A 41645-nucleotide genomic window follows, 5' to 3' on the forward strand; every position below is an offset into this window, starting at 1 on the left:
GGGCTTTATCGGGACTGGTAAATTCAAGGGTATAATGCCACGGCTGGTTAAGCCGCTCATCGCCTTTAACCTGTAACACCGACACCGGCGAACTTAGCCCCTCAACGGCTAAGGTATAGCGATTATGGCTCAGTTTTTTTAAATGACCCAATATCCCGTCATCAAGCTGCTCTAAAAGACGCTCTAACGCACTTGCCATGTTTTTTCCTTTCCTTATTTATTAATTTAATTAGAACAAAAGGGAATACCTTTGGTTTGTTGTTATGATTTAAATGGTTAATATTATTGCTTTTAGTTATTAAATATAGCTATCAAATATAGCTATCGAATGTAGTTATCTAATATAGTTATCTAATATCGCTTAGCTACCAAATATCGTTATTTGATTGATAATCTAAATAAGTTAAACAGCACCAATCATAGCGCATTTTAGGGCAAAATTTAACTCATTTTTAACTATGTGTTGTTTAATATTAATAATTTTAGTCGCGTTGTTTTGGCGGTGAAATGGTGGTTAGAAAAGCAATAATAATAACGTTACCCTTGTTTATTTATGCATGATTTTTTAGGATTTTTTACATAAACGTAGTACACTCCTGAAAGTTTTTGACAAAAATGGCACTGTCTTTATTTTTTTAGTTAAAATATTTGTTTAGATAAGCTGTGTAATAACCGGCATATCAAGAAATATTTACCAAACCACCTGCCACAAACGAATAGGAAAGCCGAAATAGTGATGCGTACATTAATAGAAAGTTACATAATCAGCAAATAGTTAGTGACGCAAAAAAATGACAACTAAAGCCTAAGCGGTTTATTAGCTTTTATAATACCGTTAAACCGCATAAAGCGATTTTAGGGAAAACGCCTTATGTTTTTTTAGATATGATGATTCGTTTTTTGTTTGCTGTTGTCGTGGTTTTTTCTTTCAATATATAACACCACGTTATTATTTGCTCTTATCTAAAAATAATTCTTATCTTACTTGTTTTATGGTGATATTTTGTTTTAATAGATAAAAATATTGCTTTATATAACCTCTACTAATTGGAAATAAATTATGAAAAATGTTGGTTTTGTCGGTTGGCGTGGAATGGTGGGCTCTGTGCTTATGCAACGTATGGTTGAAGAGCATGATTTTGATTATATCAATCCTGTTTTCTTTTCTACTTCTCAAGCAGGTCAAGCAGCCCCAACTTTTGGTGGAAAAACAGGTATATTACAAAGCGCAGATAATATTGATGCTTTAAAGGCATTAGATATTATTGTCACTTGCCAAGGTGGTGATTATACCTCAGAGATTTACGCAAAATTACGTGCAACAGGTTGGCAGGGTTATTGGATTGATGCAGCTTCAACGTTACGCATGGAAGATGATGCAATTATTGTTCTTGATCCTGTAAACAAAGCTAATATTCATGCTGCTTTAAATAGAGGTATTAAAACTTTTGTAGGCGGTAACTGTACGGTTAGTTTGATGTTAATGTCATTAGGTGGGTTATTTGCTGAAAATCTTATAGATTGGGTTTCTGTTTCGACTTATCAAGCGGCATCTGGTGGTGGTGCTCGCCATATGCGTGAGCTATTAACTCAAATGGGTATGCTAAATGCCGAAGTAGCAAAAGAGTTACAAGATCCGCATTCCTCTATTTTGGATATTGAGCGTAAAGTGACACAAAAAATGCGTGATGGTAGTTTACCTACTGATAATTTTGGTGTGCCATTAGCAGGAAGTTTAATTCCTTGGATCGATAAAGCGCTAGATAATGGGCAAAGTAAAGAAGAGTGGAAAGGGCAAGCCGAAACCAATAAAATTTTGGGAACAAGTCAGATTATTCCTGTTGATGGACTTTGTGTTCGTATTGGAGCTTTGCGTTGTCATAGTCAATCGTTTACGATTAAATTGAAAAAAGATATTAGTGTGCCAGAAATTGAAAAGCTTCTTGCTGTGCACAATGATTGGGTAAAAGTCGTTCCTAATGATCGTGAAATTTCAATGCGAGAATTAACTCCTGCAGCGGTTACAGGTACGTTAACCACACCTGTTGGGCGTTTACGTAAATTGAATATGGGTAAAGATTATTTGTCTGCTTTTACTGTAGGTGACCAACTATTATGGGGTGCTGCAGAACCACTGCGTAGAATGTTACGCATTTTAGCTTAATTTGTCGTAGCTCAAACTTAATTAAAAAAGCCCGAATTATCGGACTATCGGGCTTTTTATATATGATAAGGTATACTATAGATTCTCTTCGAGTAATGTCATCAGTAGTGAACCATTAAATAAAGCTTGTTGTACTAATGCAAATGCACCAATTGCCGACCTATCATCTAGCGGTGAGCAAGTAATGGTAAGATTTTTGCGTAGTTCTTCTAGACTTTGTGCATTTAGCGCACTATTTACTGCATTTAGTAAGATTTCGGGTGATTTAGTTATTTCACCTGCTAATACGATGCGTTGAGGATTGAAAATATTAACCATAATAGCAACCGCTCTGCCAAGATTTTCACCCGCATCTTTGACAAGTTTGATGGCAAGTTCATCGCCTTGATTAGCATATTGACAGATATGATTGATATCGCATTGCTCGGCAGTAAGTTTTGAAATATAACCTTGTTCAATCATCTGTTTAGCACGGTGTTCAATAGCTTTATTAACGACACGATTTTCTAAGCAACCGAAGTTACCACAATGACAACGTTCACCTAATGCATCTACTTGAATATGCCCTACTTCACAAGCGCTTTGATTGTGATTTGTTAATAATTGCTGATTAACAATAACACCAGAACCTACTCCCCGATGAACACGAATTAATATAGAATCATCGACATTTTGGGTTGATCCAAAATAACTTTCAGCTAATGCTAAGCTTTGAATATCATTCCCAACAAAAATGGAAACATTAAAGTGTTTTTGTAGTATGTCGGCTAAAGCCCATTCTTTTACTTGAATATGTGGCGTATAACGGATAATACCATTGACTGAATCAATTAAGCCTGGTAATACAATCGATATTGCTACTAAACATTTTATTTTCTTGCTATTCTCTTGAATAAAATCTTCAATTAATGCAATTAAATAGTCTTGTACCTGTTGCTCGGTAAAGTTAGTAAGCGGATATCTTTTTGATACTAAACATTTTGCACCTAAATCAAATAGCTCTATTGTGACATGTGAACGACTTAATTGCACCGCAATAGCTTGATATTGTCCATATTTTGCTTCAATTGAAACCGCAGGGCGCCCGCCCGTTGATTGCTGAGCATCGACCTCTTTAATTAGTTTATTTTTAATCAGTTGGCGAGTTATTTTGGTAATACTTGCTGGAGCCAATTGGCTAATTTCAGCCAATTGAATACGAGAAAGTGGTGCTTGCTGAACAATTAAGCGATAAATCATTGCATAATTTAGTTGTTTAATTAATTCAGCATTACCCACTAAGTTCAGATAATTAAATGTCATATATTGCTCAATATTCTTAATCAATTATCTGATATTTTAGCGACTCATCTCTCCGTTAACAACCGTTTTAACGATTGAAAAATCACGATTAAAAATAACAAGATTTGCAATTTTTCCTTCACTAATACTGCCAAGCTCTTTATCCACACCGATTGCTTTAGCAGGGTAAAGTGTTGCCATTCTTAATGCTTCATCTAAGGCAATACCAACATATTCAACTGCATTTTTTACCGCTTCAATCATGGTTAATGATGAACCACCCAATGTGCCATTTTCATCAACACAACGACCATCTTTATAATAAATGATTTTACCTGCAAATACGCCTGATTCTAAATTAGAAGCAGCAAGCAGCATCGCATCAGTAATTAAAATTAAGTGATCTTGTTTGATTTTATGACTATTGCGAATATTTGCCCAACTAACATGTTGACCATCGGCAATGATACCAACATAAACTTCTGGTTCATCATAAATTGCACCAACTACACCAGGCTCTCGCCCTGAAATATAAGGCATAGCATTAAATAGATGCGTTCCTAAACGAATACCATCATTAAAGCCACGACGGCAGTCATCATAATGACCATTTGAATGACCAACCGAAACATGAATGCCTGCATTAACCAATTGCTTGATGAAATGGCTTTCAACTCTTTCTGGCGCTAAAGTAATGATTTTAATTACATCAGCATTTTCACAAAGGAAATCAATCATTTCTTGTGACGGCTGTCGAATAATATTTTCGTCATGAATTCCCTTTTTTTCAGGGCTGATATAAGGTCCTTCAAGATGCAACCCAAGTGCTTGATTAGGATGCGTAGCTAAGTATTCACGCATCACGTTAACTGCCTTTATCATAAATTCATCAGTTGATGTAATTAACGTAGGCAAATAGCTAGTACAACCAGAAATAAGATTTGTGGCCTGCATGGCTTGTAATGTTTCAACGCTTAGTGCATCAAGCGTTTCATTAAATTGTACACCACCACATCCATTAACTTGGATATCAATAAATCCAGGGGCCACAATTGCGCCTTGTAGATTTTCAATTTTGATATCTGTAGGTAATTCGTTTTGTTTACAGACTTTTGTAATTTTATCACCATCAATAATAACAGCGTGGTTATCAAGGATTTCATAACCTGTATAAAAACGGCAATTTGTTAATGCATACATTGAATTATCCTTTATAAAACGGTCACTTTAAGATTATCAGCTTCCATTTGTTTAAAATATTTTAGTGTTTTCACTTTAAGATCATCAGTACTTGGTTCATCACAAACAATAATTGATGCAGGATGCATTTGTAGCGCAGTGACAGTCCAAAGATGATTAACAGACCCTTCAACACCAGCTTGTAATGCTAAACTTTTATTATGACCACAAACTAATAAAATAACTTCCTGAGCATCCATTAAAGTTGCAACACCAATGGTTAACGCATGTTTTGGTACTTGATTCACATCATTATCAAAAAAGCGAGAATTAGCAATGCGTGTATCTTCAGTTAATGTTTTGATGCGTGTACGTGAACAAAGTGAAGATCCTGGTTCATTAAAAGCGATATGTCCATCTTGACCTACCCCCCCAACAAAGATATTAATTTTACCGTAAGCTTTGATCTTCGCTTCATATTGACGGCACTCTTGATCAATATCTGGTGCATTACCATTTAATATATGGATATTGTTCTTATCAATATCAATATGATTGAAAAAATTTTCGTACATAAATGTGTGGTAACTTTGAGGATGCTCTTCTGGAATACCAACATATTCATCCATATTAAAGGTTACAACATGCTTAAAGCTAACGTTACCTGCTTTATATTGTTTAATCAATTGTTGATACATAACTAATGGTGAACTACCTGTTGGCAGCCCCAATAAAAATGGACGATCTGCGGTAGGTTTAAACTCATTAATTTTATTAACAATGCGCTGTGCAACCCAGGCACCGACTTCTTGTGCATTTTCTAAAGGAATAAGTCTCATGTGCTGTTACCTCTTGTGATATAATTAAAAAACTTTTTTCTTGAAATAAAATATGTTGTCTTTATTTTACTATATTAAACTAATTAATCAAAAAAAATGGTGATTTAAATCACAAAAAAAGAATAATTAATTTGCGAAGTAAAATAAATAATATAGAGTGAAATAATAATACTTAATTATCATCGCTTAAAGATGTAAAATTTTATTACTTTTTATTATATACCCCTAATAACTATATGAGGTTAAACTTATGGGAATTTTAGCTTATATGCAACGTATCGGGCGTTCATTGATGGTGCCTGTAGCAGTTCTACCTGCTGCTGCAATACTACTAGGGATTGGGTATTGGATCGATCCTAATGGCTGGGGGCAAAATAGTATTGTTGCCGCCTTTTTAATTAAATCGGGTGGTGCTATTATCGATAATATGCCAATTTTATTTGCTATTGGTGTTGCTTATGGAATGTCTAAAGATAAAGATGGCGCAGCTGCACTTTCTGGTTTAGTTGGTTTTTTAGTGGTAACCACCTTACTTTCTCCAAATTCTATTGCATTATTTAATGGTATTGACACAAAAGCAGATGACTGGTTAAAGCAAGTTCCTGCTGCATATGGTAAAATAAACAATCAATTTATTGGTATTCTTGTTGGTATTATTGCAGCCGAACTTTACAATCGCTTTAGTCGGGTTGAATTACATAAAGCACTATCTTTTTTTAGTGGAAAAAGACTAGTACCAATTGTTGTTTCAGTTGTGATGCTATTAGTTTCAGCTGTTTTATATTTTATCTGGCCAACTATTTATGACGCACTAGTTGCTTTTGGTAAATATATTAAAGAATTAGGATCTGTGGGTGCTGGTATTTATGGATTCTTTAACCGCTTACTTATTCCTGTTGGTTTACACCATGCCTTAAACTCAGTATTCTGGTTCGACGTAGCTGGTATCAACGATATTCCTAACTTCCTAGGTGGGCAAAAATCAATTGAAGACGGTTTAGCTACAGTTGGAATTACAGGTCGTTACCAAGCTGGATTCTTCCCTGTTATGATGTTTGGTCTGCCTGGTGCAGCACTAGCTATGTATCATACGGCTAAAAAAGGCAATAAAGATAAAACTGCATCAATCATGTTAGCTGCTTCTTTTGCTGCATTTTTTACTGGTGTAACCGAACCGCTTGAATTTGCTTTTATGTTTGTTGCACCTGTACTTTATGTTTTACATGCGATTTTAGCGGGTATTTCACTTTATATTGCAGCAGCAATGCAATGGATAGCAGGATTTGGCTTTAGCGCTGGCTTAGTCGATATGTTACTTTCAAGCCGTAATCCGCTTGCTGTCCATTGGTATATGTTGATCCTTCAAGGTCTAGTATTCTTTGTGGTCTACTATGTAGCATTCCGTTTTGTAATTGTAAAATTCAACCTTAAAACCCCAGGCCGTGAAGATGAAGATACGACTGTTTCGTCAACTGAAAGTACCCAGAAAAAACAAGTCATTGGAGATACATCTAAACTTGCTGAACAATATCTAGCGGTTGTTGGTGGGAAAGGAAACCTTACTAACATTGACTCTTGTATTACACGTTTGCGTTTAGGTGTAAACGATTCAGAATTGGTTGATGAACAAGCAGCTAAAGCACTTGGCGCGATGGCTGTGATCAAACTCGGTAAAACAGGTGTACAAATTATTGTAGGCACTCAGGCCGAAAAAATTGCCGATGAGATTAAAAAACTTGTTTAGTCAATTAGTATAAAATAAGAACCAAATTAAATAAAACTAATATAACAATCCACTCTATTTAAATAAGCAAAAAATAGAGTGGATTATTTATTTGATTTAACTTTACAGACTCTTTGCTTTATTTATAAACGCTACAGTATATTTTTCATTAAAAACAATCAAATAAAAACCCCAATAAAATCAATCTCTTTCCTAACCGATTTTTTTAGATATAAGCTTGTTGTTGTGGTATAAGGTTTTGCTTTCAATATAAAATTAGAATCGCAAAATCACATCTTTAGTTGTTAATAGTTGATTTAATAACTGGGTATTAATGACTTTACTCGGGATGTTTCTACTTATTTGAATTAAGCTTCTTGATTTCAGTGAGGATTCACAGACATATACATCATCAATATCATAAAGTTCAAGCATGTTTAATGTCGCAATATAATCTCGCATTAAAATGCGATCAGGTTGTTGATTTGGTAATAAATGAAAGACACCATCATCGACAAAAAAAACAGAAACATGATTAATAGCTGATGTGGCTAATGCGATATCAAGTGCTTCTCGACCTTTGGCATTTCCATGAGGTGGTGAGTTGATAATAATTGCTAGTTTTTTCATTTCAGTCTTAATTTAAAATTGAATGGTTCGATCGGTTGTCGCTATTGATTCGCTAAGTTCACCAAGACCAGTTAATTGAAAATGATCTGCAAGATTGTTTTCGATAATACCGCGTCGCTGTGCAGCTGCAACACAAATAGTTAACGTTAAGGTGTGTGTTTTTGCTAGTTCTTGCCAAGCTGAAACTAAATCAAACTCATCGCTAGCAGGATCTGTATAGCTATTGCCATTATAAACACCATCGGCATAAAAAAAGATGTTTTTAATCTGATGAGGAGTATTAGACAGTAAAGCTTGAGCAAACTGGTATGCGCAATAAGCAGATTGGGTCCCATAAGCAGGACCCATAATAATAAGCGTGTAACTTAATGAATCAATCAAGTGAGTCAGCTGCTTGTTATTCTGCTTGTTCTGGTTCTGATGCAGGTTCTTCCCTTGGTGCTTCATTTGTGTCATTTTTATCACCATCAATGCCAAGTAATTCAACTTCAAACACTAATGTTGATGCAGGTTCGATTCCTGCTTTATTTTCTTGACCTGGAATGCTTTGATCGCCATAAGCTAAATCTGGTGGCACGACAAGTTTAATTTTTCCACCAACACCAATCAATTGAATTCCTTCAGTCCAACCTTTTATCACACCATAAAGAGGAAATTTAGCCGGTTCATCACGATCATAAGAACTATCAAATTTACGGCCATCAGTTAAAGTACCTGTATAATGAACGATAACGGTATCATTTTCTGTTGGATGTTTCTCAGAACCTTTTTCTAAAATTTGATAAAGCAGGCCTGATTTAGTTTTTTTAACGCCATCTTGTTTAGCAAATTTTTCACGGAACTTGTCACCAGTAGCTGTGTTTTCGGTTTTTTGTTTTTCAAAACGCGCTTTGCTTTCTTCTTGAATTCGTTTGCCAAACGCATTTAAAATGCTTTTAACTTCATCTTTGCTTAGTTGTGATGCACCATTAAATGTTTCATTAAAACCGCTGATTAAATATTCTTGATCTGGTTTAACTTCATTTTGTTCTAAACTTTCTTTCATATATGTTGCAAACGAAGAACCTAATGCATAGGCTTCTTTTTGTGAATCAGTTGAAAGAGTTACCTTATCTGATTTTTTATCACAACCCACTAATGCCAATACAATTGCACCACTTATTAAGGTCATTTTAATTAATGATTTCATTATAATTCTCCAAGTTAGAAATTCTTTTATATAGTTAATTGAGTTATTATATATTATTTAATGCAAGATAATATAGCGTTTACAAATCATTTATTTAATAAAACTATGTCATTGTGCTTCTTATAAAATAGGATAAGTCATATTTTGTAATTTTAAATCATCCTTGAGTGAAAGCAGTATCCTCAGTTATAATGTGAAAAATTTATAGTAAATAATGTATAAGGATAGCTATTTTGACTACCGAACTTAATACCCTTGATGTTGAAGAAATCATCAGCCTGTTACCTCATCGTTATCCATTTTTAATGGTAGACCGAGTTCTTAGTTACGAAAAAGGTAAAACATTAAAAGCAATAAAAAATGTTACTGTGAATGAGCCATTCTTTCAGGGGCACTTTCCAAATAAACCTATTTTCCCAGGAGTTTTGATTTTAGAGGCAATGGCTCAAGCTACAGGAATATTGGCTTTCAAAAGTATTGAAGAGCTATCACCAGGTCAACTTTATTATTTTGCTTCCATTGATAAAGCACGTTTTAAACGCCCTGTAGTGCCGGGAGACCAACTTATGCTCGATGTTGAATATATTAAAGAGCGCCGTGGTATTGCATTATTCCATGGTGTTGCAACTGTCGATGGTAAGTTAGTTTGCGAAGCTGAAATGATGTGTGCTCGTAAATAATTGCTTGTTTTTTAGCATTTCCCTAAAAATAGTATTAAGGAATAACTATGGCAATGGAGATACATCCAAGCTCAGTGATTGAAAAGGGAGCAAAAATTGGCGATAACGTCAAAATCGGCCCTTTTTGTTTTATTGGTGAGAATGTAGAAATTGGTGACGGGACTTTTTTAAAATCACATGTTGTCATCAATGGGCATACAAAAATCGGTAAAGATAATCAAATTTATCAATTTGTCTCGATTGGTGAGGTAAACCAAGATTTAAAATACCGTGGAGAGCCAACACGCACTGAAATTGGCGATCGCAATATGATTCGTGAAAGCGTAACTATTCACCGTGGCACTGTTCAAGGTGGTGAATTAACGCGTATTGGTAGTGATAATTTATTGATGATTAATGCACATGTTGCTCACGATTGTCATATTGGTGATCATTGTATTTTAGCAAATAATGCCACTTTAGGTGGGCATGTTCAATTAGATGATTATGTAATTATTGGCGGAATGACAGCCGTTCATCAATTTTGTGTGATCGGATCACATGTTATGGTTGGTGGTTGTTCAGGTGTTGCTCAGGATGTTCCACCTTATGTTATTGCCCAAGGTAATCATGCAACACCTCATGGCGTAAATTATGAAGGCTTAAAACGTAGAGGGTTTAGCAAAGATGCTTTGCAGGCGATTCGCAATAGTTATAAAATCCTTTATCGAAATGGCTTATCGTTTGAAGAGGCAAAAGTTGAAATTGAAACCATTGCCAAGCAACACTCTGAAATCCAATTATTTATTGACTTTTTTGCCCGTTCAACGCGTGGCATCATCCGTTAATGACCAATAAACCATTAACTGTAGCTTTAGTCGCTGGAGAAACCTCTGGCGACATTCTTGGAGCAGGTCTAATTCGTTCACTCAAACATCATTATCCTAATATTCATTTTGTTGGTATTGCAGGTCCTAAAATGCAAGCCGAAGGCTGTGAAGCTTGGTATGAAATGGATGAGTTATCAGTGATGGGCATTGTTGAAGTTTTGGGGCGATTACGCCGAATTTTAGCAATTCGCAAAGATATTACTAGACGTTTAATTGCACTTAAGCCTGATATATTTATTGGCATTGACGCACCTGACTTTAATCTTTCTTTAGAAGGTAAGCTAAAACAAGCAGGCATTAAAACAATCCATTATGTGAGTCCATCGGTTTGGGCTTGGAAACAAAAACGCGTTTTCAAAATTAAGCGTAATACTAATCTTATTTTAGCTTTTTTACCTTTTGAAAAAGCCTTTTATGATAAGTTTGATGTTCCTTGTCGTTTTATTGGCCATAAAATGGCAGATGATATCCAACTTAATCCAGATCAAACAGCAATGCGCAAACAATTAGGTATTCCACTAGATTGTCGTTGCTTAACTTTATTGCCAGGTAGCCGTCATGCTGAAGTAACATTATTATCAGCTCCCTTTTTAAAAGCAGCACTGTTATTACGCCAACGCTACTCAGATTTGCATATTTTAGTACCTTTAGTTAACGCAAAAAGACGACAAGAATTTGAGCAGATTAAAACAGACATTGCTCCCCAACTTGAAATGAAGTTATTAGATGGTCATGCCCGCGAAGCAATGATTGCAAGTAATGCGTCAATCTTGGCTTCGGGTACTGTGGCATTAGAATGCATGCTAGCTAAATGTCCAATGGTTGTTGGCTACAAAATGAAGCCATTTACCTTTTGGCTTGCTAAAAAATTGATTAAAACACCTTATGTTTCATTACCGAATATTTTAGCGGGTAAAGAGATTGTACCAGAATTATTACAACAAGATTGCACTCCTGAAAATATTGTTAAGCGCATTATCCCTTTTTTAGAAGGTGATAATGTAGAGCTAAAACAGACATTTTTATCTTTGCATAATCAAATTCGTTGTAATGCTGATGAACAAGCTGCTAAAGCTGTGCTCGATGTATTAAAGGAGCCACATTGCTAGAGTTTACCTATCCAGATGCCACCTTAATCGCAGGGGTTGATGAAGTTGGGCGAGGTCCGCTTTGTGGCGATGTTGTTACCGCTGCAGTTATTTTAGATCCTAACAAGCCCATTAAAGGCTTAACTGATTCTAAAAAACTAACCGAAAAAAAACGAGAACATCTATTTGATATTATTAAACAAGAGGCATTAGCTTGGTGTATTGCAAGAGCATCGGTTGATGAAATTGATAAATTAAATATATTACATGCCACCATGCTTGCTATGCAACGGGCGGTATCAGGATTACCCATAAAACCCAATTTTGTATTAGTTGATGGCAACCGTTGTCCTGATTTTGGCATTCAAGCTCAAGCAGTTATTAAAGGAGATTTGTTGGTTGCAGAAATTAGTGCTGCTTCAATTCTAGCTAAAGTTATTCGTGATCGTGAAATGGTTGAGCTTGATAAATTATATCCACAATACGGTCTTGCTAAACATAAAGGCTATCCAACCAAAGCACATTTAGCTGCAATTGAGCAGCATGGTGTTAACCATTTGTATCGTAAAAGTTTTGCACCAGTCAAAAATTTAACGTTATTTTGATATATTACCATTGCTTATCAACCGTTGTTAGCAGTGGTGAATTAAACATAGAAACGGGTGAAATAACTGTTTCTTGATAGGGGATCTTATTTCCATAACGTTCTTTTATTTTTTGTTTAACTGCTGGTGATGAAAGATTAAATTCTTTGATAGTTTGCAATTGGCCTATTTTTAATTTAAGAGCTCTATTATAGATCTTCCAGACTAATTCTGAGCAATAAATATAACGATCGTCCCATCCAAACCAAATATCATATGGTTTATTTTCAAATGTTTGTGCAATTTTTTTTAAATTATTAACCTCATTCTTAGACAGATTATGATCTTTTAAGCGCTTAATTATATACTTTTTATTTTTGCCACGAGAAATCCAACTATTCAGTGGTGTATAAACGACTTTGTTGGCAGCTTCGAAAACATATGTTTTGCCATTTTTAATCAAAATAATGCCCATATGGCTATATGGCGAGTTTGTTGCTTGTTCAACAGCTAGACTTTGTCTTGATTGTGAAGATTGAAAAATAATATCCCCATCTTTAGGCGTATAGTTAGCAATACTCATAAAACTAGCACCCAACAAAATAAACATAACAATAGAACGCATTAGGTTCACCAAGGAAACATTATTAATATATTAAATTATAAAATAAATTAGCTATTTATAAAATATTTTTTATAAGTAGCTAATTAAACCAAACAACAAAGGGGTAAATTAATTAACCTTGATGAGTAAAAATAGAGGCAAATTTATTTTTATACACCTCTTTGCTAGCTTTAACAAATCGAATTGTTTTGACAATACCTAACAGACTTGCTTGATGCATGCGATACAACAAGCGATGGATCATTAAAGCAAAGAACCCTTTAACTTTCATTTCGCCTTTACCAGCAATTTTAACCACACCTTGAGCTGTATCATGCAAAGAAATAATTGTACCATTATCTGTATATTTAAATAACTTCATTGGTTTATTATTTAACATGTTAATGATATTTTCATAACATATTTTTGCCATTTGATGTGCGGCTTGTGCTGTAGCAGGTGAGGCTCGGCCGCTGTCTTGCATAGCATAAGCACAATCACCAATAACAAAAATATTATCATCGCGCGTTGTTTGTAATGTTGGTTTAACCACCAGTTGATTCGAACGGCTTGATTCTAAACCAGCAATATCTTTTAAATAGTCTGGCGCTTTTACACCTGCAGTCCAAATCATAATATCTGCGCTAATAATATCGCCTTCCTTTGGATAAAAGCCGTTACTTTCCGCTTTGGTGATCATAGTTTTTGTTAATACATGAATACCACGTTTTTGAAGGGTATTGGTAATATTTAATGCCGTTTTTTCAGGTAAAGCAGGTAAAATACGGTCAGTTGCTTCAATAATAGATACATCAAGCAAATCAGAACACATTTTATTACGACCACAGTTGCCAAATGTTTCAACCATATGAGGTAACTCAGAAGCTAATTCAACACCTGTTGCGCCACCACCAACAATAGCAATACGAATTTTATCTTCAGTCGTTGTTTCATGTTCATCAATAATTGAACAAAAACTAGCAAATTTTGTAATCAGTGTTTCACGTAGACGAATTGCAGCGTTTTGGTCATCTAAAAAGATACAATGTTCTTTAACTCCAGGTGTGCCAAAATCGTTTGAAGTACTTCCTATTGCCACAACTAATGTATCATATGGTACAGAAATAGATTCAATATTTGAATTCTCAATAATAACATGCTTTTCTTCACGATTAAGATTAGTAAACGTGCCTTGAATAAATTGAAAATGGTGTTGTTGTCCTTGTTCAGCATAATCAATTTTATCAGCTTGCTCATTTAGAATACCAGTAGCAACTTCATGTAATAAAGGTTTCCAAATATGATAAGTATTTTTATCTATTAGTGTAACCTCGGCTTGATTACTTTTCCCTAATTTATCGCCGAGATCAGTTGCTAATTCTAATCCTCCTGCGCCACCACCAATAATAATTATTTTAACCATATTAAATACCTTAAATTTTTATTTTTTAATAGTTTACTAAATAAGTAGGTTTTTATCTATTTTATTTGACTAATATCACTTATAAATAAAACCTATTAAAGTATTACTTTATAATTAATAAAAATTATTTAAAGTAGATATAAAAAATCGCTCGCTGCTATAATAATCTATAATAACTTAGTATTGATATTAATTCATTTTTAAATTAAATCGACATGCTTTGTGTTAATAAAGCAATTTTCGTATAATGGGGGAGGGTTAATTTTACATATGCTTATTTTACAAAGGATATGATAATTTTAATTCTCTATTTCTTATCTCTTTAATACCACTCTATACAAAATTTTATGAACAAAAAAGTTTTTACTATTATTGCGTTAATCGTTATTTTAATATCAATGACGATTTTAATTCGCTCACACAATAGTCAGTTTATCTTACAAGGAGAAGTTGATGCACCGAATGTTAGCGTTGCTTCTAAAGCCAAAGGTAGAGTGCAATTTATTCATGTTCATCGAGGTGATGACGTTAAACCTGGTGATATTCTTATTACTCTCGATAGCCCTGAGCTTTTAGCTCAAGTCAAAGCGGCTGAAGCAGCGAGAGACCAAGCAAAAGCTCAATTAGCGCTTTCGGAGCATGGAACTCGAGAAGAAAGCATTCGTTATTATGAAGCAATTCTTGAGCAAGCAAAGGTAACATATGATAATGCTTCCAAAGAATATGAGCGTAACAAAGCTATTTCGGCCAAAGGTTATGTTTCTCAATCTTTCTTAGATAATGCTCTAAAAACACGCGATTCAGCGTTTCAACAGGTTCAATCAGCACAAGCTAATTTAGACCAAGCTAAAAATGGAGATCGTATTGAGCAACGTGAAATTTATGCCGCCAAATTAGAAGAAGCCGAAGAGCAACTTAAACAGCTACAAATACAATATGATGATTTACAAGTTAAAGCGCAAGTAGCAGGTGAAATTGGTTCTATTCCTGCTGAAGTCGGCGAATTGTTTAACGCTAACAGTCCATTGTTAACAGTGATTCAACTACCTCAAGCTTATTTTGTATTTAACTTGCGTGAAGATATTATGTCTAATATTCGCAAAGGCGATCATATTATACTTGAAGTACCTGCACTCAATCACAAAGAGATTGAAGCCGAAATTCGTTATATAGCACCGATGGGCGATTATGCAACTAAACGTGCAACAAGAGCAACAGGAGATTTTGATTTGAAAACCTTTGAAGTCAGACTCTATCCTATTGCACCTGTTGAAGGTTTACGTGCAGGTATGAGCACATTATGGAAGCTAGACAAATAATGTTAGATTTCTGGCATCGTTTTAAAGAGGCATTTAACGCCGAAATACCACAAATTTTTAGGCGATTTACCTTTCACTGGTTAATGTGGATTATGCCACTAATTATTTTTGTATTAATTAGTAGTATTTTTTATCGAGGTGTATTATATGATTTACCAGTAGGTTATATTGATCAAGATAAGAGTACTTTATCACGCGAACTCGTGCGTAATCTTAATGCTGCAGCACATGCCGATCTTATCAATTATGATAGCCAACTTTTTGATGCTGAGCGTGATCTGCAAAAAGCAAAAATTTATGCGCTACTTTATATTCCACCTAATTTTGAAGCGGATGTATTATCAGGTCACCAACCTACACCAATGCTTTATTATAATGCGTTATATTATAGTGCTGGCTTATATTCGATCATGGATTATTCTGGGTTGATAGCAACAATCAATACCCAATATCGAACCACCATGGCTACTAGTATTGGTATGCCAGTTCCCCCATTGGCAAAAGTTAATTTTAATTATGATGGTTTATTTAATGCTAGTGGTAACTCAATGTACTTCCAACAATTTTCCGCAGTAGTGCATTTATTGCAGCTATTTGTTGTAACCACAACAATTCACATTCTAGCACAGTTGCCAAAGCGAACTCGTCCTAGCTACCCTTTTGTTTTAGGGAAATTAGCACCTTATACAATTTGGTTTACTATGCTGCTTATTTTTGAAATTGCTATGCTCGTTTTGTTTTCTAATGCGCGTGTATCGGGTTCTCCTTTTGCCATGATGATAGTGGTATTTTTCTATGTTATTGCTGCACAAAGCATTGGTATTTTGCTATACACTTTTACTAAAACTCCTATTGATGCCTATACTTATATAGGTATTTTAGTTGGACTTGCATTAACTTATTCTGGTGTTGTTGTACCTGAACTATCCATGCCATGGATTGCTAGATTTATCTCTTCGCTTGAACCATTAACTTATGCACTAAATAAACTGTTCGATCTGTTTTTGCGTCACTCTAGTTATTTGTCGGTGTTAAAAACATGCGGAATTTTAATGATCTATCCAATTATTATTACCGTGTTAGTCAGAAAGCGTCTAGTAAGACGTTTACATTCACAGTAAGAGGATAAATTTAGATGATTAAAATATTTTGGTCTTCATTTATAAAAATATTCTTTTATCTGTTAGGACGACCAATGTGGTTATTGTTACTATTGTCAGTATCATTAATGAGCCTTGTTTATATTAATGGAACTATCACTAATTTACCGATAGCAATTGTTGATCAAGATCATACTCCAACAAGCCGTGGTTTAATCCGCTCATTAGAAACAAGTTCAAAAATTGATACAATTATTTATGAAAGCTCTCTTCAGGCTTATGATGATATCAATAATCGTAAACTTTTTGCTGTGATCACAATTCCAAGAGATTTTGAAAAGCGTCTAATAAATGGTGAAGAAGTTACAATTCCTGCATATGGTGATGCTTCAAGTCGTTTAGCTAATGGTTTAATACAAGTTGATATAAAAGGGATATATCAGCAGATATTGACTGAATATAATACTAAAATAATGCGTAATAACGGATTTTCAGATAAACAGATCAATATTATTTTATCACCTATAAAAGGTCAAACCGAACCACTTTATAATGCAGGCATCAGTTTTGCCGCCATTACCTTTCCAGGTTTGTTAGTCATGTTGCTACAACACTCTTTTTTAATTGCTTCAACTCGTACTAATATCACCTTAAATTCGCTACCTCAAGGCAAACCGCCTAAAATTGTTGTCTTTGGTAGTTTATGTGGGTTATTACCTATCTGGTTATTTTTATCTATTGTATTATTTGGTTTATGGCCTTGGATACTTGGTTATCGGCAATTGGCTAGCATTCCCGAAATATTAATCATGACATTTCCATTATTGCTTGGGGCGCTAGGTTTGAGTAAATTACTAACAGAATGTTTACGCCGTACTGAGATGATATATCTTACATTAGCATTTTTAACCACACCTGTTTTCTATCTTTCAGGAACCATTTGGCCTATTGATGCAATGCCATTATGGGTGCAATGTGTTTCTTATTCTCTACCTTCAACTTGGGCAACCAATATGATTGCAGGAGTGAATCAAATGGGGTTAAGCTTATCAGATAACTGGCTAAATATATTTATGATACTTTTACTAGGAGTAATATATAGCTCGTTAGGTATTTTCATATCAGCCTTACGAGAAGGAAAAGTTAGAAGTATATTTAGAAAAATGAAAACGTTTCGATATTTAAAAATGCGTAGCTAAATGATAAATATGGGTAAAGTGCATATACGGAAAATAATCTGAGTTTTACTGAAGGAGCTTTTTATTACTAACACAGTGAATTGATTCAGTATTCCTGTTATTATGATTTATAGTTTTCACTAAAAATAATACCGTTATTGAATGTACAATAAATTTTACCCATGGATTATTAGTTTACGGTTAAAAACCATACCTCTTTCTCTTTCTGCGATATTAGTAGGTAATGCACTAGCTTATTGGCAACATCAATTTAGTTTTTGGATACTACTGTTTTCATTAATTACAGCATCATTGTTACAAATTCTTTCTAATCTAGCCAATGATTACGGAGATGAAATTAAAGGTAGCGATCAAAACAATCTTACTGCCCATAATCGAGGTATACAATTAGGCTTAATTACACTTAAGCAGCTAAAAATAGCGCTATGGATTAATATTTTTTTATGTATTTTATTTGGGCTGATTTTGCTTATATTTGCTTGTAATAATATTTATGAATTATTTATTTTTATATTATTAGGATTATTATCTATTGTTGCCGCAATAACTTATACCATGGGTAAAAAACCTTACGGCTATATTGGATTTGGCGATCTATCAGTACTTACTTTTTTTGGTTTGATTGGCGTCATGGGTAGTTTCTACTTGCAAACTAAGGTATTCTCTTTATCCATTATTTTACCTTCTTTAGGCTGTGGTTTGTTATCCGTTGCTGTGCTTAATATCAATAACCTTCGTGATATAGAACTAGATCGAAAAAGTAATAAGCGTACTTTAGTGGTAATGATTGGTAAATGTATGGGGCGATATTATCATTTATTGCTATTACTCATAGCATTTTGTTTGCTAAGTTTATTTGCATACAATAAATTACAAACAATCTGGAGCGGTTTGTTTATATTAACATTACCGTTATTTATTAAGCATATTTATATGGTTTTTCAATTTAATACGCACAAAGAAGGGGTACCTTTATTATTACAGATGGTCAAACTTGCTTTATTGACTAATTTACTTTATTGTTTGGGGATTATTTTGAGCTAGTTCACGTTTATTTAATTTTAATATCATTTTACTTGGTATTAGCGTTATACTAAATAAACTTATATATCACAGCAAAAGGAGACTTGATAATGGAGTTTGATACTTCAATTCTTTGCGATTATTACCCAGAAGATGTTAACGTAGTTGAACCAATATTTAGTAATTTTGGTGGCGTAGCATCGTTTTCAGGTCAAGCTGTAACAGTTAAATGTTTTGAAGATAACGGCTTACTATACGAAATTTTACAATCAGACGGCTCAGGAAAAATCCTTGTTATTGATGGGGGAGGCTCTGTTCGTCGAGCGCTAATTGATGCAGAGCTAGTAGATATTGCTGTTCAAAATCAATGGGAAGGAATTATTGTTTATGGTGCTGTTCGCCAAGTTGATTATCTAGCTGAAGCCGATATTGGCATTCAAGCTCTAGCTGCTATTCCTGTTGGTGCTGAAGATCAAGGCATTGGTGAAATTGATATTCGTGTTAATTTTGGTGGAGTGACTTTCTTCTCAGGTGATTTTGTCTATGCTGATAACACAGGTATCATCCTATCTGAAATTGCTCTTGAAATTGAAGATAAATAAAAAATAGTGTGAACCGCCGGTACTTATCGGTGGTTTTTATACTTAAACGTATAATTACCGGAAACTTTTTAACAAAAAATCTTTAATTTTAAATCACTCGATTACGAATATAACCACCTGTTACCGTCTTTACTAAACCTTCTAGTTCCATATCTAATAATTTGACGCTCACTTCTGAAATCGACATATTTACTTGTTGAGCAATAATATCAATAGGGATAGGTTGATGATGAATCACAGCAAAAATTTCAGGATACAAAATAGAATTATTCTGTTCTTCTTTAAGCTGATTACACGAGCTATTTACTACTGATAAATAACTATAATAATGCTCTAAAATATCAACTGGTTTAGAAACTAAATAAGCGCCTTGTTTAATTAAATAGTGAGTTCCACTACAGTTTTCATTGTTAATATCACCTGGTAAGGCAAATACATCTCGATTTTGTTCAAGTGCATAGCGCGCAGTAATTAACGAGCCGCTTTTTTCTGAAGCTTCAACCACGAAAGTTCCTAAACTTAACCCGCTAATAATTCGGTTCCGACGAGGGAAATAGACGGATCTGGCTTTTTCAAATGGAAAAAATTCGGACACAATAGCCCCACCTTGCTCCAAAATATCATTGGCTAAGTTTAAATTTGATCTCGGTGCAATTTTTGCTAAACCGCTGCCTAACACTGCGATGGTATGACCCGATACTTCAAGTGCGCCACGATGGCAAATAGCATCTAATCCAAGCGCTAAACCGCTGGTAATTGTTAAACCATTAATAGCTAATTCACTAGCAAAATATCGTCCCCACTGTGCTCCATATTCACTAAATTCACGACTTCCAACCATGGCTAATTGAGGTGAATGTAATAACTGCCGATTACCTAAAACAAACAACAATAAAGGCGGAGAACAAATTTGTTTAAGTAATAAAGGATAATCGTTATCACAATAAGCAATAAGATGTTTTTGTGGGTGGGGTGATTCTAACCATTGAAGTATTGGTTCTAAATGAAGATATGATGTTTCATAAAAACGCACTATTTGAACATCCGACAATCCTAGTTTATTTAACAAACAAGGCACATTTTGTATGCTACTTGGTAAACCGTTAGCAAAAAACTGTCCAATTTTTTCAAAAATATTTTGTTTTCCATATCCAACCATTGAAATTCTTAATAAGAATTCATATTTACTCATCATAATCTTTCCGCACTCGTTTTAAATGATTTAGATATCTTGAATTGATAAGATAAATGCTACCAATAGCCAACAAGGGCTATTCATCAGTATGATAAATGTTTACAATGAGCAATAATTTGAATAAACCCGAAATTTGAGGAGTAGATCGAAGAATTTATGGCTATTTTACCGGTATTACGTTTTCCTGATGAGCGACTTCGCAAAGTTGCTAAGCCTGTTACCAAGTTCACCCCTGAGCTACAAACGATCATTGATAACATGATCGAAACCATGTACGACGAAAACGGTATTGGGCTTGCAGCAACCCAAGTTGATGTACATAAACAAATTATTGTTATTGATGTATCAGAAGATAAAAGCCAAGTTTATGTGATCATCAATCCTGAAGTGATAAGCCAAGAAGGTGAAACGGGTATTGAGGAAGGGTGCTTATCGGTTCCTGATTGTCGTGGATTTGTGCCAAGAGCAGAAAAAATCAAAATTAAAGCACTAGATCGCCATGGCAATCCTTACGAAATTGATGCCGATGAGTTACTTGCTATTTGTATCCAACACGAAATGGATCATTTAAAAGGTAAACTCTTTGTTGATTACCTTTCACCATTAAAACGTCAACGAATTGAACAAAAAATGAAGAAACTTGCTCGTGAGGAGCAACGGAATCAATAAAATTAACCGCCACAGTGATTGGCGGTTAACCTATCTAAAGATAACTATTTAGCAACAATTACCATCGCAGGACGAATTAACCGGCCATTTAAGGTATAGCCTTTTTGGATGGTATTTACTATTTGACCTGATTGATGTTCTGGTGATTCAACCATGCTAATTGCTTGGTGCACATCAGGATTTAGTTGTGAATCTTCAGTATTAATCACTTCAATACCAAATTTTTTGACAGTATCTAGGAATGATTTTAATGTCAGTTCTAACCCTTCAACAGTAGCTTTATGCTCAGGGTTGGTTTTATCTGTAGATTCTAAAGCTCGTTCTAAATTATCAATAACGGGTAATAATTCATTAGAAAATTTTTCTAGCGCAAATTTACGAGCTTTATCAACATCTTGTTCAACACGTTTACGAACATTATCAATTTCAGCTCGCGCACGAATCATGGCTTCGCTTTCATTTTTTTTAGCTAACTGTAATGCTTGTTCTAGCTCTACAATACGTGCATCTTTTGCGTTTAATTGCTCTTCTAGACTTGGTTGCACTGGAGCTTCTTGCTCTGTTGTTTCTTCAGCTGGTGTGTCAATGTTAGTTTCATTTTCTGACATATTTTTATCTTGCTCTGTCATAAGGTACTCCAAATAATGTAGTCGAAAACTTAGTGAATTACGGTTATTATGGGGACAATTTTTATGATTACAAGCTTATCAGTAAATTGATATGTAATTTTTTGACCTGTGACGAAAAAATACATATCGTTTATATAAAAGAATAACAAGGATATTTTATGAATACACCTTTTAAATGCATTGGTCTCATTGGGCTTCCTCGTAAATTAGAGGCAATCGAAACTCATCAAGTGCTTTATGATTGGCTTGTTAGTCTTGGTATTCATGTGCTAGTTGAAGATCGCTTAGCGGATCATATTCAATTTCCAGTTAGCCATTACGCTTCGTTAGAAGCAATTGGTGAACAAGCTGACCTAGCCATTGTTGTGGGGGGTGATGGAAATATGCTACGTTCGGCTAGGTACTTGTCACACTATAAAATCAAAGTGATTGGTGTTAATCGAGGTAATCTCGGTTTCTTAACGGATATCTCGCATGAACAAGTAATTGAACAATTAAGTCCTGTTATTGCCGGTGAATATGAGGAGGATCCTCGTTTCTTATTAGAAGTTTCCATTTATGATAATGGTAATTTGATTAATTCGAGTTTCGCCGTAAACGAAATTGTCGTCACTCCTAACACTGTAGCGCATATGATTGACTATGATGTTTACATTAATGAACGTAATGCGTTTTCACAGCGAGCTGATGGGTTAATTATTGCAACGCCAACAGGCTCTACCGCTTACTCGTTATCGGCTGGAGGTCCTATTTTAGCGCCTCATTTAGATGCATTAATTATTACGCCAATGTTTCCGCATTCGTTAGCAGTTAGACCTTTGGTTATCAAAGGCAATAACCCAATTCATCTTAAATTTCCAACTACTGCGCTTGATTTAAATATTGCCTGTGATAGCCAAATTATTTTACCGGTCAAACCAACGCAAGATGTGATTATTCGCCGATCTTTATATGAATTTAATTTAATTCATACCAAAGATTATGATTATTTTAATAATCTTTCGACTAAGTTAGGATGGTCGCAAAAGATGTTTTAATCTATTTTTGTAAAAAACTTTCAGGAAAGTATGTATTTTAGTATAAGATTACATTTTAAATAACCAATGTCATGATATAAACGGTGAATGATGAAAAGATAGCTGCAATCACATCATCCACCATAATACCAAAACCGCCAGGTATACGTTTATCAAACCAACGAATTGGACACGGTTTTGCCATGTCAAAAATCCTAAATGCTACAAAGGCTATCGCAATCCACATAACAGAAAGTTGTGGAATAAAAAATAGGGTGATCCACATGCCAACAAATTCATCCCATACTATATACCCTGAATCGTGCGTATGGGTATCATCCGATGTTTTTTGGCAAATAAAACAACCAAAAATAAAAGTCACTAAAATAAATACCCAGTATAAAGCTGGTTGTAAACCATAAAATAATAACCAAAGTGGAATCGCCATTAACGATCCCATTGTTCCGGGCATAATTGGAGATAAACCACTACCTAGTCCTACAGCTAAAAAATGAATGGGATTGGTTAACTTGAGGAATTTTTTAAAATCTTTATTTCGTTCTTGTTTTGTCATAATCCAATATTCTTTTAAATAAAATTTGCCAACATTAAGCCGGCAAAAAGAAAGTGCCTAATTTTTTAGCTAAGCATTTAAGTATTGATTATGACAATATTATTCATCTTTGGCTAATGTTGCAACCATTACCGCTTTAATGGTATGTAGCCTGTTTTCGGCTTCATCAAAAACAATACTATGTTCAGATTCAAACACATCATTAGTCACTTCAAGTCCATTGGTTAAACCATATTGAGCTGCCATCTGTTTACCGACGGTAGTGTTCATATCATGAAAAGCTGGTAAACAGTGCATGAATTTGACATTTGGATTATTGGTAAGTTTAATAACATTTTCATTCACTTGATAAGGTGTTAATAATTTAACACGCTCATCCCAAACTTCCTTAGGCTCACCCATTGATACCCATACATCAGTATATAAAAAGTCGACGTCTTTAACTCCTTTGGCAACATCTTCGGTTAAGATAATTTTTGCCCCCGTATTTTTTGCTATATCTTGGCACTTTTGTACGAGTTCGGCTTCGGGATGACAGGCCTTTGGTGCAACTAAACGAATTTCCATTCCCATTAAAGCCGCACCTTCCATTAACGAATTTCCCATGTTATTACGGGCATCGCCTAAATAGGCAAATTTAATGCTACTTAATGGGCGATTGTCTATATGCTCTTTCATTGTCATAAAATCGGCTAAAATTTGGGTTGGATGTGCTTCGGTCGTTAGGCCATTCCATACTGGTACACCAGCATATTGGGCTAATGTTTCAACGATCTCTTGGCCATAACCACGATACTCAATACCGTCATACATTCGACCCAGCACGCGTGCGGTATCCGCAATTGATTCTTTATGACCGATTTGACTACCACTTGGTCCTAAATAAGTGACATTTGCACCTTGATCAAATGCACCAACCTCAAAAGCACAACGCGTACGGGTGGAGTCTTTCTCAAAAATTAATGCAATATTTTTACCAATCAAATGTTGTTGTTCTTGCCCTTGTTGTTTGGCTTGTTTTAATTCGATAGCAAGATTAATTAATTGATTGATTTCGGTAGAGGTAAAATCAAGTAATCGTAAAAAATGACGCTGATAAAAACCGTGCATGATATAGCTCCTAATAACCGTAATGATTTAAATGATTCTATTTGAATAATTATGCAAATTCAAGTTAAACATCATAATAACTCTAACATTTTACCTTTATGCTGAGGTAAGTCTCAAAAATTAGACTTAATTATTAAAATAATTTTTATAATATTACTTTTTTTGTACAAAAAAGTGTAATAAAATGACCAAATATTGTATCTTTGTAGCTAGGTAAAATTGAATTTTTATTCAAAATTAATGGTAATTCATTCAAAGGATCTTTTAGTCATGCAAACTTATGCCCTCCTTATGTTACAAGATGGTTCGCAATTTATTGGGAAATCAATTGGTGCTGATGGTCAAACAGTTGGGGAAGTGGTATTTAACACCTCAATGACAGGTTACCAAGAAATTCTTACCGATCCGTCTTACTGTGAGCAATTGGTTACATTAACCTACCCGCACATTGGTAATGTAGGAACGAATGATACCGATGCCGAATCGAACCAAGTTTATGCAAAAGGTTTGATTATTCGTGATTTGCCATTATTAGCTAGCAACTATCGAAGTGAACTCTGTCTTTCTAGCTATTTAAAAAAACATAATGTTATTGCCATTTCGGATATTGATACGCGGCGCTTAACCCGTATTTTGCGTGAAAAAGGTGCACAGCATGGCGTCATCATAACAGCAACGGACAAAACGACCTTACTTGAAAAAGCCGAAATAGCTAAACAGCAGGCAATCGATTTTAAAGGATTAAGTGGGCTTGATTTAGCTAAAGAAGTGACTTGTTTGACAAGTTATATTTGGTCACAGGGCATGTGGACAAGGCAACAGCAACAGCCTGCTCCAAAACCAGAAAGCCAATTACCATATCATGTTGTTGCTTACGACTTTGGTGTAAAACGTAATATTTTGCGAATGTTAGTTGAGCGTGGTTGTAAATTAACCGTTGTACCAGCAAAAACGACAGCAAAACAAGTCATTGCTTTAAAGCCCGATGGGATCTTTTTATCTAATGGCCCAGGAGATCCTGCACCTTGCAGTTATGCGATTGATGCCATTAAGCAGTTTTTAAACACAGATATTCCTATTTTTGGCATTTGTTTAGGTCATCAACTTCTTGCGCTTGCTTGTGGTGCTAGAACTATCAAAATGAAGTTTGGTCATCATGGTGGTAATCATCCTGTTAAAGATCTAGAAAATAATAAGGTAATGATCACTGCACAAAATCACGGCTTCGCTGTAGATGAAGCAAGCTTACCAGCTCATTTACGAGCGACGCATAAATCACTGTTCGATGGTTCATTACAAGGCATTCATCACAATCAAAAACCGGCTTTTAGTTTTCAAGGTCATCCCGAAGCCAGTCCTGGGCCTCATGATGCAGCATCGCTTTTTGACCACTTTATTGAGTTAATTAAAATTTATAAGCAGGAGCAATAATCATGGCTAAGCGAACAGATATAAAAAGTATACTAATTATTGGTGCTGGTCCAATTGTTATTGGTCAAGCATGTGAATTTGATTATTCTGGTGCTCAAGCCTGTAAAGCGCTGCGTGAAGAAGGTTATCGTGTTATTTTAGTTAACTCTAATCCAGCCACTATCATGACAGATCCTGAAATGGCTGATGCCACTTATATTGAACCCATTCATTGGACAAGCGTTCGTAAGATTATTGAACAAGAAAGGCCAGACGCCATTTTACCAACCATGGGCGGTCAAACAGCATTAAACTGTGCATTAGAGCTTGAAAAACAAGGTGTATTGAAAGAATTTAATGTTGAAATGATAGGTGCAACAGCCGATGCTATCGATAAAGCCGAAGATCGAAAACGCTTTGATGAGGCGATGAAAAAAATTGGTCTTGATACCGCTCGCTCAGGGATTGCTCATTCGCTTAAAGAAGCTTACGCCGTTCTTGATCAAGTTGGTTTTCCTTGCATTATTCGTCCATCATTTACCATGGGGGGCACCGGTGGCGGTATTGCTTATAATACCGAAGAGTTTGACGAAATTTGTACTCGAGGACTTGATCTTTCGCCAACCAATGAACTACTTATTGATGAATCATTAATAGGTTGGAAAGAATATGAAATGGAAGTAGTTCGAGACAAAAATGATAACTGCATTATTGTTTGTTCAATTGAAAACTTCGACCCAATGGGTATTCATACAGGTGATTCAATTACGGTGGCTCCGGCACAAACCTTGACTGATAAAGAATACCAAATCATGCGTAACGCTTCGATCGCGGTACTGCGTGAAATTGGTGTTGAAACTGGTGGCTCCAATGTACAATTTTCGGTTGATCCAAAGACAGGGCGATTAATTGTTATTGAGATGAATCCACGGGTGTCACGATCATCTGCCTTAGCTTCGAAAGCAACGGGCTTTCCTATCGCGAAAATCGCCGCCAAACTGGCTGTCGGTTATACGCTTGATGAATTATCTAATGATATAACAGGCGGAAAAACCCCCGCTTCATTTGAACCGTCAATTGATTATGTTGTCACCAAAATTCCACGCTTTAATTTTGAAAAATTTGCTGGTTGTAACGATCGTTTAACCACACAAATGAAATCAGTTGGTGAAGTGATGGCCATTGGGCGCACCTTCCAAGAATCAATACAAAAAGCGTTGCGAGGACTTGAAGTTGGCGCTTCAGGATTTGATCCTAAAATTGATAATTATGCTGATGAAAAAAATATCACCAAAATTCGTTATGAGCTCCAAGAAGCGGGCGCTGATCGGATTTGGTATATTGCTGATGCTTTTAGAGCAGGATTCAACTTAGAAGATATCTTTTTACTAACCAATATTGATCGTTGGTTTTTAGTACAAATTGAAGAGTTGGTTAACCTTGAAAACAAGCTAAAGGAACAATCACTTGCGCAACTTGATCAAGAAACATTATGGCAATTAAAACGTAAAGGTTTTTCAGATTTACGCATTGCCAAACTACTTAATACCACAGAACAAGCTGTTCGCGATTTACGTCATCAATATCAAATTCACCCTGTTTATAAACGTGTTGATACCTGTGCGGCTGAATTTGCAACAGATACCGCTTATCTTTATTCAACCTATGAGCAAGAGTGTGAAGCTAATCCTCAATTTAGCCGTAAAAAAATTATGATCCTTGGTGGTGGTCCTAATCGGATCGGACAAGGTATTGAGTTTGATTATTGCTGTGTACATGCGGCATTGGCACTGCGTGAGGATGGTTATGAGACCATTATGGTTAACTGTAACCCCGAAACGGTTTCAACCGATTACGATACTTCTGACCGCCTCTATTTTGAATCTGTCACGCTTGAAGATGTGCTTGAAATTGCACATGTTGAAAAGCCAAATGGTGTTATTGTGCAATACGGTGGGCAAACACCGCTAAAACTTGCTCGTGCGCTTGAAGCAGCAGGGCTACCAATTATTGGTACCTCACCTGATGCTATAGATAAAGCCGAAGATCGTAAACGCTTTCAAGAAGTCGTCGATAAACTGAAATTAAAACAACCTGTCAACGCCACAGTGACCGATATTAACGAGGCTGTCATTGAAGCAGAAAAAATAGGTTATCCATTAGTGGTTAGACCTTCTTATGTATTAGGAGGTCGAGCAATGGAAATTGTCTATAATGAACAAGATTTAAGGCGTTATTTTAAAACAGCGGTAAGCGAATCAAATAATGCACCAGTCTTACTTGATCACTTTTTAGATGATGCAATTGAAGTTGATATTGATGTAATTGCTGATGGTGAGCAAATCCTGATTGGTGGCATTATGGAACATATTGAACAAGCAGGCATTCACTCTGGTGATTCCGCTTGCTCACTACCAACACACACATTAACTGCAGATATTTTAGACAAACTACGACAACAAGCCAAACAATTAGCACTTGAACTCAATGTAAAAGGTTTAATGAATGGGCAATTTGCGGTGAAAGATAATCAAATTTATTTGATCGAAATCAATCCTCGTGCAGCTCGTACTGTACCTTTTGTCTCAAAAGCAACGGGTTTACCACTGGCGAAAATAGCGGCTCGTGTGATGACGGGGCAATCACTTGCCAAGCAAAATGTGACTAAAGAGGTGATTCCTCCTTATTATTCGGTAAAAGAAGTGGTATTACCGTTTAATAAATTCAGTGGTGTCGACCCAATATTAGGTCCTGAAATGCGCTCAACAGGTGAAGTAATGGGAATTGGTAAAACCTTTGCTGAAGCCTTTGCTAAAGCTCAGCTAGGTAGTTTATCCAATATGAAAAAATCAGGGAAAGCATTATTATCGGTTCGCGATCAGGATAAAACAAGGCTGTTAGAGGTAGCTAAACGGTTAATTACTCATGGGTTTAGTATTGATGCAACTATTGGCACGGCAAAGGTATTACAACAAGCAAATATACCATGCCAAGTCGTAAAAAAAGAAAACGAAGGGCGACCAAATATCCATGACCATATAAAAAATGGCGAATATAGCTATATTCTTAATACCACCTCTGGGCGAGCAGCTATTGAAGCCTCAAAAGTATTACGTCGAAGTGCCATTCAATATAAGGTACATTACGATACCACGATGAATGCTGCTTATGCTACAACTGCAGCGCTAGATTACGATCCGGCACAAACTGTAACGCCATTACAGCAACTTTATAGCTAATCACAAAGATAAAGACGAGTATCACTCGTCTCAGATTGATGACAAAGAACTCGCTTTTTGGCGAGTTTTTTGATCTAATAGAGAAGAGTCCATGATAAGAGGAATTCTTCTATGCTAAAAAAACCAACGCTAGCGACACCCGAAAAAATAGAGCAAATCTCGTTAGATGCGCTTGTCCCTCAAAATCACCTTGTTCATAAAATAGCTAAAGTAATTGATTTTGAATTTAATTTACAATAGTCCTTACTTAATCTGACAATATATTTTTCGACTTTAACCAGGCGTTTAATACCATAACTAATGGTTTTATAACGTTCATTTTTACTGGTTAAAAGCACAAAAAGCTTCAATCGGGCTTTCTTCAGTACATTATAAATGGTAGGACGACTGGCCATAAAGCGTTTTGCCAAATCAGTGACCGTTATTTTTTCTTTATGATATAAGCGCCATATCTCTTGTCTGTGATAAGGCGTTAGTTTTGTTTTTTTATGTATATTCATTACAGTAGTTTCTCAAATTACTGTAAACAACGCGAGGAATTTCTACAAATTATTACTCAGCTCCCAATGAATCACTCATCCGGCGAATGGGATACAAATTGTGACGGAGAATTTGAAACCCATGACAGGAAAATGATAAAGATGAATGCGCTGAACAAATTATCAATTTACCAAATAAAAGAACTTTTTTGCACTATAACGGTGTGGAATATCCTATAACCACTTCTGTAAAATAAAATTGAATATAAATTTTAATCAGTTTTCAAATAAAAAAACCATATAATAAATTCAGAAAGATACATAAATTAAGAATAATTAAAAACATATTTATGTATTCTTTTTCACCATTTTCTTTAATATAGATTTTTTGAATAAAAAATGGCATTATTTTTGCATATTTTATTTGTTACACAATACTTAATCTTAACTATCGTTATATCCGTGTTAAAAGTTATTTTTAATAAAAAGTCGTAATCTTAATTGTGGTGCATAATTGCACCATATTTGTGCGAGTGATGGAGGGTACGAATTTAAACAAAATAAAAGTTAATTAATATAAAAATTAGAACATTTTACTAAATCTATATTTAAAAAATATTAAAAATACGACATTCTTACCTGTGTTTAAATGTTACAAAATCGGTTTACAGTTAAATAATTGGAGTGGTTTTATGAGTAATCTAAGGAAATATAAACGTAAATTCTTATTGAGTGCAGGACTAATAACAATGCTTGCGAGTGCACAACTTCATGCTGCTGAAACATTGGTTTATTGTTCAGAGGCTTCGCCTGAAACATTTAATCCACAATTAGCAACAAGTGGTGTATCAATGGATGCAAGTGCAGTTCCTGTTTATAATCGTTTGGTAGAATTTAAATTAGGTACTACCGAAATTGAACCTTCTTTAGCCAAATCTTGGGATATCAGCCAAGATGGTTTAACCTATACTTTTCATTTACGCGATGATGTTAAGTGGCATAGCAATAAAGAATTCAAACCAACACGAAACCTAAATGCTGATGATGTTATTTTTACATTTATGCGACAAAAAGATAAAAATCATCCTTATAACAAAGTTTCTGGTGGACAATATGAATACTTTGAAAGTATGGGATTCCCAGATTTAATCAAAGAAATTAAAAAGATTGATGACCATACTGTTGTATTTGAATTAAACCATCCAGAAGCCCCTTTTTTAGCAGATTTAGCAATGTCATTTGCATCAATTTTATCAGCTGAATATGCTGATGCTATGCTTAAGAAAAACACACCAGAAAAATTAGACTTAGTTCCTGTTGGTACGGGCCCATTTACTTTTGTACAATACCAAAAAGACTCCAGAATTCTTTATAAAGCAAATCCCGATTATTTTGGTCCAAAAGCCAAACTTGATCGCTTAGTGTTTTCTATTACACCAGATGCCGCAATTCGTTATGCTAAGTTACAAAAAGGCGAGTGTCATGCGATGCCATACCCAAATGTAGCCGATGTTGAACGAATGAAATCAGACAAAAATATTGTTGTTAAAGAAATGGCTGGCGTTAACATTGGCTATTTAGCCTACAATATGGATAAGCCGCCACTTGATAAATTGCAAGTTCGTCAAGCATTAAATATGGCCGTGAACAAAGATGCGATTATAAAAGCTGTTTTTCAAGGTGCAGCTGAACCAGCTAAAAACTTTATTCCTCCATCAATGTGGAGTTATAACGATGAAGTGAAAGATTATCCTTATGATCCAGCGCAAGCAAAAGAATTATTAAAATCAGCGGGATTAGAGAACGGGTTTACTATCAATTTATGGGCAATGCCAGTACAACGCCCATATAACCCAAATGCACGCCGTATGGCCGAAATGATTCAAGCGGATTGGGCTAAAATTGGCGTAACAGCTAAAATTGTTAGTTATGAATGGGGAGAATATCTATCTCGTATTCGTGATGGTGAACATGATGCTGTATTAATGGGCTGGACTGGAGATAATGGCGACCCTGATAACTTTTATTCTGTCTTGATGAGCTGTGATGCGGTTAAAGCAGGTTCAAACTATTCACGCTGGTGTTACAAACCATTTGATGATTTATTGCAACAAGCGCGTATTGAGTCAAATCACGAAAAAAGAGTTGAGCTATATAAACAAGCACAAGTTGAAATGCATAATCAAGCACCTGCATTGATGATTGCGCATTCAATGGTTTATATGCCATTACGCAAAGAAGTTAAAGGCTATATTATGGCGCCTCTGTCATTACATGACTTTAACCAAGTTACGCTTGAAAAATAGTATTCCTAACGATTAACCACCAATGTGTGGTTAATCACTACGTTGGGTTTTGCTAAATTTAGAGCTATAAATCTATTTTTTAATAATAATAAAAATTTTATCTATTTTATAAACGATAGTTTAAAAGCAATATTTAAGAGCTACTACATGTTTCAATTTATTCTAAAGCGGTTAGGTGTACTTATTCCAACGTTTATTTGTATCACACTGCTTACTTTTATTTTTGTTCACCTTATTCCGGGTGATCCCATTATGGTGCTTGCAGGAGAGCGAGGTTTAACCCCTGAACGCCATGCTGAATTAATGACTCAACTGGGTTTAGATAAACCACTGTATCAACAATATTTTCAATATATTATAAACATGCTTCATGGCGATTTAGGAACCTCTTTTAAAAGCCAAATTCCAGTATGGGATGAATTTGTACCCCGATTTAAAGCAACGTTTGAACTTGGATTTTGCGCAATGTTGTTTGCAGTTAGTTTTGGGATCCCAATCGGTGTTCTTGCCGCAGTGAAACGTGGTTCAATATTTGATCACACAGCAATAGGGCTATCTTTAACAGGTTACTCCATGCCAATTTTTTGGTGGGGGATGATGCTAATCATGTTAGTCTCAGTGCACTTAAATTTAACCCCTGTATCTGGTCGTGTTAGTGATATGCTTTTCTTAGATGAAAGTAATCCTTTAACCGGATTTATGTTAATAGATACTTTATTATGGGGTGAAACGGAAGATTTTATCGATGCAGTTACTCACTTAATTTTACCTGCAATTGTGTTAGGAACCATTCCATTAGCAGTAATTGTCCGCATGACTCGTTCTTCTATGTTAGAAGTATTGAGTGAAGATTATATTCGAACCGCACGAGCTAAAGGCGTTAGTAGAATGCGAATCGTCCTTGTTCATGCATTGCGTAATGCAATGATCCCTGTTGTTACCGTTATCGGTTTACAAGTTGGTACAATGCTTGCCGGCGCCATATTGACCGAAACAGTCTTTTCATGGCCAGGAATTGGTCGTTGGTTAATTGAAGCGCTACAGCGTCGAGATTACCCCGTTGTACAAAGTGGCGTTTTAATTGTTGCGGTCATAATTATTTTAGTGAATTTATTAGTTGATATGTTGTACGGGGTTATTAACCCACGTATTAGACATAAATAAGAGTGTTTTTACAGATGAATAAACAGGTTATTACTGAACCAACCAATACGCAAGACACCAGTTTAGTCGTACCTAAACCATTAACGCCTATGCGTGAGTTCTGGTTCTATTTTTCAAAAAATAAAGGAGCAGTCGTTGGACTGGTCTTTATTATTATTGTTGCATTACTCGCTATCTTTGCTAATTTTGTTGCACCACATTCCCCTTCTGAACAATTTAGAGATGCATTACTAACACCACCCGTTTGGATGAAAGATGGCAGTTGGCAATTTATTTTAGGAACTGATGATGTGGGACGAGATATCCTATCCAGACTCATTTATGGTGCCCGTTTATCCTTATTAGTCGGTTGCTTAGTAGTCATTATCTCATTGATTTTAGGGATTACATTAGGATTAATTGCTGGTTATGCAGGTGGTTTTTTAGACAATATAATTATGCGTGCAGTGGATATCATGCTTGCATTACCAAGTTTACTACTTGCACTTGTATTAGTTGCAATATTTGGTCCATCAATTATTAACGCTTCAATAGCATTAGCTTTTGTTGCATTACCACACTATGTTCGCTTAACACGCGGAGCAACGATTGCTGAAATTAATAAAGATTATGTCATTGCCTCACGAGTTGCTGGGGCGGGAGCCTTACGACAAATGTTTATCAACATCCTACCAAACTGCTTAGCACCATTAATTGTACAAGCTTCATTAGGATTTTCGAACGCAATTTTAGACATGGCTGCATTAGGTTTTTTAGGCATGGGCGCACAACCACCAACACCAGAATGGGGAACAATGCTTGCTGACGTATTGCAATTTGCACAATCTGCATGGTGGGTTGTTACCTTTCCTGGCTTAGTAATTTTAATGACAGTGTTAGCTTTCAACTTAATGGGAGACGGTTTGCGTGACGCACTTGATCCTAAATTGAAACAGTAATGGAGATACAGTCATGGCACTATTAGAAGTAAAAGAATTATCTGTTCAATTTGGTGGATTTAAAGCAGTAGATCACATTAGTTATGACGTTGAACAAGGGCAAGTTGTTGGTATTGTTGGTGAATCAGGTTCAGGAAAATCAGTGAGTTCACTCGCCATAATGGGATTAATTGATTTTCCCGGTAAGGTCAATGCAAATGCATTACACTTTGATGGCAAAGATCTTCAACAAATCTCAACTAAAATGCGCCATAAAATTGTAGGTGCAGATGTGGCAATGATCTTTCAAGATCCGATGACTAGCTTAAACCCATGTTTTACCATAGGTTACCAAATCATTGAAACATTAAAAATCCACCAAGGTGGCAGTAAAAAAGCGCTCAAAGCAAGAGCGATTGAATTGCTTAAATTAGTCGGAATTCCTGATGCTGAAAATCGATTAAAGGTTTACCCACACCAGTTATCTGGCGGAATGAGCCAACGAGTAATGATTGCAATAGCCATTGCATGCAATCCAAAACTCTTAATTGCTGATGAACCAACAACAGCACTAGATGTCACAATTCAAGGGCAAATTATTGAGTTATTACTTGAGTTACAACGCAAAAATAATATGGCATTAATACTTATTACTCATGACTTAGCGTTAGTTTCTGAGGCTGCACAAAAAATTATTGTAATGTATGCTGGACAGGTGGTTGAAATAGGCGATGCTGAAATTATCTTTAAAAAACCATTACACCCTTACACACAGGCACTATTACGATCACTGCCTGAGTTCACTCAAGACAAAGAGCGATTAGCATCATTATCAGGCGTTGTACCAGGAAAATATGATCGACCAACAGGCTGTTTACTCAACCCTCGTTGTCCTTATGCTACTGAACATTGTTATACCCAAGAACCAGCACTAGTTAGCTATGGTGGAACTAGAAAAGTAAAATGTCATTATCCACTATCAAGCGAAGGGATACCACAATATGAACAATAACATGGAAAATAATGAATTACTGCTTGATGCCCGAAACTTGACAAAATATTATCATGTTAAAACGGGACTTTTTTCTGAAACCAAGCAAGTTAAAGCCGTTGACGGTGTATCTTTTACATTAGACAAAGCTAAAACACTTGCGGTTGTCGGTGAATCAGGTTGTGGTAAATCCTCATTAGCAAGATTACTAACAATGATTGAAAAACCCACATCTGGAGAAATTTATTTTAAAAATCAGAATTTGTTGGATAATGATCAACTAGCTCAAAAATTGCGTCGCCAAAAGATCCAAATCGTTTTCCAAAATCCATACTCATCATTGAACCCTCGCAAAAAAATTGGTTCCATATTAGAAGAGCCACTAATTATTAATACTGATCTAACAGCAAATGATCGTAAAGCAAAAGTGCTATCAATGATGCAAAAAGTTGGATTAAAAGAAGAGTTTTATAACCGTTATCCCCATATGTTTTCAGGAGGACAACGTCAACGCATTGCTATCGCAAGAGGTTTAATGCTTGATCCCGAAATAGTGGTTGCAGATGAACCTGTTTCAGCATTAGACGTTTCTGTACGAGCACAAGTGCTAAATTTGATGATGGATCTACAGCAAGATCTAGGTTTATCTTATATTTTTATTTCTCATGACCTTTCCGTCGTTGAACACATTGCTGATGACGTAATGGTAATGTATTTGGGACGTTGCGTTGAACAAGGACGAAAAGATGAAATCTATCGTAACCCTAAACATCCATATACTCAGGCACTATTATCAGCAACCCCAAGATTAAACCCTGATCTTAGGCGAGATAGAATTAAATTAGAAGGGGAATTACCAAGCCCTCTTAATCCACCTATGGGTTGTGCATTTAATGCTCGATGTCGTTTAGCATTTTCACGTTGTACAACAGAACAACCACAGCTTATTAATTATAATGAACATAAAATTGCGTGTTTCTGTATAGAGGACAATAATAAAGGTGACAGTTAATTCTGTCACTAAATTAGATACTAAAGCTATCCATTGCATTTTTCTTTTCTTAGAAGATAACAAATTGTCATATTAATAGTTTTGTGCTAGTTTCGTACTCATTATTAACTTACAACCACGATAGCCCTAAGATTACTTATGTCCAATTCATCAGCTAAAAAAGTCGCTTTTGCCGCTTTTATTGGTACGACCATTGAATGGTATGATTTTTATATCTATGCCTTGGCATCAGTATTAATATTTGGTCAGCTTTTTTTTCCTGATGATAATCAATTTGTGCAAATCTTAGGATCTTTTGCCACCTTTGCCGTGGGATTTTTATCACGTCCTTTAGGAGCGTTACTATTTGGTCATATTGGTGATCGTTTGGGGCGTAAAAAATCGTTAATTACTACGTTAGTTTTGATGGGGTGTGCCACCACCTGTGTTGGTTTATTACCCTCTTATCAACAAGCAGGCATTTTATCACCAATTTTATTGGTTACATTACGCATCTTACAAGGGATTGCGGTTGGTGGTGAATGGGGCGGTGCCGTGCTTATGACCAATGAACATGCCCCCAAAGGGTTGAAAAACTTCTTTTCCTCCTTTGCACAGTGGGGAAGCCCAGCAGGAAATATTTTAGCATTATTGGTCTTTTCTTATATTATCCGTTCACCTATAGCTGAGCTTATTAATAGTGGCTATTGGCGTATTCCATTTTTAGCCAGTTCTATTTTATTAATTATTGGCATTATTGCTAGAGTCACCTTAACCGAGTCACCTGTCTTTATCGAATCATGCAAAAAGCAAGCAAACTTAAAGCAAGAATCAACGCCAGTTATTGAAGTTTTTAAAAAATCAACACCGCTATTAATTTTAGGCATTGGCGCTAATGTATTGTCATTTAGTGGAATATTTTCTAATACATTAATGATTGGCTATACCACTATTGCACTAGGTATTGAAAACAAGATAATTGTTGATGCCCTGTTTTGGATTGCGATTGTGCATTTTGTTGTGCAACCTTTTATTGCCTATTTTTCAGAAAAATACTCGGCAACACGATTTTTAATTTGTTCGGCAATCTTAGCAATGGGATCGGTATTTTTATTATTCCCAATCATTCAGATAGGCACAAAAAATAGCTTTATTATTGGTATTTCGCTCAACGTAATTTGCTACAGTGGCTTTTATGGCGTAATAGCGGGCTATTTAAGTCGAGTTTTTCCTACCAGAATACGTTACACAGGGTTATCTATCAGCTATCAAGGTTGCGCTGCCATTTTTGGTAGCCTAATTCCGATGATAGGGGCATATATTATTTATACTTACAAAACTTTTTGGATACCATTAGCCTTGTTTTATTGTTGTTTAGCATTGATATCTATCATCTGTATCTATCTCCTAAACCGCTATCATTACTATGACGAATAATAAGGCAAACATATGAAAACAGTATTATCAATTCAATCAAATGTTGTTTATGGTTATGCCGGTAACAAGGTATCGACATTAGCCATGCAGCTACAAGGCGTTGAAGTTATGCCGATCCATACCGTGCAATTATCCAGTAATACGGTTTATCCTCATTATGATGGCATAGTGCTTGGTGCTAAACAAATCACACGAATAGTTAATAGTCTAGAAAAAATTGGGGTTTTAAAGTCTATTGACGCCATTATTTCGGGCTATATTGGTCTTGCTGAACAAGGCGAAGAAATCTTAGAAGCAGTCAACAAAATTAAATACTATAACCCTAATGCTATCTATGTTTGTGATCCTGTTATGGGTGGCGATATCAATAAAGGTAGTTCACTGCCACAAGGTATTATTGATTTCTTCACTAAGCAAGCGGTTAAACAAGCCGACTATATCACACCAAATTTATTAGAATTACAAATACTTTCTGATATCGAAATTAAAACATTTAACGATGTACTAAATGCAATAAAAAAACTACAAAAACAGTATATTAAGGCTATATTAGTAAAAAATTTGGTGCACGCTGGCAAAACAACCGACCTATTTGAAATGGTGTTAGCAACGCCAACCCAAAACTATCATCTTGCCCGTCCACTATATGACTTTCCACATCGTCCATTAGGTGTGGGTGATTTAATTTGTAGCTTGTTTACAGCGCATCTAATTAATGGGCAATCCCAATTAATGGCGTTTGAATTAGCCGCCAATGCCGCTAATCACGTACTGGAAATCACCAAACAAAAAGAGGCTCGAGAATTGGCAATTATTGATGCTCAAGCGTGGATTAAAAAACCAGATTTACGGTATCGGGGGATGGAGTTGATGTTATAAAAGAATATCATTTCTATGTTATTCTTCTAAACAATAAGTATTTTGTGCTAAAATTTTATATTAATATTTTGATTGATCCTATAAATAAATTTGTGTATTTGCTCATTTTTAAACTACTCTATTGAGTAAAAAAGAAGTAAATACAAATGGACGAAAAAAGACTAAGAGAAATGGCAGCCGAGCTTGCCAAAGGAATAAAAACCCAAGAAGATTTAGGTAAATTAACCGGTTATTATGAATAAACTGGTGATCGAAACGGCCTTAAATGCTGAAATGATCGAACATCTTGGACATAGCGATACAACAAGCATCTAAAAAATGGACAATGCCGATTAAAAATTGGAAAAGTGCGATGAGTCGATTTAGATAGAATTTGGTGACCGAGCTCACCGTCACCTTTAACTGGTAAATACACAAAATTTGGGATGGGGTCTTTGCCACAGATCTTGCATTTTCACATGCTTGTGAATTTTTATCTATTTCACCATTACGGCATTTTTTCAAAAATACTTTAAGTTCATCTTGATGCTGTTTTCAGTATTTCACCGTTTTAAAATCCTCACTACAGGCAAATAAAAAAGCAGCTAATGGGACTAAAAATAATATTTTTTCATTGGTTATTCCTTGTGAATATTGATTAGTTAAAACTATATTTTTTTATTTTTAATTTTTAAATCAATTGATCAGTTTGATTTATCAAAAAAAAATTCCTTGATTATGACCTATTTTCCCAAATTAATATATTATATACTGACGTTAGTTTATTGTTTGAAAACATCTTGTCATTCCAATTTTTCATTTCATTACATAATAAGTTTTAGGCTTTACTACATGAAAATTTATAAATAAGGGATATAATATATTATGAAAATAGCGCAATTAAAATTATTAAATTTCCGTGGATATGAAGATGTTACCATAAAATTTGCTAACGATTTTAATCTAATTATTGGAAAAAACGATATTGGAAAATCAACTATTCTTGAGGCAATGGAAATATTTTTTAACAATGATGTAGTAAAGGTTGATATAAATGATCTTAATGTTTTTAGTGAAAACAAGACAATGTCTATTCAAATTTCATTTATACCAAGTAATACGACTTATACTATTGATACAATACCAACAAATATTAAAAATGAATACCTTTTGGATCAAAATGGCTATTTAACCATAAAAAAAACTTGGGATTGTAATAATGAAAAATTATCTAGCTTAAAAACGACAATTATATCAAACTATCCAAATAATTTTACTACACCTTTAGTGAACTTAAAAATAACAGATTTAAGAAAATTATTATCTGAGAAATATGCTGATGTAATTGATCTTGACTCTATAAATAAGAATAAAAGTTCAGAAATAAGACAAGCAATATATTGTGCAACTCCTCATTTAACTCTAGAAGAAACGGAAATTGACATAAATAAAGAAGATGGAAAGAAAATTTGGACAGCATTACAAAATGATCTGCCTTTATTTTTCTTATTTCAATCAGATCGAGAAAATAGAGATTCTGATAAAGAAGTACAGACCCCATTAAAAACTATTACTAAAACAGCTATTGCTGAGCTTGAAAGTGAATTGAATCAAGTTAAAGAGAAAATCATTAATAAAGCAATTCAGATAGGTAATGAAACCCTAGATAAGTTAAAAGAAATGAGCCCTGAAATTGCTAATGTATTGAAACCAGAAATGACAAATAAAGCATGGGATACTCTTTTTTCATTCTCATTTAGCTGTGATGATGGGATTTCAGTCAATAAAAGGGGAAGTGGTGTAAGAAGGCTTATCCTGTTGAATTATTTTAGAGCTGAAGCAGAGAGAAAAACATCAGGGAACCGCAATACTATTTATGCTATTGAAGAACCTGAAACTTCTCAGCATCCTGAATGGCAAGTAAAACTTTTTCATGCATTAATGGATTTACCCAAAAATGAAAGAACTCAAGTTATAGTAACGACTCATAGTCCATCATTAGCAAGCCTGTGCCCAATAAATAACATTATTTTTCTATTTAAGAAGAATGGAAAAATTAACATTCAAATAGAAGATAATGTTGATTTGACTGAAGTTGCTACAACGTTAGGTATTCTTCCCAATATACCTGTTGAAACTAGCACAAACCTTAAAGTTATCTTATGTCTTGAAGGACCAACAGACGTAGAATTTTTTGATAATATTTGTAACAACTTTGGTATAGATATTAACTCTGATCCGAAGATAATGTCTTTGTCTCTAGGGGGTGGGACATTGATCTATTGGGTTAATAAAAATTATCTTAGAAAGTTAAATCTCCCTGAAGTTCATATCTATGATAGGGATGTAGCCAAATATGCTCAAGCAGTTGAACTAGTCAATTCTAAGCCAAATTGTTGGGCTGTACAAACACAAATGTTGGAAATTGAAAACTATATACATCCATCTTTATATAAAGAATTTTATCCGATAGAAGATCGGTTTGTTAATTCAACTCCCGATTGGAAAAACTCATGGTCAAATAAAAATATTCCTGAGGAGCTTTCTGCATTTTTAAAATCTGAAAAAGAAGCAGGAAATCAGGCAATTAAAAATGAGAGTGCTAGTAAAATTAAAGAAGTATTTGCAACTCAATTATCTAAAAAGATGAAAAAGGAATTATTCGAAGAGTTGAATGTTTATGATGAAGTAAATGGATGGTTTGAGCAGATAAAAAAACATCTTTAAAATTTAGTTACCATATAGAACTAGGTGTTATTTCACCTAGTTTTGTAAATTTAATAAAATTGTTACACTACTCCTCGCCAAAAGATTAGACAGTGCCCGCCTCTATCATTTTGGAATGGCAGCACATTTTCAAACAAAAAATTAAGGGGTAAGTGTTTTTTAAATTCAACGGGAGGCAAGTAGCCTAACGAAGAATGTAATCGTTTATGATTATACCAATAAGCATAAGCCGAAAAAGCGCGTTGTAACTCAGCCGTTGAGTTAAAACGTTGGCCTTTTACAAATTCCGTTTTAATTGTTTTAAATGTCGCTTCCGCTACCGCATTGTCATATGGACACCCTTTCTTGCTTAATGAATGCGTGATATTAAATGTCTTAAAACAATCCGCTAATAACCGATTATCAAACTCTTTACCGCGGTCTGAATGAAATAAATC

Annotated in this window: 38 protein-coding genes and 1 pseudogene; 25 read left to right on the forward strand and 14 right to left on the reverse strand. The window is 35.0% G+C overall.

The genetic code is table 11. The annotated features are described in order from the left end of the window. A partial coding sequence (locus A9G35_RS04175; protein ID WP_065635807.1) for a hypothetical protein occupies nt 1-199 on the reverse strand: 199 nt, incomplete at its 3' end. A gap of 861 nt (nt 200-1060) precedes the next feature. On the opposite strand from A9G35_RS04175, the gene asd reads away from it, so the two are divergent. Continuing rightward, complete coding sequence (gene asd, locus A9G35_RS04180; protein ID WP_065635808.1) at nt 1061-2164, forward strand: aspartate-semialdehyde dehydrogenase; 1104 nt, start codon at nt 1061-1063, stop codon at nt 2162-2164. A 75-nt stretch (nt 2165-2239) separates the two neighbouring features. Here the strand turns inward: asd and A9G35_RS04185 are convergent, their stop codons facing one another. Genes A9G35_RS04185 through nagB form a run of 3 tightly spaced genes read right to left on the reverse strand, consistent with a single transcriptional unit; the run spans nt 2240 to nt 5463 of the window. Continuing rightward, a complete protein-coding gene (locus tag A9G35_RS04185) occupies nt 2240-3466 on the reverse strand; it encodes an ROK family protein (protein ID WP_065635809.1) in 1227 nt (408 codons plus the stop codon). 36 nt (nt 3467-3502) lie between these two features. Beyond that, the gene (nagA, locus tag A9G35_RS04190; RefSeq protein ID WP_065635810.1) at nt 3503-4645 is read right to left on the reverse strand and encodes an N-acetylglucosamine-6-phosphate deacetylase; all 1143 of its coding nucleotides are present in this window, start codon (nt 4643-4645) and stop codon (nt 3503-3505) included. 11 nt (nt 4646-4656) lie between these two features. Beyond that, a complete protein-coding gene (gene nagB / locus A9G35_RS04195) occupies nt 4657-5463 on the reverse strand; it encodes a glucosamine-6-phosphate deaminase (RefSeq protein ID WP_034910836.1) in 807 nt (268 codons plus the stop codon). A 250-nt stretch (nt 5464-5713) separates the two neighbouring features. On the opposite strand from nagB, the gene nagE reads away from it, so the two are divergent. After that, nucleotides 5714-7207 carry an N-acetylglucosamine-specific PTS transporter subunit IIBC gene (nagE, locus tag A9G35_RS04200; protein ID WP_065635811.1) on the forward strand — a complete coding sequence of 498 codons (1494 nt, stop codon included), beginning with the start codon at nt 5714-5716 and terminating at the stop codon, nt 7205-7207. A gap of 255 nt (nt 7208-7462) precedes the next feature. On the opposite strand, the gene tusC is transcribed toward nagE, so the two are convergent. The 3 genes from tusC to fkpA are packed head-to-tail and all read right to left on the reverse strand — an operon-like array spanning nt 7463 to nt 9005. Further along, nucleotides 7463-7816 (reverse strand): sulfurtransferase complex subunit TusC, encoded by a 354-nt coding sequence (gene tusC, locus A9G35_RS04205; protein ID WP_065635812.1) that lies wholly within the window; start codon nt 7814-7816, stop codon nt 7463-7465. 12 nt (nt 7817-7828) lie between these two features. Continuing rightward, nucleotides 7829-8194, reverse strand: a complete 366-nt coding sequence (tusD, locus tag A9G35_RS04210) for a sulfurtransferase complex subunit TusD (RefSeq protein WP_442903168.1) — start codon at nt 8192-8194, stop codon at nt 7829-7831. 19 nt (nt 8195-8213) lie between these two features. Next, nucleotides 8214-9005 carry an FKBP-type peptidyl-prolyl cis-trans isomerase gene (gene fkpA, locus A9G35_RS04215; protein ID WP_065635813.1) on the reverse strand — a complete coding sequence of 264 codons (792 nt, stop codon included), beginning with the start codon at nt 9003-9005 and terminating at the stop codon, nt 8214-8216. 233 nt (nt 9006-9238) lie between these two features. Between fkpA and fabZ the strand changes: the two genes are divergently transcribed. From fabZ to rnhB, 4 genes are read left to right on the forward strand one after another with little or no spacing between them, the layout of a single operon-like run. After that, a complete protein-coding gene (gene fabZ, locus A9G35_RS04220) occupies nt 9239-9685 on the forward strand; it encodes a 3-hydroxyacyl-ACP dehydratase FabZ (RefSeq protein ID WP_034910827.1) in 447 nt (148 codons plus the stop codon). Nucleotides 9686-9732: 47 nt separating this feature from the next. Then, nucleotides 9733-10512, forward strand: coding sequence for an acyl-ACP--UDP-N-acetylglucosamine O-acyltransferase (gene lpxA, locus A9G35_RS04225; RefSeq protein ID WP_065635814.1), 780 nt, complete (start codon nt 9733-9735; stop codon nt 10510-10512). Further along, complete coding sequence (gene lpxB / locus A9G35_RS04230; RefSeq protein ID WP_065635815.1) at nt 10512-11663, forward strand: lipid-A-disaccharide synthase; 1152 nt, start codon at nt 10512-10514, stop codon at nt 11661-11663. The genes lpxA and lpxB overlap by 1 nt, the downstream gene beginning before the upstream one ends. Continuing rightward, a complete protein-coding gene (gene rnhB / locus A9G35_RS04235) occupies nt 11657-12247 on the forward strand; it encodes a ribonuclease HII (RefSeq protein ID WP_065635816.1) in 591 nt (196 codons plus the stop codon). The genes lpxB and rnhB overlap by 7 nt, the downstream gene beginning before the upstream one ends. A gap of 4 nt (nt 12248-12251) precedes the next feature. Here the strand turns inward: rnhB and A9G35_RS04240 are convergent, their stop codons facing one another. Then, nucleotides 12252-12851 carry a YiiX family permuted papain-like enzyme gene (locus A9G35_RS04240; protein ID WP_065635817.1) on the reverse strand — a complete coding sequence of 200 codons (600 nt, stop codon included), beginning with the start codon at nt 12849-12851 and terminating at the stop codon, nt 12252-12254. A 112-nt stretch (nt 12852-12963) separates the two neighbouring features. Further along, nucleotides 12964-14253 (reverse strand): NAD(P)/FAD-dependent oxidoreductase, encoded by a 1290-nt coding sequence (locus A9G35_RS04245; RefSeq protein WP_065635818.1) that lies wholly within the window; start codon nt 14251-14253, stop codon nt 12964-12966. Nucleotides 14254-14600: 347 nt separating this feature from the next. On the opposite strand from A9G35_RS04245, the gene A9G35_RS04250 reads away from it, so the two are divergent. The 5 genes from A9G35_RS04250 (at nt 14601) to rraA (ending at nt 19496) form a co-directional block, all read left to right on the forward strand. After that, a complete protein-coding gene (locus A9G35_RS04250) occupies nt 14601-15572 on the forward strand; it encodes an HlyD family secretion protein (RefSeq protein ID WP_065635819.1) in 972 nt (323 codons plus the stop codon). After that, entirely contained in the window at nt 15572-16693 is a 1122-nt protein-coding gene (locus A9G35_RS04255) for an ABC transporter permease (RefSeq protein ID WP_218057201.1), read from the forward strand. The genes A9G35_RS04250 and A9G35_RS04255 overlap by 1 nt, the downstream gene beginning before the upstream one ends. Nucleotides 16694-16710: 17 nt before the next feature. After that, nucleotides 16711-17871, forward strand: coding sequence for an ABC transporter permease (locus A9G35_RS04260; RefSeq protein ID WP_065561699.1), 1161 nt, complete (start codon nt 16711-16713; stop codon nt 17869-17871). Nucleotides 17872-18012: 141 nt separating this feature from the next. Beyond that, nucleotides 18013-18915: a 1,4-dihydroxy-2-naphthoate polyprenyltransferase gene (locus A9G35_RS04265; protein ID WP_065561639.1), complete on the forward strand. Its 903-nt coding sequence runs from the start codon at nt 18013-18015 to the stop codon at nt 18913-18915. Nucleotides 18916-19004: 89 nt separating this feature from the next. Beyond that, nucleotides 19005-19496, forward strand: coding sequence for a ribonuclease E activity regulator RraA (gene rraA, locus A9G35_RS04270; protein ID WP_034909391.1), 492 nt, complete (start codon nt 19005-19007; stop codon nt 19494-19496). 88 nt (nt 19497-19584) lie between these two features. On the opposite strand, the gene dprA is transcribed toward rraA, so the two are convergent. Then, nucleotides 19585-20691: a DNA-processing protein DprA gene (gene dprA, locus A9G35_RS04275; protein WP_075524292.1), complete on the reverse strand. Its 1107-nt coding sequence runs from the start codon at nt 20689-20691 to the stop codon at nt 19585-19587. A gap of 156 nt (nt 20692-20847) precedes the next feature. Here dprA and def point away from each other — a divergent pair, with 156 nt between their 5' ends. Then, the gene (def, locus tag A9G35_RS04280; RefSeq protein WP_034909396.1) at nt 20848-21360 is read left to right on the forward strand and encodes a peptide deformylase; all 513 of its coding nucleotides are present in this window, start codon (nt 20848-20850) and stop codon (nt 21358-21360) included. Between the two features lie 44 nt (nt 21361-21404). Here the strand turns inward: def and grpE are convergent, their stop codons facing one another. Further along, nucleotides 21405-21989: a nucleotide exchange factor GrpE gene (gene grpE, locus A9G35_RS04285; protein WP_065561641.1), complete on the reverse strand. Its 585-nt coding sequence runs from the start codon at nt 21987-21989 to the stop codon at nt 21405-21407. 158 nt (nt 21990-22147) lie between these two features. Between grpE and nadK the strand changes: the two genes are divergently transcribed. Beyond that, the gene (gene nadK, locus A9G35_RS04290) at nt 22148-23026 is read left to right on the forward strand and encodes an NAD(+) kinase (protein ID WP_034947324.1); all 879 of its coding nucleotides are present in this window, start codon (nt 22148-22150) and stop codon (nt 23024-23026) included. A 55-nt stretch (nt 23027-23081) separates the two neighbouring features. Here nadK and A9G35_RS04295 read toward each other — a convergent pair whose 3' ends face one another. Beyond that, a complete protein-coding gene (locus tag A9G35_RS04295) occupies nt 23082-23579 on the reverse strand; it encodes a phosphatidylglycerophosphatase A family protein (RefSeq protein ID WP_065635820.1) in 498 nt (165 codons plus the stop codon). Nucleotides 23580-23678: 99 nt separating this feature from the next. Beyond that, on the reverse strand, nt 23679-24689 hold the full coding sequence (gene argF, locus A9G35_RS04300) for an ornithine carbamoyltransferase (RefSeq protein WP_065635821.1): 1011 nt from the start codon (nt 24687-24689) through the stop codon (nt 23679-23681). A gap of 270 nt (nt 24690-24959) precedes the next feature. Between argF and carA the strand changes: the two genes are divergently transcribed. From carA to A9G35_RS04360, 12 genes and pseudogenes are all read left to right on the forward strand, one after another. Beyond that, nucleotides 24960-26120: a glutamine-hydrolyzing carbamoyl-phosphate synthase small subunit gene (gene carA, locus A9G35_RS04305; protein WP_065635822.1), complete on the forward strand. Its 1161-nt coding sequence runs from the start codon at nt 24960-24962 to the stop codon at nt 26118-26120. A 2-nt stretch (nt 26121-26122) separates the two neighbouring features. Continuing rightward, nucleotides 26123-29338: a carbamoyl-phosphate synthase large subunit gene (gene carB, locus A9G35_RS04310; RefSeq protein WP_065635823.1), complete on the forward strand. Its 3216-nt coding sequence runs from the start codon at nt 26123-26125 to the stop codon at nt 29336-29338. 111 nt (nt 29339-29449) lie between these two features. Next, nucleotides 29450-29578, forward strand: a complete 129-nt coding sequence (locus tag A9G35_RS13840) for a hypothetical protein (protein WP_255305944.1) — start codon at nt 29450-29452, stop codon at nt 29576-29578. A gap of 931 nt (nt 29579-30509) precedes the next feature. Further along, complete coding sequence (locus A9G35_RS04325; RefSeq protein ID WP_065635826.1) at nt 30510-32123, forward strand: ABC transporter substrate-binding protein; 1614 nt, start codon at nt 30510-30512, stop codon at nt 32121-32123. Nucleotides 32124-32270: 147 nt separating this feature from the next. Beyond that, entirely contained in the window at nt 32271-33287 is a 1017-nt protein-coding gene (dppB, locus tag A9G35_RS04330) for a dipeptide ABC transporter permease DppB (protein ID WP_034914661.1), read from the forward strand. A 14-nt stretch (nt 33288-33301) separates the two neighbouring features. Next, nucleotides 33302-34225, forward strand: coding sequence for a dipeptide ABC transporter permease DppC (gene dppC, locus A9G35_RS04335; protein WP_065635827.1), 924 nt, complete (start codon nt 33302-33304; stop codon nt 34223-34225). Nucleotides 34226-34238: 13 nt separating this feature from the next. Further along, the gene (gene dppD, locus A9G35_RS04340; protein ID WP_065635828.1) at nt 34239-35216 is read left to right on the forward strand and encodes a dipeptide ABC transporter ATP-binding protein; all 978 of its coding nucleotides are present in this window, start codon (nt 34239-34241) and stop codon (nt 35214-35216) included. After that, nucleotides 35206-36207 carry a peptide ABC transporter ATP-binding protein gene (locus A9G35_RS04345; RefSeq protein WP_065635829.1) on the forward strand — a complete coding sequence of 334 codons (1002 nt, stop codon included), beginning with the start codon at nt 35206-35208 and terminating at the stop codon, nt 36205-36207. Before dppD ends, A9G35_RS04345 begins: the two co-directional genes overlap by 11 nt. Before the next feature lie 138 nt (nt 36208-36345). After that, the gene (locus A9G35_RS04350) at nt 36346-37623 is read left to right on the forward strand and encodes an MFS transporter (RefSeq protein WP_065585559.1); all 1278 of its coding nucleotides are present in this window, start codon (nt 36346-36348) and stop codon (nt 37621-37623) included. Between the two features lie 12 nt (nt 37624-37635). Beyond that, entirely contained in the window at nt 37636-38502 is an 867-nt protein-coding gene (pdxY, locus tag A9G35_RS04355) for a pyridoxal kinase PdxY (protein WP_065569477.1), read from the forward strand. Between the two features lie 146 nt (nt 38503-38648). Further along, nucleotides 38649-38796, forward strand: a pseudogene (locus A9G35_RS13845) (IS256 family transposase); the annotation flags it as partial. 570 nt (nt 38797-39366) lie between these two features. Then, a complete protein-coding gene (locus tag A9G35_RS04360; protein WP_065635830.1) occupies nt 39367-41208 on the forward strand; it encodes an ATP-binding protein in 1842 nt (613 codons plus the stop codon). 62 nt (nt 41209-41270) lie between these two features. Here A9G35_RS04360 and A9G35_RS04365 read toward each other — a convergent pair. Beyond that, on the reverse strand, nt 41271-41645 hold a 375-nt coding region (locus tag A9G35_RS04365; protein WP_141673767.1), incomplete at its 5' end, for an integrase core domain-containing protein.

The sequence above is a fragment of the Gilliamella sp. Choc5-1 genome (assembly GCF_001690595.1).
Lineage (GTDB): Bacteria > Pseudomonadota > Gammaproteobacteria > Enterobacterales > Orbaceae > Gilliamella > Gilliamella apicola_M.

Excerpts from the sequence above, each read along its gene's own strand:
- asd (WP_065635808.1), top strand. The coding sequence starts at position 1,061 with ATGAAAAATGTTGGTTTTGTCGGTTGGCGTGGAATGGTGGGCTCTGTG.
- A9G35_RS04185 (WP_065635809.1), bottom strand. The coding sequence starts at position 3,466 with ATGACATTTAATTATCTGAACTTAGTGGGTAATGCTGAATTAATTAAA.
- nagA (WP_065635810.1), bottom strand. The coding sequence starts at position 4,645 with ATGTATGCATTAACAAATTGCCGTTTTTATACAGGTTATGAAATCCTT.
- nagB (WP_034910836.1), bottom strand. The coding sequence starts at position 5,463 with ATGAGACTTATTCCTTTAGAAAATGCACAAGAAGTCGGTGCCTGGGTT.
- nagE (WP_065635811.1), top strand. The coding sequence starts at position 5,714 with ATGGGAATTTTAGCTTATATGCAACGTATCGGGCGTTCATTGATGGTG.
- tusC (WP_065635812.1), bottom strand. The coding sequence starts at position 7,816 with ATGAAAAAACTAGCAATTATTATCAACTCACCACCTCATGGAAATGCC.
- fkpA (WP_065635813.1), bottom strand. The coding sequence starts at position 9,005 with ATGAAATCATTAATTAAAATGACCTTAATAAGTGGTGCAATTGTATTG.
- lpxA (WP_065635814.1), top strand. The coding sequence starts at position 9,733 with ATGGCAATGGAGATACATCCAAGCTCAGTGATTGAAAAGGGAGCAAAA.
- lpxB (WP_065635815.1), top strand. The coding sequence starts at position 10,512 with ATGACCAATAAACCATTAACTGTAGCTTTAGTCGCTGGAGAAACCTCT.
- A9G35_RS04240 (WP_065635817.1), bottom strand. The coding sequence starts at position 12,851 with ATGCGTTCTATTGTTATGTTTATTTTGTTGGGTGCTAGTTTTATGAGT.
- A9G35_RS04245 (WP_065635818.1), bottom strand. The coding sequence starts at position 14,253 with ATGGTTAAAATAATTATTATTGGTGGTGGCGCAGGAGGATTAGAATTA.
- A9G35_RS04250 (WP_065635819.1), top strand. The coding sequence starts at position 14,601 with ATGAACAAAAAAGTTTTTACTATTATTGCGTTAATCGTTATTTTAATA.
- A9G35_RS04255 (WP_218057201.1), top strand. The coding sequence starts at position 15,572 with ATGTTAGATTTCTGGCATCGTTTTAAAGAGGCATTTAACGCCGAAATA.
- A9G35_RS04265 (WP_065561639.1), top strand. The coding sequence starts at position 18,013 with ATGTACAATAAATTTTACCCATGGATTATTAGTTTACGGTTAAAAACC.
- rraA (WP_034909391.1), top strand. The coding sequence starts at position 19,005 with ATGGAGTTTGATACTTCAATTCTTTGCGATTATTACCCAGAAGATGTT.
- dprA (WP_075524292.1), bottom strand. The coding sequence starts at position 20,691 with ATGATGAGTAAATATGAATTCTTATTAAGAATTTCAATGGTTGGATAT.
- def (WP_034909396.1), top strand. The coding sequence starts at position 20,848 with ATGGCTATTTTACCGGTATTACGTTTTCCTGATGAGCGACTTCGCAAA.
- grpE (WP_065561641.1), bottom strand. The coding sequence starts at position 21,989 with ATGACAGAGCAAGATAAAAATATGTCAGAAAATGAAACTAACATTGAC.
- nadK (WP_034947324.1), top strand. The coding sequence starts at position 22,148 with ATGAATACACCTTTTAAATGCATTGGTCTCATTGGGCTTCCTCGTAAA.
- A9G35_RS04295 (WP_065635820.1), bottom strand. The coding sequence starts at position 23,579 with ATGACAAAACAAGAACGAAATAAAGATTTTAAAAAATTCCTCAAGTTA.
- argF (WP_065635821.1), bottom strand. The coding sequence starts at position 24,689 with ATGCACGGTTTTTATCAGCGTCATTTTTTACGATTACTTGATTTTACC.
- carA (WP_065635822.1), top strand. The coding sequence starts at position 24,960 with ATGCAAACTTATGCCCTCCTTATGTTACAAGATGGTTCGCAATTTATT.
- carB (WP_065635823.1), top strand. The coding sequence starts at position 26,123 with ATGGCTAAGCGAACAGATATAAAAAGTATACTAATTATTGGTGCTGGT.
- A9G35_RS13840 (WP_255305944.1), top strand. The coding sequence starts at position 29,450 with ATGCTAAAAAAACCAACGCTAGCGACACCCGAAAAAATAGAGCAAATC.
- A9G35_RS04325 (WP_065635826.1), top strand. The coding sequence starts at position 30,510 with ATGAGTAATCTAAGGAAATATAAACGTAAATTCTTATTGAGTGCAGGA.
- dppB (WP_034914661.1), top strand. The coding sequence starts at position 32,271 with ATGTTTCAATTTATTCTAAAGCGGTTAGGTGTACTTATTCCAACGTTT.
- dppC (WP_065635827.1), top strand. The coding sequence starts at position 33,302 with ATGAATAAACAGGTTATTACTGAACCAACCAATACGCAAGACACCAGT.
- dppD (WP_065635828.1), top strand. The coding sequence starts at position 34,239 with ATGGCACTATTAGAAGTAAAAGAATTATCTGTTCAATTTGGTGGATTT.
- A9G35_RS04345 (WP_065635829.1), top strand. The coding sequence starts at position 35,206 with ATGAACAATAACATGGAAAATAATGAATTACTGCTTGATGCCCGAAAC.
- A9G35_RS04350 (WP_065585559.1), top strand. The coding sequence starts at position 36,346 with ATGTCCAATTCATCAGCTAAAAAAGTCGCTTTTGCCGCTTTTATTGGT.
- pdxY (WP_065569477.1), top strand. The coding sequence starts at position 37,636 with ATGAAAACAGTATTATCAATTCAATCAAATGTTGTTTATGGTTATGCC.
- A9G35_RS04360 (WP_065635830.1), top strand. The coding sequence starts at position 39,367 with ATGAAAATAGCGCAATTAAAATTATTAAATTTCCGTGGATATGAAGAT.